Genomic DNA, 46,630 nt, shown 5'->3' on the forward strand with positions numbered 1-46,630 from the left:
GCACTGACCACCCATTGCAACTGCTGGGCGGAAAAGCCCAGGTGGCTGCCGATTTCCGGCAGGGCGACAAACACGATGGTGGCGTCCAGGGCGATGATCAATTGCGCGGTGGCCAGCAGTAACAGCATCCAGCCCGACGGGTTGGCTAACGGGGTCGCGGACATCGCGAAGATCCTTGTGTGGAAATAACCGACGGCCAGTGTCATCGATGCCGTTTAAATGATAAACAAGCCATTCTCTCTTTCAGTAATGACTTTAATCATGGATCTGAACGCCCTTCGCCTGCTGGTCCGGGTTGCCGAAACCCGCAGTTTCACCCGTGCCGCCGGTGACCTGGGGCTGACCCAGTCCGGCCTGTCCCGAGCCATTTCCCGCCTGGAACAGCAGCTCGGGGTCCGCCTGCTGCAACGCAACACCCGCAGTGTCAGCCTGACCCCGGACGGCCAGGTGCTGGTCGAGCGCGCCGCGCCCCTGCTGGCGGAACTGGCCCACGCCGAACACCTGCTGCTGGACCGCCGCGAATCCCCCAGTGGAATGTTGAAGATCAGTACCCCGTCACTGTTCGGGCGCAAGGTGGTGATGCCGGTGATCGGCGAACTGACGGCCCAGCACCCGGCGCTGAGCATCGAAGCGGTGATGACCGACCGGGTGGTGGACATCATCGATGAAGGTTTCGACGCGGTGGTGCGCACCGGGGTGATCCAGGACCAGCGCCTCATTGCCCGGCCCCTGGCTCCCCTGCGCTGGGTCACGGTGGCGGCGCCAGGCTACCTGGAACGCCATGGCACGCCCCGGCACCTGGCCGACCTGCAGCAGCACAACTGCCTGGCCGTGCGTAACCTGCGCAGCGGTCGGCTGGTGGACTGGCAGTTCATGGACCAGGGCAAGCCCCTGGACCTGGCCGTCCAGGGCCGGCTGATTTTCGATATCGGCGATGCCCTGGTGGACGCGGTGCTCGGCGGCTTCGGCATTGCCCAGTTGATGGAGTTCGCGGTACGCGAAGCCCTGGACACCGGCCAGCTGGTGCCGGTTCTGCAGGAGCATGCCGGGCGCAGCCGCGAGCTGTCGCTGGTGTATCCGCCCTCGCGCCAATGCTCGCCGAAGCTCACCGCCTTTGCCGAGGCCCTGGCTCGGTTGAGCTGGTAGCCGCCTTCAACCGGGCTGGGCGCTGTCGCTCTCCAGGTCCCGGGTCACGCTCAGCAGCAGCGGCTGGGCGACCCTCAGGTAGTCCTGGGTATCGAGCACCATGGAGGCATCCAGGCGCCCGGCGTTGAAGGCGATCTCGCTGTAGCGGGAGGTCAGTTGCGGGTCGACGATCAGCCGGATGCGCGGATCGAAACTCAGCGGAGCAATGGCGCCGATCACGCAACCAGTCAGTTCCCTGGCCAGCTCCGGCGATACCAGTTGCGCCTTCTTGCCCCCCAGGGCCGCGCCGACCTTTTTCATGTCCAGCTTCTGGTCGCCGCTGAGAATCACCAGCCCATACACCTCGTCTGTGCCCTTGAGGCTGCAGAGCATGGCCTTGGCTCCCTGCCCAGGTTCAGTGCCGCGGATCTCGGCAACCCGCGCCGACTGCCCTTCGGCCGGGTGAAAAATCACCCGATAGCGCGCCTGGTGGCTGTCCAGCAGGCTCACTAGACGCTGAAAGACTTCGTGCATGTTCACTCCTTGAAAAAAAGTGCATCGGGGGTCGGCTCAAGCTTCTCCGACCTGGGGCAGTTGCCGACCGTCAACAGCGTCACCGATGGTCAGGAAATGCCCACCCGCAACATGGTGCAGGGTACGCAGCCGGTCGTGCCCGTCGAAGTGCCAGCGCCCTTCGCTGAACACCCGGGCATCGGCCTGGGCGGCAATCACTTCGCCAAGGAACAGGTCGTACTGCTGGTGGTTGTGGGGCTCGGGCAGCAGCCGGCATTCCAGCCAGGCCACGCAACCTTCCAGCAGCGGCGCCGCCAGTTGCTCGCCGGCAAAGGCCTGCAGATCGTAGGCGGCGAACTTGTCGCTACCGCCCTGGCTCAGCTCAAGCCCGGAGCTGTTGCCCAGGCTCTGCACGATATCCACCTGGGCCACGCAAGGCACATTGAGCACGAAGGTGCCCGAGGCCTCCAGCAGTTGTCGGGTCCAGGTGGACTTGTCGAGCACCACGGCGACTTTCGGCGGCTCGAAATCCAGGGGCATGGCCCAGGCCGCGGCCATGATGTTGCGCTGCCCGCCATGGGCTGCGCTGACCAGCACCGTTGGGCCGTGGTTGAGCAAGCGGTACGCCTTGTCCAGCGGTACCGGGCGACGAAGATCGGACATGACTGGCTCCTGAAAAAAACTGCGATTGTAGCCCCATCGCGGCCGCCGGCAGGCAAGGTCATTGGCCGGATTTTCTGGATAATCCGTCCAGCCGCCGACGGCTTATCAACAGCGGTGCAGACACTAGACTCAGCCTTCACCCCAATTGTTGAAGGACCCGCGCCATGACCGATCACTCCCTGAACAACAAAGTCGTGCTGATCGCCGGTGGCGTGAAGAACCTCGGCGGCCTGATTGCCCGCGACCTGGCCAGCCACGGTGCGCGGGCGGTGGCCGTGCACTACAACAGCAACGCCAGCGGGGCCGACGCCGAGGCCACGGTGGCGGCACTCAAGGCCCTGGGTGTGGAGGCCCAGGCGTGGCAGGCCGACCTCACCCGCGCCAGTAACGTGGAGCAACTGTTCAACGAGGCCAAGGCGCGCTTCGGCAAGATCGACATCGCCATCAACACCGTGGGCAAGGTGCTGAAGAAACCCATCATTGAAATCAGCGAGGACGAATACGACCAGATGTTCGCGGTCAATGCCAAGAGCGCCTTCTTCTTTATCAAGGAAGCCGGCAAGCACCTGGAGGACAACGGCAAACTGGTGACCCTGGTGACTTCGCTGCTGGGGGCCTTCACTCCGTTCTATGCCGCCTATGGCGGCTCCAAGGCGCCGGTGGAACACTTCACCCGGGCCGCGGCCAAGGAGTTCGGTGCCCGCGGCATTTCAGTGACTGCCGTCGGCCCCGGGCCCATGGATACCCCATTCTTCTACCCGGCCGAAGGCGCCGACGCCGTGGCGTACCACAAGAGCGCCGCAGCCCTGTCGCCTTCGAGCAAGACCGGGCTCACCGATATCGAGGACGTGGTGCCCTTCATTCGCCACCTGGTCACCGAAGGCTGGTGGATCACTGGCCAGACCTTACTGATCAACGGCGGCTACACCACCAAGTAATCCTGGCGCCCAAGGGGTAAATTGGCCTGCCGAGCCGCAGCATCGATCGCCTCGGCCGATGCTGCGATCCACTGCCGTCAGGCGCCCCCGAACCAGGATCGTTCAAACGATGGATAAGCTTGAGCAATACCGCGTGTTCATCCAGGTGGCCGACATGGGTAGCTTCATCAAGGCTGCCCATGCCCTGGAACTGCCACGGGCCACCGTCTCTTCCGCCGTGCAGCAACTGGAAACCGGCCTCGGCACCCGACTGCTGCACCGCACCACCCGCCACGTGCAGTTGACCGCCGACGGCGCCATTCTGCTGGAACGGGCGCGGCGCCTGCTGGCAGACGCCGCCGAACTCAACCAGTTGTTCCACCACCGCCAGATAGACGTCAGCGGGCGCTTGAACATCGATGTGCCCAGCCGCATCGCCCGGCGCCTGATCGTCCCCGCCCTGCCCCGATGGCTGGCGCAATACCCCGGCCTGCAACTGGCCCTGGGCGCCAGCGATCGCAGCATCGACCTGGTCCAGGAAGGCATCGACTGCGCGATCCGCGTCGGCAGCCTGGCCGACAGCAGCCTGGTCGCCCGCCCACTGGGGCAACTGGCGCTGATCAACTGCGCCAGCCCCGCCTACCTGGCCGAACAGGGGGAGCCACACACCCCCCAGGACCTGCAGAACGGCCAGTGGATGGTCGGTTATGCCTCCCCGGACACCGGCCGCGAGCAGCCCTGGGAATACCTGCTGGAAGGTCGCGAGCACCTGCTGGGGCTGCCCAGCCGGGTGATCGTCAACAACGTCGAGAACTACATCGCCTGCTGCCGTCAGGGGCTGGGGCTGATCCAGGTGCCACGCTTCGACGTGCAGCACCTGCTGGACCGTGGCGAGCTGGTGCAGGTACTCCGTGAACTGCCGGTGGCGCCCATGGATATCTGCGCGCTATACCCCGACCGGCGCCATCGCTCGCGCCGCCTCAACGTGTTCATCGAATGGTTCGCCGAACTGATCAAACCGCACCTGGAGGCTTGCTGAACACCCGCGGATCGTGAGAAGAAAGCGCCTTCACGGATTGAGGCACTGGCACCATGACCCACCTGCACATCAGCGCTCCCCACCTCGACGACCTGGATGACCTGCTGGCCTTCGAAGGGGAAAACCGAGCGTTCTTCGAAGCCTCGATCAACGCCCGGCCTGCCACCTACTACTCCCGCGAAGGGGTCGCCGAAGCCATAAACCAGGCGTGCGAGGATGCCGAGGCAGACCGCGGCTATCAGTTCCTGATCCGCGACAACGCAGTGCTGGTGGGGCGCGTCAACCTGCATCGGGTGCAGCGCCCCTACTTCAATTGCGCGGAACTGGGCTACCGGGTCGGCGCCCGCTTCAACGGCCGCGGCATTGCCCGCACTGCGGTGCAGCTGGTGCTGCTGCGTGCCTTCGACGAACTGCAACTGAGCCGCATCGAAGCCAATGCGCGGCCGCAGAACACCGGTTCGGTGCGGGTGCTGGAAGCCTGCGGCTTCTCTTGCTACGGCCATTCGCGGCGCAGCTTCCTGTTGCACGGCGAGTGGTTCGACCGCTTGCACTACGAGTGCCATGGGCCTGCGCAACGCTAGCAACCCGGGCGTGCGCCCCCAAGGCGCACGCCCACGCCCTCAGGCCGACAGCTGGTTGGCGAACTGGCCGACCGCACTGACCACTTTCTGCGCACCGTCCTGAATCTCGACGATGACCGTGCCGGCCTCCGCTGCCAGGGTCAGGCCCTGCTCCGCCTGCTGCCGGCCCTCGGCCATCAATTCCACCGCCGAGCGGGCCATGTCCTGGTTCTGGCGCACCACGCCGACGATCTCGTCGGTGGCGTTGCTGGTGCGCGAGGCCAGTTGCCGGACCTCATCGGCGACCACCGCAAAACCCCGTCCCTGTTCACCGGCCCGGGCCGCTTCGATGGCCGCATTGAGGGCCAGCAGGTTGGTCTGTTCGGCAATCCCGCTGATGGTCTTGACGATGCTCGCTATCACCAGGGACTGATCGTTCAGGGCTTCGATGCCGTCCCCGGCCTGCTGCATGCAGGTAGCCAGGTCACGCATCACGTCCAGGGTCTCGGTGACCACCGCCGAGCCGCGCTGGGCGCTGGTGTCGGTCTGTCGGGAGATGCTGTAGGCGATGTCCGCCGCCTCGGCTACCCGTTGCTCCTGGTTCACCTGATCGGTGATCAGGATGGCGAACTTCACCACTTTGTAGAGCTGGCCACTGGCGTCCACCACCGGGTTGTAGGAAGCGTCGAGCCACACCACCCGCCCCTGGCTGTCGATGCGCTTGAACCGCTGGGCGATGTATTCGCCGGCGTTCAACCGTGCCCAGAACTCCTGGTAGCCGGGCCCTTCGTATTCCTGCGGCTCACAGAACAGGCGGTGGTTCTGGCCCTGGACCTCATCCAGCCGGTAGCCCATGCAGGCAAGAAACCGCGAGTTGGCCGTCAGCACCCGGCCTTGCAGGTCGAACTCGATCACCGCAGAGGAGCGCAGCAGCGCCGCCATCAGGTTTTCATGCTCGCAGGCACTTTCCACCGAAGCGCTCTGGTCGGTGCAGATCAGGTTGTAATGATCGAGCCGCCCGGCGCCATCGCGGATCGGCTGCACGCAGACCTGCAGCCAGGCCTCGCGGCCGCCTCCGCGTTGCAGGCGCAATTGGCCGGTGTAGCTTTCGTTGCGCCCCAGGGCCGCCTTGAATTCGCGATACAACGGCACAGCCTGAGGGTGGCGCGAGATGATGCTCTCCAGGGCCACGCCGGCCAGTGGCTGGCCATCGAGTTCCAGGGCCTGGATGAAGTTCTGGTTGGCCCGGCGGATGGCTCCCTCGCCATCGAGTTCGAGATTGAGCACCTGGCTTTCCAGGCAGGCCTTGAATTGCTGCAGAGCGTTCAGCTCATCGCTCAGGGTGGCAAGTTGCTGCTTCAAACGTTTGTTGAACATGGATACACCGACAGACTAGGAGTGGATACAACAACCCCTAGCCATCGGCGCAGTTTGGGCTTTCTCCAAGCCTCGCGGCGCTTTCCAGACACTTCCTACAAGCCTCTAGGAAATTTCTTGGTTTTTCTTGGGCGCAGCCGTCGCCCGGGGCCCTATCGGTCATGCCCGAGTGTTTCAGCGTGGGAAATGAATGGCGCCAAGGGCGCCGGGGCTGGTCGATGCCGCCCTGAAACCCACAGTGCCCCGTGGCGGGAGCACTGTGCTGGGGAGCAATCAGGAGGACAGTTGGTTGGCGAACTGGCCGACCGCGCTGACCACCTTCTGCGCGCCGTCCTGGATCTCGACGATCACGGTGCCGGCTTCCGCCGCCAGGGCTAGCCCCTGCTCGGCCTGCAGCTTGCCTTCGGCCATCAGTTCCACGGCTTCGCGGGCCATGTCCTGGTTCTGGCGCACCACGCCGACGATTTCCTCGGTGGCCTTGCTGGTGCGCGAGGCCAGTTGCCGGACTTCATCGGCCACCACGGCGAAACCACGTCCCTGCTCACCGGCCCGGGCCGCCTCGATGGCCGCGTTGAGCGCCAGCAGGTTGGTCTGTTCGGCAATCCCGCTGATGGTCTTGACGATGCTGCCGATCACCAGGGATTGCTCGTTGAGGGCGCCAATGCCTTCGCCGGCCTCCTGCATGTGCTTGGCCAGATCGCGCATCACGTTCACCGCCTCGGTAACCACCGTGGTACCGCGCTGGGCGCTATTGTCGGTCTGCAACGAGGTGTTGTAGGCAATGCTCGCCGCCTCGGCCACGGCCAGTTCCTGGTTCACCTGGTCGGTGATCACGGTGGCGAACTTCACCACTTTGTAGAGTTTGTTGTTGGCGTCCATGACCGGGTTGTAGGAAGCCTCCAGCCAGACCACCCGGCCATGAGCGTCGATGCGCTTGAAGCGCTCGGCGATGAACTCCCCGGCGTTCAGGCGTTTCCAGAAGGCCTGGTAGGCCTGGCTGTTGTACTCCTCCGGCTCGCAGAAGATGCGGTGATGCTTGCCCTGAATCTGCGCCAGGCTGTAGCCCATGCTGGAAAGGAAGCGGTCATTGGCCGTCAGCACGTTGCCGTTGAGGTCGAACTCGATCAGCGCGGTGGAACGCATCAGCGCGCCAATCAGGTTCTCGTGCTCCCGAGAGGCCTCGATGGTGCGGGTCAGGTCGCTGGAGAAGATCGCGAAATACTTGATCCGCCCCTCGGAGTCGCGAACCGGCTGGGAGATGGAACGCAGCCAGGCTTCCTGGCCATTGCCGCGCAGCAGCCGCACCGCCCCGGCAAAGTGTTCGCCCCGGGTCAGGGTCGCCTTGAACCGCAGGTGAAACTCATCATGCTTGACGTGTTCCGGGACGATGTCCTCCAGGGCCCGGCCCACCAGATCGCCAGTCTTGTAGAGCATTTCCTGGGCGAAATTGTGATTGACCGACTGAATCCGTCCATCGGCGCTCAGGTTGATGACGAGCATCTCGCTTTCAAGGCTCTCCTTCACTTGCTGAAGGCTCGAAAGTTCTTCGCGTAGAGTCGACAACTCCTGCTTCAAGCGTTTATTGAACATGAGGATGTACCGGGGGGGCTGAAAAAGTGGACTGCTTTGGGCCTAACATCGGCCCTGAAAGATTTTTCTTAATAGCCATTAAGGCTTGTCTGACAAAAATAATTCCGCGGCCAGCAAGGCCGCGGAATTCGGGCCCGCAGCCGGGGATTTCGCGCAACCAAGGAGCGCGTATAGTCGGCGACGGGAAATTCCAGGGCGATCGACGGAGTTGGACTATGAATGCATCACGCAAGGCACTTTTCCAGCAGGCCGCAGCACAGGTCGGACACAGTTTCGAAGGCGAGATGCGCATTGGCGGCAATTACGTGCCGGCGGTGCGCAATGGCGATGAGGTGTATGTCAGCGGGCAGATCCCGCGTATCGACAATACCGTGATGGTGGTTGGCCGGGTCGGTGCCGAAACCTCCCTGGAGCAGGCCCGGCACGGGGCGCAGATCTGCACCCTGCGGGCCCTGGCGATCCTCGAGCAGATGCTCGGCGACCTGCAGCGGATCAAGCGCATCCTGCGGATAAACGTCTATGTCCAGAGTGCGGCGGACTTCACCCAGCAGAGCGAAGTGGCGGACGGCGCCTCCGCAGTCCTCTATTCGATCTTTGCCGACGCCGGCGTACACACCCGGACCTCGGTGGGGGTCTATCAATTGCCCAAGAATGCCTCGGTGGAAGTGGACATGATCGTCGCCCTGCACCCCGGCTCCGGCAACGACTGAGTGCAGCCACGCTGGCCGGCCCCACCCCTGCGGGCCCGGCACAGCAGCGCCGGCGGCCCATCAACTGCCGTTTTTGCGGCACTGGCCCATGACCTGGTACTCGATGGTCTTGAGCTGGCCGGCAGAATCCTCATACGTCATGCGCGAAGGCACCACCTCGCAGGACTTGATCGGCGGGGTCACGTTGACCACCTTGGCGACATCCAGCTTCATGCCGTAGCGGTACGCCTGCACCACTGGCGCCGGCTTGCCCTGGTTCGCCGCATAGCGCTCCATGGCCTTCTGGTTTTCCACCATGGCCCGGGCGAACGTACGGTCGCCTCCCCCTTCGGCCTGCACCAGGGAAGCCAGGCTCAACAGCAGCGCGGCGAGACTCAGGTTGATTGCTTTCATCACAGTTTCCTCGTCCAGTTGACGCCAGCGAGGATAAGCAACCGACCCTGTCAGGATGATCGCGGGCAGATTACTTATCTGTAATGGGCGCTGCCGACAGCCCGCCCTACCCGGGATAACCCCCGGCCCGTCGGGGTTTTGGCCCGGGCCCTGGACGGCTTTCTTGCACAATTGTAATGACCGGGTCACCCCGCCGTTATCTGCCGTTTGCAACTATCGACAGCGACTGGGCAGGCGTTGCGACGCCTGCCGGTCGAGCCCAATAAGAACGCCTCTGGCGATATAAAAGTTGATAGCTGCCAACACTCAGGAGCGACCCCCATGCGTATCAATCCCCCCTTGTCCCTGTCCGTGCTCGCTGCGGTGCTGGGGCTCAGCCCTATGGCGGCAGTGGCCGCCGAGGAACGGCCCGAAGGCTTTGTCGAAGGCAGCCGCCTCGACCTGCTGCTGCGCAACTTCTACTTCAACCGCGACGACCGCAAGGGCCAGTCCAGCCCCACCGGCAACGGCTATTCCGAAGCCTGGGCCCAGGGCCTGATCGGCCAGTTCGAATCCGGCTTCACCCAGGGCACGGTGGGCTTTGGCCTCGATGCCTTTGCCATGTACGGCCTCAAGCTCGACTCGGGCACCGGCCGCAGCGGCGGCGGTGGCTCCTTCGGCATGCTGCCGCTGAACCACGACAACCGGCCCGCCGACAGCTACGGCAAGGCTGGGGGGGCGGTGAAAATGCGAGCCCTGGATACCGTGGTGAAAGTCGGCGATGTGTTTCCCAAGACCCCCGTGGTGCACTACGGCGACTCCCGCCTGCTGCCGGAAAGCTTTCGCGGGGTGACCCTGGAGAACACCAGCATCGACGGCCTCAACCTGCAGGGCGGGCGCCTGCATGCCATGAGCCAGCCCGACAGCAGTGGCATGCGCGATGGCTTCGCCACCTTCTACGCCGGCAAGGTGGACTCGCCCTGGGTCGGCTACTTCGGCGGCGACTACCGGCTCAATTCCAATCTCAACTTCAGCCTCTACAGCAGCCGCCTGAAGGACGCCTGGGACCAGTACTACTTCGGCGTCGCGGGCAACTACCCGCTGTCCGACCAGCTGAGCCTGTTCAGCGGCTTCAACTATTACAAGGCCGTCGATGAGGGCAAGAAACTCCTGGGCGAGTTCGACAACAACATCTGGAGCGCCAAGGTCGGCGCCACCTACGGCGCCCATACCCTGGCCCTGTCGCATCAGCGCAACAACGGCAACGACGACTTCGACTACCTGCGCCAATCGGACTCGATCTTCCTCGACAACTCGATCCAGTACAGCGACTTCAACTCGCCCAAGGAACGCTCGTGGATGGTCCGCTACGACCTCGACATGCAGCCCCTGGGCATTCCCGGCCTGTCGTTCATGACCCGTTACGCCCGCGGCAGCGGCGCCGACTACAGCCACGCCAACTCGGTGTACATGCGCCGCGATGCGGCGGGTGACCCACTGACCGACCAGCGCCGCTGGGAGCGGGATATCGAAGCCAAGTACGTGTTCCAGGGCGGCAGCCTCAAAGATCTGTCCCTGCGCATCCGCCAGGCGACCATTCGTTCGAGCCAGTTCGAATCCGATCTGGAAGAGTTCCGCCTGATCGTCGAGTACCCCCTGGCCCTGCTCTAGAGAACGGCTCCGGGCAGGCACCAGGCCTGCCCGGTGTTAAAACTTCTTCACAGACTCATGCCTTTCAGAACTGTAATATCGGCCTCACCTTCTCGTTAGGTTGGCCTTCATATACTCCCGGACACACTGGCAGCCACCGTGTTTTTCACGGCCGCCCAACGTGTCAGGAGAAGCCCATGCGCCCAACCCAACTGTTATTGATCGGCCTACTGGCCACAACCAGCTCCGCCACCTGGGCCGCTGATGGCAGCGAACGCCCACAGCAGGTCCGCGAAGCTTTCCTGGCCAGCCAGGAACAGATCCACGGCGACGCCAACCAGGAAACAGCCGCCACCAGCAGCACCGGCAAAGCCCCTCGCGATGCCTCTGCGCCTACCACGGCCGAAGAAGATATCTGACAGCGATTGCCTACCGAGCACATTCATCTCTTGAAGCGTTTTTTCTGATGCTCCTTTGGAAAGAGATGAATTTTTAGCGCCCCCTTGGGGCGCTTTTTTTTGCCCGACAATTGCCGCAGGACTGACACCTGTAGCCGCTGCCGCAGGCTGCGAACGACCGCGAAGCGGGTGCTGCTTCTGAGGATCGCTGAAGGTCCTGCGGACCTTTTCGCAGCCTCGCAGGCTCGGCAGCGGCTACAGGGACATATGTGCTAATGGGATACATCTGTTAACAGGCAAGGCCGGAGCTAGGTTGAAATGGATCAATCACGCGAAGGGAAAGCAAGGCCATGCAGGTCCTATCCAATGGTTACCGCCTGTTCAAGGGGCGGCGCTCGGAGATCGGCAGGATCTACAGCGTGACCGCCGTGACCGAACAACGGTGCCGGGTGTTCAGCGACTTTCACCTGGGGCGGCTGGTGGTCGACCAACTGAGGGAACAGCACGAAGCGGGCCTCACCCACTCACTGGCCTGGGTGGTAATGCCGGATCACATTCACTGACTGTTCCAGCTGCAGAAATGCTCGTTGGAAGAGGCCCTGTGCCGGCTCAAATCCCGTAGCGGGCGCACCATCAATCAATGCCTTAACCGACGCGGTCGGCTGTGGCAAAAGGGTTATCACGAACGCGCCATACGCCGAGAGGAAGACCTCAAGGTGATAGCGCGTTACATCATCTACAACCCGGTTCGCGCAGGGTTGGTCGAGCGCGTAGGCGACTACCCCCTGTGGGACGCCACCTGGCTTTAACCACAACGATCCATGTAGCCGCTGCCGAGCCTGCGAGGCTGCGAAAAGGTCCGCAGGACCTTCAGCGCCCCCAAGAGCGACGCCTCCTGCGCTGCCGTTCGCAGCCTGCGGCAGCGGCTACAAGAAGCGGCGCGCGATCAGTCTTCTTCCCTGCGATGCGCCCATTGGTACAGGGCAGGCAGCACCAGCAAGGTGAGGATGGTGGAGGACAGGATGCCGCCAATCACTACCGTGGCCAGGGGCCGTTGCACTTCGGCGCCGGTGCCGGTGGCCAGGGCCATGGGGATGAAGCCCAGGGAGGCCACCAGGGCGGTCATCAGTACCGGGCGCAGTCGGGTCAGGGCGCCTTCATGAATCGCCAGGGACAACGAGCGCCCTTCCTCTCGCAGGTTGCGGATAAAGGCAATCATCACCAGGCCGTTGAGCACGGCGACCCCGGACAAGGCAATGAAGCCCACCCCCGCCGAGATCGACAGCGGTATGTCCCGCAGCCACAGGGCCATGATCCCGCCGGTCAGGGCGAAGGGAATCCCGGTGAACACCAGCAGGCCATCCTTGAGGTTGTTGAACATCATGAACAGCAGCCCGAACACCAGCAGCAAGGCCACCGGCACCACCACCTGCAGGCGCTGGGAGGCTTCCTGCAATTGTTCGAACTGACCGCCCCAGGTGGTCCAGTAGCCGGCCGGGACTTTGACCTTCTCGGCAATCAGGCCCGTTGCCTCTTCGACGAAGGAGCCGATATCCCGCCCGCGCACGTTGGCGCTGACGATCACCAGGCGCTTGCCGTTTTCCCGGCTGACCTGATTGGGGCCCAGCACCAGATCGAGGCTGGCCACTTCCGACAGGGCGATGAAGCCGATCTGCCCGTTGGCCGTGCCCGCCGTCGCCGGTATGGGAATCAGCAGCCGGGACAGGCCGTCGATATCGGTGCGCAGTTGATCGGACAGGCGTACCACCATGTCGAAGCGCCGGTCGCCTTCGTACAGGGTGCCGGCCTGGCGCCCGCCCACCGCAACGGCGATGGTGTCTTGCACGTCCCCCACGTTGAGGCCGAAACGCGCGGCCTTGTCGCGGTCGATATTGATGGTCAGCACCGGCAGCCCCGAGGTCTGCTCGACCTTGACTTCCGAGGCGCCAGGCAAGCTCTGCAAGGCCGTGGCAATTTGCGTGGCGGTCTTGTTCAGCACCGCCATGTCATCGCCAAACACCTTCACCGCAACATCGCTGCGCACCCCGGAAATCAGCTCGTTGAAGCGCAGCTGGATCGGCTGCGACAGCTCGTAGGCGCTGCCCGGCACCAGGGCACTGGCACGCTGGATATCAGCGATCAGCGCCTCTCGCGACTTGTTCGGGTCCGGCCACTGGGCCTTGGGCTTGAGCATCAGGTAGCTGTCGGAAATATTCGGCGGCATCGGGTCCGAGGCGATCTCCGCGGTGCCGGTGCGGGCGAAAACCCGCTCGATCTCCGGCACTTGCGCCAGCAGGGTTTTCTCCAGGCGCTGCTGCATGTCCACCGACTGAGTGAGGCTGGTGCCGGGCACCCGCAGGGCCTGCTGGGCAAAGTCGCCTTCGCTGAGGCTGGGGATGAATTCACTGCCCATACGGCTGGCCAGCAGCGCACTGCCGGCGAGGATCAAGCCGGCCAGGGCGAAGGTCAGGCCACGCCGGGCCATCACCCAGTCCAGCACCGGGGCGTAGCCGCGCTTGGCGCTGCGCATCAGCAGGTTTTCCTCTTCCTTGACCTTGCCGGTGACGAACAGAGCGATGGCCGCCGGAACGAAGGTCACCGAGAGAATCATCGCCCCCAGCAACGCCATGACCACAGTGAAGGCCATGGGGTGGAACATTTTCCCGGCCACCCCGGTAAGGGCAAAGATCGGCAGGTACACCACCATGATGATCAACTGGCCGAAGATCAGCGCGCGCCGGGCTTCCTTGGCCGCGGCAAAGACTTCATGCAGGCGTTCGGAGCGGGTCAGCATGCGCCCGTGGTGCTGCTGGGCATGGGCCAGGCGGCGGATGGCATTCTCGACGATGACCACCGCGCCGTCGACGATGATGCCGAAGTCCAGGGCACCGAGGCTCATCAGGTTGGCGCTGACCTTGTTGCTGAACATGCCGGTGAAGGTGAACAGCATGGACAGCGGGATCACCAGGGCGGTGATCAGCGCCGCGCGGATATTGCCCAGGAACAGGAACAGAATCACGATCACCAGCAGCGCGCCCTCGAAGAGGTTCTTCTTCACCGTGGCGATAGCCTTTTCCACCAGGTTGGTGCGGTCGTACACCGTGACCGCCACCACGCCTTCGGGCAGCGAGCGGTTGATCTCCTCAAGTTTTTTCGCCACCGCCTGGGACACAGTACGGCTGTTCTCGCCGATCAGCATGAACACGGTGCCCAGCACCACTTCCCGGCCATTCTCGGTGGCCGCGCCGGTGCGCAACTCGCGGCCGATCTGCACGTCGGCCACGTTGCGCACGCGGATCGGCGTGCCGTCGCTGCTGCTGATGACGATGTTGGCGATGTCCTCGATGGACGCCAGTTGCCCCGGCGCGCGGATCAGCAACTGCTCGCCGCTGCGCTCGATGTAGCCGGCGCCGACGTTGGCGTTGTTGCGCTCCAGGGCCGTCACCAGGTCGCTCAGGGTCAGCTTGTAGGCCGCCAGGCGCTTGGGATCCGGGGCAATCTGGTACTCCTTGGCAAAGCCGCCGATGGTGTTGATCTCGGCCACGCCCTGCACGTTGCGCAGTTGCGGCTTGATGATCCAGTCCTGGATCACCCGCAGGTCGGTGGGGGTGTAGGGCGTGCCATCCTCCTTGCGGGCGCCCTCCTCGGCCTCCACGGTCCACAGGAAGATCTCCCCGAGCCCGGTGGAAATCGGCCCCATCACCGCCTCCACACCATCGGGCAATTGCTCGCGAGCCACTTGCAGGCGCTCGTTGACCAGTTGGCGGGCGAAGAACAGGTCGGTGCCGTCCTTGAAGATCACGGTTACCTGGGACAACCCCGAGCGCGACAGCGACCGGCTCTGCTGCAACCCCGGCAGGCCGGCCATGGCCGTCTCGATGGGAAAGGTGATGCGCTGTTCGGTTTCCAGGGGCGAGAACCCCGGCGCCGCGGAGTTGATCTGCACCTGGACGTTGGTGATGTCCGGCACCGCGTCGATCGGCAACTTCTGGTAGCTGGCGATGCCGACGCCGGCCATCAGCAGCACCGCCAGCAGGACGATGATGCGCTGCTCGATGGCGAATTGAATGATGCGTTCAAACATGGGAAGTCACTCTCTGATGAGGCCGATCAATGGCCGTGGTCGGCCGCGCCCTTGCCCAGTTCGGACTTGAGGGTAAAGCTGCCGCGGGCGGCTACCTGGGCCCCGGCTTCGAGGCCCTCACGGATCTCGACAAAACCGTCCTGGCTGGCCCCGGTGACCACAGGCGTGGCCTGGAACCCCTCGGCCACGCGGACGAACACCGAGGGCCGGTCTTCCACGGTCTGGATCGCCGTCTGCGGCACGCTGACCGGTGCGTCGAAGGCTTCGGTGGCCACCTGTACCGAGACGAACAGCCCCGGGCGCCAGGCGTCATTGGGGTTGGCCAGGGTCACCCGCACCGTGGCGGTGCGGGTCTGTTCCCCCAGCAGGCTGCCGACGTAGGCCACCTGGCCCTGGACCTGGGTCCCCAGCTCACTGGAGCTGACCTGCACCGGCTGGCCGACCCGGACCTTGTCCAGGTCCTTGGGAAACACACCGAAGGTGGCCCAGACCCGGGACAGGTCCGAGAGGGTGAACGCGGCGCTGGTTTCGCCCACCACTTCGCCCACGCTCAGGTGTTTTTCCACCACCACACCGTCGAACGGCGCGCGCATTTCATAGCGGTTGCCACCCACCAACTGGGCGCTGCCGCTCAGGGCATTCATCTTCTGCCGGGCATTGTTGAGGGCGATTTCCGCCTCTTGCAGGGCCTGGCGTGCCAGCAGGTAATCCTGCTCGGCGGAGATCTGGTCGACCCACAACTGGCGCTCGCGCTGGAAGGTGGTACGGGCCAGTTCCACCCGCCGCCCGGCGGCGGCCAGCTCGCTGCGCTGATCGGAGATCTGCTGGCTGGCGATCACCGCCAGCAGTTCGCCGCGCTTGACCGCCTGGCCGAGGTTGACCTGTACCGACTCCACCACACCGGCGGCCCGGGGCACGATGTGCGAGGTACGGTCCTCGTCGAAGCGGATCTCTCCCGGCAGGCTGAGTACCCGGTTGAGGCGCCGCGGACCGGCTGCGGCCAGCTCGATGCCGGCGGCCTGGATCTGTTCCGGGCTGAGTTCCAGATGGCCCTCGGGCTCCTGGGCGCCGTGCCCGGCCTCCTCGGCCTGGGGCACCGTTGCCGGGCTGGCGAACAGGCCCGGCAGCAGCAAGGCCGCCAGCCCGAGGCCGACCACTGCCGTGCTGGCCAGAACAAGGCTGCGTTTTTTATCCATGGGGACTCCTGAATCGATCGAGGGTCGGTAGCGCCAGGCGCTGCCTTACGGGGTAGAGGGAAACAGCCATTGACCAATGGCCCGATGCAGCTCATGCACGCACCAATGCGCGGGTGGGTCTTCGGGGGCTGTCGGGGGTGCGCCACTGCAGTCGCTCACCAGCAACGCGGCAAGGCACGCCAGGCCCATCAGCCAGGGTTTCACCAACGGCTGAGGTCGCCGTAGATGCGCTCGATCCGTACCCAGGCATCGGTGGTTTGCGCCACCGCGGCGAGGTACTGGGTGCGCGCGCCGATCAGGGTGCGTTGAGCATCGAGAACGTCGAGAAAGCTGAACTTGCCCATCTCGAAGCCCTGGGTGGCGCTGTCCACCGCACGCTGGGCGGCGGGCAGGATGGTCTGGTTGAAGGACTGCACCTCGCCCCGGGCGGTGTTCCACTGTTCCAGGGCCTGGCGGGTTTCGGTACGCAAGCGCAATTCGGTGGCGTTGCGCAGGTCCCGGGCCTGGTCGGCGCGGCGGGCGGCGGACAGCACGTTGCCCTGGTTGCGATTGAACAGCGGCAAAGGCATCGACAGCCCTACCAGGTTGACCCGCTCCCGGGCGCTGGCGTCGTACTGGCTGCCCACGCTGACGTCCAGGTCGGGAATGCGCTGGGCCTTCTCCAGCCCCAGGGACGCCTCGCGCTGCACCACTTCCTGCTCCGCCAGGCGCAGTTCGGTGGTTTCCGGCAGGCGGCCAAGCAACTGTGCCGGGGCCGGCAGCGCCGCCAGTGCCAGGGGCTGCTCCTGCACCCCGGCAAAGTCGCTGGTGGCCGCGCCAGTGACCATGGCCAGGCGTCGGTAGGCATTGTCCTGCTCCATCTGCCCCCGGTTCAGTTCCAGGCGCACCTCGGCCAGTTGCACCTGGGCACGGGTGGCTTCCACCGGCGAGGCCTTGCCGGCGTTGACCCGGCCCTGGGCTACCGCCACGCCCCGTTCGGCCAGGGCCAGGGAGCGCCCGGCCAGTTGGGTGCGTTCCTGGGCCCGCAGCGCCGCGTAATAGGCATCCAGAACATCCGCACGCAACTGGTTGCGACGCCGCTCCAGCTCCAGGGCCGCCAGCTCCTGACCGCGACTGGCCACGTCGATCCGTGCTCCGCGCTTGCCCCCCAGCTCCAGGGCCTGGCTGAGCTTGACCGAAGTGGTGCGCGAATCCCGGCGGGTGTCCTCGGCGTCCACCGACAGCACCGGGTTGGGGATGAGCCCGGCCTGCTGGCGGGCGCCCTGGGCGATGTCGATCTCCCAGCGTGCGGCGGCCAGTTCAGGGTTGTTGGCAAAGGCTCGGGCCAGGGCGCTGTCCAGGCTCAACAGCGGTTGCTCGACGGCGCTTGCAGATTGGCTCGCCAGGGCCAGCAACAGGGTCAGGACGCAGGTGCGTGCTGCCCGGGCAGATATTCTCGGGAAAGTCGGCATAACAAGTTCCGGCCCCTATGGAGGCAAAGTGTCTGCGAAGTTGCAGCGCACCATATCGACGCTTATCCACGGGAGTTCCGGCCGATATGAAACTGCAGCAGTTCGCCCATTGACAGGGAGAGTTTCAAGTTCGGCCAACTGTAACTTTCAGTGCTTATCAGCAGGGTGGCGCAAAGATTACAAATCCGTTAGCAAAGGCTCTGGCTCAAGGTTCTGTATTAACATCCGGCTATTCGAAGTGAACATCAAGAGCACTTTTCAAGTGCCAGCAAGCGAACTTTAAAGAACACGAATACGGCACGGGGCCGCACAACTTTCGAGCATTGGCCCGCTGATTATTCGCGTCTTTTCGTTACTGTCTCCCATCTGCCGAGAACCTCATTTTCATGCGTATTCTGGTCATCGAAGACGAACCCAAGACCGCTGACTACCTGCATCAGGGGCTGACTGAAAGTGGCTACGTGGTGGATTGCGCCAACAACGGCGCGGATGGCCTGCACCTGACTCGCCAGCATGCGTACGACCTGGTGATCCTCGACATCAACCTGCCGCACATCGACGGCTGGGGCGTGCTCGGGCAGATCCGCCAGGACAGCAGCACCCGGGTGATGATGCTCACCGCCCAGGGCCGGCTGGCGGACAAGATCCGTGGCCTGGACCTGGGCGCCGACGATTACCTGGTCAAGCCGTTCCAGTTTCCGGAGTTGCTGGCCCGGGTCCGCACCCTGATGCGCCGCAGCGAACAGGCGCCGGTGCCGGATGTGCTGCGGGTCGCCGACCTGGAGCTGGACCAGGGCCGGCACCGGGCCTTTCGCGGCAAGCAGCGCATCGACCTGACCACCAAGGAGTTCGCCCTGCTGCACCTGCTGATGCGCCAGAGCGGCGTGGTGCTGTCGCGGACCCAGATCATTTCCTTTGTCTGGGACATGAATTTCGACTGTGACACCAATGTGGTGGAAGTCTCGATCCGCCGCCTGCGGGCGAAGATCGACGACCCTTTCGAACGCAAACTGATCCACACCCTGCGCGGTGTGGGTTATGTCCTTGAAGAACGCGACTGAGGCACGGCCGTGTTCGCCGGCAAGCCGGCTCCTGCACAAGACGCAAGCACTGCTGCCTCAATGTTCATGCACCTGCTCATGAAACCCTGCCTGCTCCACCTGCAAGGTGACGTGGGCAATGTCGAAGCGCTCCTGCAGCAGCTCGGTGACCTCGGCCAGGATCGCCTGTTCATCCCGCCCTTGCAGGTGCGCCACCAGATGCGCGCTAAGCACGTTCTTGCCGCTGGTCAGGGCCCAGATATGCAGGTCGTGCACCTCGCTGATCCCCGGCACCTGGCGTATGGCCTGCTCCACCTGGTCGATGTCGACCCCGTCCGGCACCCCTTGCAGCAGCACGTTCATGCTCTCCTTGAGCAGGGTCCAGGTCCGTGGCAACACCCACAGGCCGATGGCCGCGGCCACCAGGGAATCGACCCAGCCCCAACCGGTAAACATGATCACCAACGCGGCGATGATCACCCCCAGTGAACCGAGCATGTCGCTCCACACCTCCAGGTATGCACCCTTGACGTTGAGGCTCTGGCTGCTGCCGGAGGCCAGCAGGCCCATGGAGATCAGGTTGACGATCAGCCCCAGCACCGCGATCACCAGCATTGCCGTGGACTGGATCTCGGCCGGTGCCTGCAGGCGTTGCCAGGCCTCGAACAGAATGTAGAACGCCACCACGAACAGCAGCAGGGCGTTGAACGCCGCGGCGAGGATCTCGAAGCGCGCATAACCGAAAGTACGCTTGCGGTCCGCCGGGCGCTTGGCGACCTGGATCGCCACCAGGGAGATGGCCAGCGCCAGGGTATCGGTGAGCATGTGCGCGGCATCCGACAGCAGCGCCAGGCTGCCGGTGACAAAGGCCCCGATGACCTCGGCGAGCATGAAGCTGCCGGTCAGCCCCAGGGCCATCCACAACTTGCGTTCATGCCCGGCCCGTACCTGGCCGTGACTGTGTCCTGCGCCCATGAAAGATCCTCGGTTGGCTGGTAAAGCGTGGCTCTGATGATAGTTCGATTGGCCAGGTGCCCAGGGCTGGATAAGCGAATTGTCATCTGCCGGTTATCTGCCGGTTATCCAGGTCAGGCCCATAGTTAGCCGGCTAACGAATGCACCAAAAGTGCGCATAAGCCCTCTGCGGCGGGCGCCTCGGGTATGCTCCCGAAAAAGTGAAACAAAACGTAACAGATAAAAATAGCCGATTGAGGAGTCCCGCCTTGGATGTATCGACTGCCGCCTGGATGGTCCACGACACCCGCCTGATCATCTGCTGCCTGGTGGCCATCGCCAGCATCATTGTGCTGATCAGCGCCACCAAACTGCCGCCGTTCCTGTCGATCCTGATCGGTACCTTCATTGCCGGGGTGGGCGCAGGCCTGCCGCCGGAGGAAGTGGCCAAGGCCTTCAGCAAGGGCGCCGGGGCGATTCTCGGCGAGGCCGGGATCATCATTGCCCTGGGCTCGATGCTCGGCGCATTGATGGCCGAGTCCGGCGCCGCCGACCGCATCGCCTCGACCTTGCTGGGCCTGGGCAAGGGCAAGTCGCTGCCCTGGGTCATGGCCCTGGTGGCGATGGTCATCGGCCTGCCGCTGTTCTTTGAAGTGGGGCTGGTGATGATGGTGCCGATCATTTTCGTCATGGCCCGCCGCTCGGGCCTGCCGCTGCTGAAAATCGCCATTCCGGCCCTGGCCGGGATGACCACCCTGCACGCGCTGATGCCCCCGCACCCGGGCCCGCTGATCGCCGTCAGCGCCCTGCACGCCGACCTCGGCCTGACCATGCTGCTGGGCTTGTGCCTGGCCGTGCCGGCGGTGATCCTGGCCGGCCCGCTGTATGGCAACTGGTTGTCCAAGCGCCTGCAGGTCAGCGAACCGGCGGAGCTCGGCGCGCTGTTCAGTGCTGCGCCCAAGGCCCCGCTCCAGCCGGGCTTCGGCGTGTCGCTGCTGATCATTGTGCTGCCGGTGCTGCTGATGCTCGGCAGCACCCTGGCCAAGGTCGCCATGAGCCCGGAGAACACCCTGGCCCTGACCCTGAAGTTTCTCGGCGAACCCCTGATCGCCCTGGGCCTGGCGGTGATCGCCGCGGTGATCTGCCTGGGCTGGGCCAACGGCATGGCCCGGGACCAGGTGGGCAACACCCTGCGCAAAAGCCTGGCACCGATTGCCGTGCTGCTGCTGACCATTGGCGCCGGCGGCGGGCTCAAACAGACGCTGCTGGATGCCGGGGTCAGCCAGACCATCAGCAAGGTGGCCGAAGGCGCGCACCTGCCCTATATCCTCCTGGCCTGGCTGATCGCCGTGGCCCTGCGCCAGGCCACCGGCTCGGCTACCGTGGCCACCACCACGACCGCCGGCATCCTGGCGCCGATGATGGCCGGTCTGACCGCCACCCAAAGCTCCCTGGTGGCGCTGGCCATCGGCGCCGGCTCGGTGTTCTTCTGCCACGTGAACGACGCCGGGTTCTGGATGGTGCGCGAGTATTTCGGCCTGCAACTCAAGCAGACACTCTGGGTCTGGTCGGTGCTGCAGACCATTGTTTCCGTGGTCGGGCTGGTGGGGACGCTGCTGCTCTGGCACTGGTTGCAATAACCGCTGGCCGTGGTGGGCAGGCCTGCCCTTCTGCATTGGGAATAGCGCTGTAGAATGCCCGCTTCATTCTCAGCGCAAGGGACCGACATGCCTTATCAGCCCTGGATCTTTGGCCTCGTCATCGCCGTGCTTGCAGGCGCCGCTGGTTGGCCGCCTGCCCAGGCCGCAGCGCTGGATTGCGAGCACATCAGCGTCAGCGAACAGGTCGACCGCTGCGCCCAGCAGGACAAGGAGCGGGCCGACGCCGCACTCAACCAGAGCTATCAGGCGCTGCTGGTCCGGGTGCACAACCTGTACCCCAGCAGCCTGCTGCAAGAACAGGAATACCTCGGCAAATTGAAGAACGCCCAACGCGCCTGGATCAAATACCGCGACAGCACCTGCGTGCTGGAGGCCTTCGAAGTGGAACCGGGCAAGCCGGCCCATGTGACCCTGATCAACCTCTGCGTGACCCGCCTGAGCACCGAACGCACCCGCTATCTGGAACAACTGCTGCCCGAATGACAGCAGGCCCGGGGGGCTCTTCGCCGGCAAGCCGGAGCACCTGCAGGAACGGGCTTGCCCGCGAAAGCGGCCTCAGGAGCCCGCTCGCTGCCAGAACGGTCGATGCCCCAAGCCATGCAGCAGCCCGCAGATCAGGCTGACGAGCCAGGCAAAGCCCAGCAGGCCAACACACGAGTCGCCCTGGCGCAGGCGCTGCTGGCACTCTGCCGCGCTGGAACACAGGGCGCTGCACCCGGGTTGATCGTCGCGACTACAACTGAGCAGGTACCCCCGCAGGTGGCGGAGACCCAGGGTCTGCCCCGGCAGTTGAGCGAGTGGCAGTTGGAGCCGGGTCAGTTCACGGTTCAGGCGCAAGCGCTGGCGCTCCCCGGTGTCGAGTTCCTCCACCAGCAGCGCTCCTGCCTCCACTGCGATCACCCGGGCGCGCAAGCTGTCGGGGCTGGCGCCCTCCAGGCCGTAGTCCAGTTGAGTGCAGGTCCAGGCCTGGATCAGGGCAAACACCAACCCCAGCACGAAGCTCATCAGTGCCACTTGTAACAGTGGCGCCAAGGCGGAGAAATTTCGCAAGGAACACAGCGTCGAACGAATCAAGACAGCTCCCGGAAACCCAAGCGCAGGCCGCGCGTTCCGGGAGATTAGCGGGAAAAAACCGGGGGCTGAAAGCCCTTTTTCAGCCCGGTTTCACGCGGGATCAAGAGGCGTTGTGGTGAAGGCTCTAGCTCGCCGCTTCGCTGAATCACAGCAGGCCGAAGAAAAGTCCTAGCGTTGGTCAGCCATGCAGCTTTCTCTCGCCGCCGCTGGCCCTTCCTCACCCACACGGCCGCCGAAGTAACCGGCGCTGACGACTCCCACCGCTCCCATCACTGCGCAGTAGATCACGCAGATCCAGGGGCTCCAGGGCATCAGGGCGATCAGCAGCAACGGCGTGGTACTGGCCCAGAGGGCATAGGCGATGTTGTAGGTGAAGGAGATCCCCGACACGCGAATCCGCGCCGGAAACAGGCCCACCATCACCGACGGCACCGCCCCCACCACGCCGCAGCCCAGGCCGGCGATGGCATAGGCCAGGCCGATCCAGACGCCGCCGCTGATCAGGCAGCCATAGAGCACGGCGATGCCCAGTGGCAGCAGCAGGCTATAGAGCATCACCGTGCGCCAGGCGCCGAGGCGGTCGACGATCAGCCCCGCCAGCACGCAACCGATGTTGAGAAAGACAATCCCTAGGCTGCTCAGGGCAAAAGTGTGGCTGGCGCTCATGCCGAAGCTTTTTTGCATCATGGTCGGGGTGATGACCACGAACACCACCACCGCCGAGGTCAGCACGCAGGTGAGGATCAGCGCCGGCAGGATCGCCAGCCGGTGTTCCCGTAACACGGTGCGCAGGGGCAGTTCGGCGGCGGCATCGCGCTGGTGCTGCAGCGCCACGAACACCGGGGTTTCGCTCAACCAGCGGCGCAGCCAGACGCCGATCACGCCGAACACGCCGCCCAGCAGGAAGGGATAGCGCCAGGCGTGGTCGAGGATTTCCTCGGGGCTGAAGACCCGCGCCAGCAAGGTCGCGGTCAGGGCGCCCAGCAGGTAGCCGAAGGTCAGCCCGGCCTGGAGAAAGCCCAGGGCATAACCGCGATGGGCCCGCGGCGCGTGCTCGGCGACGAACACCCAGGCGCTGGGCACTTCGCCGCCCACGGCGGCACCTTGCAGCACCCGCAGCGCCAGCAGCAGCAAGGGCGCGAAATAACCGATCTGGGCATAGGTCGGCATGATGCCGATCAGCAGGCAGGGCAGCGCCATCATCAGGATGCTCAGGCTGAAGACCTTCTTGCGCCCCAGGCGGTCGGCGAAATGGGCCATGAGGATGCCGCCCAGGGGCCGGGCCAGGTAGCCGGTGACGAAGATCCCGAAGCTCTGCAGCAGGCGCAGCCACTCGGGCATTTCCGGGGGAAAGAACAGCTGGCTCAGGGTCAGGGCGAAAAATACGAAGATGATGAAGTCGTAGATTTCCAGGGCACCGCCCAGGGCGGCCAGGCCCAGGGTCTTGTAGTCGGAGCGGGAAAAGCGCGCCGGCGACGACTCAGTGGAAGGGGTCATAAAGCAACTCGATGGCAGCACAAAGCAAAGGCGCTCATGGTCTACGCAAAAGATCCGGGGAACAACCCGTTCCCGGCCCTGGGTTGGTTTTCCGGGGTTTTCTGTACCTTGAACGGCCGCGCTCCAGGCCAATAATCGGGCACTTTCCCACCCAAGCAGAATCAGGAAAGTCGTCATGAGCAGCCATACCCGCACCCAGCGCCTGAGCGTCCCGCAACTGGTGGCCATGAAAGGCCGGCAGAAGATCGTTTCCCTCACCGCCTATACCAGCCACATGGCGCGGCTGATGGACCCCTTCGTGGATTTCATCCTGATCGGTGATTCCACCGCCATGGTCGGTTACGGGCGCACCTCGACCCTGGACATGAGCCTGGCGGAAATCATCGCCCACACCCGCGCGGTGGTGGCCGGCAGCCGCCTGGCCTGCGTGATTGCCGACATGCCCTTCGGCAGCTACCAGGAATCCCCGCAACAGGCCTACCGCAATTGCGCCGAGGTGATGGCCCGCACCGGTTGCGCCGCCCTCAAGCTGGAGGGCGGCCGGGCCCTGGCGCCCACCGTGGAGTTCCTGGTGCAGCGGGGCATTCCGGTGATGGCGCATATCGGCCTGATGCCGCAGTTCGTCAACCAGATGGGCGGGTTCAAGGCCCAGGGGCTCGACAGCGAGGCGGCCCGCAAGATCGAGGAAGATGCCCGGGCCCACCTCGAGGCCGGCGCCTTCAGCCTGTTGCTGGAAGGGGTTGCGGAGCCCCTGGCGCGGCGCATCAGCGACTTCTCGCCGATGCCGACCATTGGCATCGGCGCCTCCCCGGCCTGCGACGGCCAGGTACTGGTGACCGAAGACCTGCTGGGGCTGGGCGGGCCCCAGGTGCCGCGTTTCGTCAAGCAATACGCCGATGCCGGCGCCCTGATCAGCCAGGCCTGCGAACGCTTCGCCGCAGAGGTTCGGGAGCAGGCCTTTCCGCAGTTGCAGCATTGTTATGGGGTGGTTCAGGAGGCCTGACTCACCGCCCGCGCCAACTGCCCGAGGGCGCCCTGGATATCCTTGCTCCAGTCCAGGGTGAAGCTCAGGCGCAGGTGCTGCTGCCACAAGCCCTGCTGGCTGAAGATCGCCCCCGGGGCGATGACGATGCCGTCGGCCAGCAGGCGCTCGTAGACCCGGGTCATCGGCACCGGGCGCCTGGCTTCGACCCACAAGGTCGCGCCGCCGGCGGCAAGCGGCGCATGCAACAGCCCGCCGGCCTGCTCGTCCAGCAGTTGCTGCAACTGCTTCATCCGCTGTTGCAGCATGCCCCGCAGTTTCAGCACGTGCTGGTCTACGCGACCGGAACTCAAGAGCCGGGCCACGGCCTTCTGGCGGATCGGCGACAGGCGAAAGCGCCGCTCCAGGCACTGGCGCTGCAAGGCCGGGCCCAGGCTGCGGCTCAGCACGTAGCTCAAGGGCGCCTCGGCGCCGATGGCCTTGTCCAGGCTGGCGAACACCAGCAGGCGCTCGGGATCGGCGAAATCCCGATAGCGAGCAGCGCCGGGCACGAAGCTGAATGCTCCGTAGCTGTCGTTCTCCAGCAGCCAGATCCCCCGCTCGGCGAACCAGCGGCACAGCTGCTGCTTGTCGGCGGCGGGCATCAGGCTGCCGTGGGGGATGTTCACCGTCGAGGAGAACACCGCCAGGCGCACCGGCTCGCGCTGAAGCAGCGCTTGCACCTGCTGCAGATCGAAGCGCCCGCCGGCATCCAGGGGCAGCTCGATAATCCGCAGGCGCGCCGCCCGCAACTGGCGCAGGATCGCCCAGGAACACGGGGACTCCACCAGCACCACGCCGCCGTCCAGGTCCAGCGCCCGCAACGCCAACTCCACCACGCTGTGCAGATCGGCCCCCAGGAACACCTGGTCGGCCTGCCAGTAGTCGCGGCTGGAGCAGGTGTAGCGCCGGGCCAGTTCGCTGCGCAGCTCCTGCTCGCCCAGGGGCTGGTACAGCGGTGCCTGGTTGCGCGGGTACTGGCGGGCCAGTTCGCGCTCGGTCATCAGCAAGGGTTGCTCCAGCGACAGCAGCATCGCCGGCGCATCGCTGCACAGCGCCAGGCGCCCCGGCAGGCGGGCCTGGGCATAGAGGTTGTCGAGCAGATCCTCACCGGTCTCGGGCACGGTCGCGGCGGCCAGGGCCCGGGTGAAATAGCCCTGGCGCGGCCGCGAACAGATGCGCCCCTCGTCTTCCAGCAGGGCGTAGGCGTACTTGATGGTGGACAGGGAAACCTTCAGCCGCTGCGCCAGTTCGCGCAATGACGGCAGGCGTTGCTCCTGATCGCTGGCGGCGTTGTCGATCCACCGCGACAGGTAGCGGTAGACCGCCTGATAGGCGAAAGACGGGTGGCGCTGCACCGCTTCAGTTGCCTTTGGCCATGGCGATCGCCGCCTGGATCGCCGCGCGGGCCTGGGGGCTGTTCTTCCAGCAACTGGAACCCACCAGGGCCGAAGCCTGGGTGACGATGTGCAGGGCATCGGCGGCGGCCAGCTGGGCCAGGGAAGTGATGCCCAGTTGTTCCAGGCGAGCGACCACGGTAGAACCGACACCCTTGACCTTGAGCAGTGCGGCGCGTTCTTCGGGGGAGAATGACATGGGCGTTGAGATCCTTTGCAGTCCGTGGCAATTGCCGCATTCTTGCACAGTTCTCGGCCGCCTCTGCCTGGGGCGGCCGACCTCCTTATAAACATAAGAAATCCGAGGTACTCACGTGGCCGCTGATATTCAAGATAGCCGCTCCGCCCGCTTTGCCCTGCGCTGCTCGAACTGGGCCGAACGCTGGTTTCCCGACTCCTGGGTGTTCGCTGCGCTGGCGGTGATCATCGTTGCCCTGGCCACACTGGCCATGGGCGCCAAGCCCACCGATGCCGCCATGGCGTTTGGCGACGGCTTCTGGAGCCTGATCCCCTTCACCATGCAGATGGCCTTCGTGGTCATTGGCGGCTATGTGGTAGCCAGCTCGCCGCCGGCGGTGAAGCTGATCGACAAGCTGGCGCGCATTCCCAGGAACGGCCGCTCGGCGGTGGCCTGGGTGGCGCTGATTTCCATGGTCGCCTCCCTGCTCAACTGGGGCCTGTCCCTGGTGTTCGGTGGCCTGCTGGTGCGGGCCCTGGCCCGGCGTACCGAACTGCGCATGGACTACCGCGCCGCCGGCGCTGCCGCCTACCTGGGCCTGGGCGCGGTCTGGGCCCTGGGGCTGTCGTCTTCGGCGGCGCAGTTGCAGGCCAACCCCGGCAGCCTGCCACCGTCGATCCTGGCCATCACCGGGGTCATTCCCTTCACCCAGACCATCTTTCTCTGGCAATCCGGCGTCCTGCTGCTGGCCCTGGTGGTGGTCTCGCTGATCGTCGCCTACGCCACGGCGCCCGGCCCCGGCAGCGCCCGGGATGCCCAGGCCTGCGGGGTCGACCCGAGTTTCAGCATGCCCAAGCCGCAACCCCGGACCCGCCCTGGCGAATGGCTGGAATACAGCCCGCTGCTGACCCTTCTCCTGGCGCTGCTGGCGGCCGGCTGGCTGTATCACGAGTTCGCCACCAAACCGGCGATCACCGCGATCTCCGGGCTCAACACCTACAACTTCCTGTTCCTGATGGCCGGCGCCCTGCTGCACTGGCGCCCGCGCAGCTTCCTCGATGCCGTGGCCCGGGCAGTGCCCACCACCACCGGGGTGCTGATCCAGTTCCCGCTATACGGTTCGATCGCCGCGCTGATGACCGTGGTCAAGGGCGTGGATGGCCAGACCCTGGCCCACCACATCTCGACCTTCTTCGTGCAGATCGCTTCCCACGACACCTACGCGCTGCTGATGGGGCTGTACTCGGCGGTGCTGGGCTTCTTCATTCCTTCGGGCGGCGGCAAGTGGATCATCGAGGCGCCCTACGTGATGCAGGTGGCCAATGACCTGCAGTACCACCTGGGCTGGGCGGTACAGATCTACAACGCCGCCGAGGCCCTGCCGAACCTGATCAACCCCTTCTACATGCTGCCGCTGCTGGGGGTGCTGGGCTTGAAGGCCCGGGACCTGATCGGCTTCTCCTTTGTCCAGTTGCTGGTGCATGCGCCCCTGGTGCTGGTGCTGCTCTGGGCCCTGGGGACCACCCTGTCCTACCTGCCGCCGGTCATTCCCTGACAGAGCCACAGGCCCGCTGCACAGCGGGCCTGTGGATAACGGCCCGTCGGCCCAATCGCAGATTTATCCAGGGCCCAGACAGCCAGGCCGTGCCGCATTCCTGTAGCCTTTGCGTCATATTCGGTTGTTAACGTGCGACCGAAATACTTTGTAACGAATCCTCAGAGAGCCGAGCAAGGAGCCGACATGAGCGACGATACCGACCTGCGCGACACCCCCGAATCCGCCACCGACCAGCCTGCCGATACCAGCCGCCGCCGCTTCCTAGGCGGCGTTGCGGTTCTGGGGGTCGGCGCCACCCTGAGCGCCTGCGGCCAGCCCGGCGAGCCAGGAGGCAAACCGCCGGTGGAACGCCCCTTGTCCCCGGCCGAACTGGACAAGGCGCTGCAGGCGCAGGTGAAGAACGTAGTGGTACTGTTCGCCGAGAACCGCAGCTTCAACAACCTGTTCGCCAACTTTCCCGGGGTGGAGAAACCGCTCTCGGCCCTCAAGCCCGAAGACTTCCAGCAGCGCGACCGCGACGGCAACCTGTTGCAGAAACTGCCGCCGATCTGGGGCGGCATTCTCCAGGTGGGCCCGCAGACCCTGGACGGCATCACCTACCCGGTGGAAACCCAGTTCCAGGAAAACCTGCCCAATGCCCCCTTTGCCCTCAAGGGGCCCAGTGGCGAGGACCTGCCCCTGGGCCTGGTGACCCGCGACCTGTGGCACGTGTTCTACCAGAACCAGATGCAGATCAACGGCGGCAAGAACGACAGCTTCGTGGCCTGGGCCGACTCCGGCGCCCTGACCATGGGCCACTACGCCCAGACCCGCTACTCCCTGCGCCTGTGGGACGTGGCTCGGGAGTTCGTGCTCTGCGACAACTTCTTCCAGGGGGCATTCGGTGGCTCGTTCCTCAACCACCAGTACCTGATCAGCGCCAAGGTGCCGTTCTACCCCGATGCCGCCAACTCGGTGGCCAAGTCGCAGATCGCCACCCTGCAGGGCGACGACCCCAAGGGCACCCGCCTCAAGCCCCTGGACAAGTCCCCGGCCAGTGCCATGGACGGCGCTCCGCAGTTCGGTCCCAGCGCCCTGACCCCGGACGGTTACGCGGTCAATACCATGGCCCCGCCCTACTGGCCGACCTGGATCCGCGACCCGGAGCGCCCGGACTACGCCAAGCCGGACCTGCCCAGCGTACTGGTGCCTCAAACCCACGAACACATCGGCGACAAGCTGTCGAAAAAGAACGTCGACTGGGCCTGGTACGGCGGCGCCTGGCAGGCGACCCTGGAGCAGTTCAAGGACTCCGGCGGGATTCCCAAGATCCCCAACTTCCAGTACCACCACCAACCCTTCAACTACTTCGTGCGCCAGGGCCCGGAAAACCCCGCCGAACGGGCCAGGCGCCTGCGCGACGGCGGCCTGGGCGATGAGTCGAGCACCAACAAGTTCTTCGCCGATGCCGAGGCCGGCAAGCTGCCGGCGGTGACCTTCTACAAGCCCCAGGGCAACCTCAACCTGCACGCCGGCTATGCCGATGTGGCCGCCGGCGACCGGCATATCGACCGGGCATTGAAAGTGCTGCGGGAAAGCCCGCAGTGGAAAAACATGGTGGTGATCGTCACCGTTGACGAAAACGGCGGCTGGTGGGACCACGTGGCGCCGCCCCAGGGCGACCGCTGGGGCCCAGGCACGCGGATTCCGGCGCTGGTGGTATCGCCGTTCGCCCGCAAGGGCACGGTGGACCACACGGTGTACGACACCGCCTCGATCCTGCGGCTGATCACCCGGGTGTTCCAGTTGGAAACCCTGGACGGCATCAAGGAACGTGACCAGGCCATGATCGCCCGGGGCCAGAAGCCCATGGGCGACCTGACCAACGCCCTGCACTTCACGGCCTGACCCCGGCCGGGCCCGCAACGGGCCCACCTGCCACCGCAGAACCGAAACCCAAGCCCGGCTTCGGTTCTGCGGCACCGGCACAAATGATAGCCATATAACATCACCCACTTTACCCATCCACCCGGCGGGTAATATCCTGCGCGCCACCTATTTGTTTCATCTGTTTTCCGATTGGAAAGGGAGTTCGTCGTCATGATCGTAGGTATCGACCTGGGGACCACCAACAGCCTGGTCGCGGTCTGGCGCGAAACCGCCAGCGAGCTGGTGCCCAATGCCCTGGGCGAACTGCTGACCCCCAGCGTGGTGGGCCTGGACGACGAAGGTCGGATCCTGGTGGGGCAAGCCGCCAGGGAGCGCCTGCACACGCACCCGCAGCTCACCACGGCGCTGTTCAAGCGCTACATGGGCAGCGCCACCGAAGTGCGCCTGGGGGAACGTACCTACCGCCCCGAAGAACTCTCGGCCCTGGTGCTCAAGAGCCTCAAGGAAGACGTTGAGCGGGCCTATGGCGAACCGGTGGAGGAAGCGGTGATCAGCGTGCCAGCCTACTTCAGCGATGCCCAGCGCAAGGCCACGCGGATTGCCGGCGAACTGGCCGGGCTCAAGGTGGAAAAACTGATCAACGAACCCACCGCCGCAGCCCTGGCCTACGGCCTGCACCAGCGTGACCGGGAAACCTCGTTCCTGGTCTTCGACCTCGGTGGCGGCACCTTCGACGTGTCGATCCTGGAGCTGTTCGACGGGGTCATGGAAGTTCGAGCCAGCGCCGGCGACAACTTCCTCGGCGGCGAGGACTTCGACAACCTGCTGCTGGAACACTTCCTCGAACAGCAGGCCCAGGCCGCGGGCTTTCCCGAACGCCAGAGCGTGCTCCAGGCACTGCGCCGGGAAGCCGAGCGCGTGCGCCGCGCCCTCGGCCAGGAGCCCAGTGCCGAATTCAGCCTGCGGGTCGATGGCCGGCAATGGACCCAGACCATCACCCAGGCGCAACTGGCCAGCCTCTATGCGCCGCTGCTGGAACGCCTGCGGGCGCCCATCGAACGCGCCCTGCGCGATGCACGGATCCGCGTCAGCGACCTGGATGAAATCCTCCTGGTGGGCGGCGCCACCCGCATGCCCCTGGTGCGCAAGCTGGCGGCCGGGCTGTTCGGGCGTTTTCCCTCCATCAGCCTCGATCCCGACCAGGTGGTGGCCCAGGGCGCGGCGGTCCAGGCGGCCCTCAAGGCACGCTCGGCGGCCCTGGAAGAAGTAGTGCTGACCGACGTCTGCTCCTACACCCTGGGGATCGAGACCTCCCAGCAATACGGCAACCAGATCGAGAGCGGGCACTACCTGCCGATCATCGAGCGCAACAGCGTGGTGCCGGTAAGCCGGGTCAAGACCGTGCAGACCCTGCATGACAACCAGGAGCAGGTGCTGCTGAAGATCTTCCAGGGCGAAAGCCGCCTGGTGCGCGACAACGTCGCTCTGGGCCAGCTGGAAATGCGCGTGCCCAAGCGCCCCGCCGGCGAAGTCTCGTTGGACGTGCGCTTCACCTACGACATCAACGGCCTGCTGGAAGCTCAGGTGAGCATCCCGCTGACCGGGGAAAGCCATTCCCTGGTGATCGAAAACAACCCCGGCGTGCTGACTCCGGAAGAAATCCAGGAGCGCCTCAAGGCCCTGGCGCAATTGAAGATTCACCCCCGCGACCAGCAGGTCAACACGCTGCTCAGCGCCCGACTGGAACGCCTGTATCAGGAGAGCCTGGGGGAGTTGCGCGAACAGATCGGCTATTGGGCCGGGCAATTCCAGCAAGTGCTGGAAACCCAGGACGAGCGCAAGATCCGCGAAGTGCGCAGCCAGCTCAGTGAACAACTGCAACACCTGGAAAACGGCCACTGGCACTGAGGAGCGGCAACATGGATTGCTGGTCCCTGCTGGAGTTGCCCGAGGACGCCGACGAACGCAGCATCAAGCGCAGCTATGCCCGGCAGTTGAAGATCACCCGTCCGGACGAGGATGCCGAAGGCTTCCAGCGCCTGCGTGAAGCCTATGAGCGGGCGCTGCAACTGGCCCGCTGGCGGGAAGAGATCGCGGATGAAGTCGCGGTGATCCAGGCCGCCTCCACTAAGGCACCGCCCCCGGACAACCTGCAGGCCTGGTCGGGCCTGATAGAGATGGACGCGGCCGCCCCGCGGCCAACGCCGAGGGGCCCTTCCCAGGCCCAGCAATGGGCCAGCCTGCTTGAAGACGTCCCGCTGTCCGTCGAACCGCTGGCGGACTGGGTCCCGCCCGCCCCGCAGGATCCCCCCCCCCTACCCGCTCCAGCCACTAGCGCATTGCCGCTGCTCAAGGGGCTGAGCGTCGAGAACCTGCCAGAGCGCTGGCAACAGGCTCGGCAGCAGGGCTGCGAGGACGATTTCCTGCAGCGCCTGCTGGTGGCGTGCTGCGCCCACCCCGAGCAATATGCCGCGATCATCGGCTGGGCCGCCGAGCATCTGGACTGGCTGACACCCTGGCAACAACCGCCCATGGAGGCCTGGCAAGAGGCATTCCTGGTCAAGACGCTGTTGCAGGAATACCGCCGGACGCTGGAAGCGTTGCTGCAAGCCGGCCAGGAGCGGGCCTTCCTCGAACGCCTGACGAGCTACTGCGCACAACCCTGGCTGCGGATCTTCGATCATCGCCAGAACTGGCAGCATGAAATGCTGCAGTTGCTGCAGCAGCAAGCCTGGCAGGTACCCTTGTTCGATCGGGTATGCCAGGTGTTCGGCTGGGACGAAAGCCGTGGCAACACCCCTGAACCGGCGTGGCTCTGGCAGTCGCTGATCGAGCGCTGCCAGCAGGAGGCCTTCTATCAGGAGCTGCTGGCCAACGCCGGGGAACCCGGCGAAGCGACGCCGGACGTTGCCGCGGCTCGCCTGCTGCTGAACCCCATGCCCCGACGTCGCCAGGTCGCCCTGACCCGGCACTTCGAAGACGAACATTGGCAGGCCTGCATGGAACTGTCGCAGACCCTGGCCTCGCGTTTCCCGGCGCTGCTGGAGCGGCTGCCTCGCAGCGATGTGTTTTTCTGGCAGAACCTGATGCCGCGTCCGCAGGGCGTGGACAGCTGGATCAGGTCAGGGGTCGCCATGGGGTTGGCCCTGAGCCTGTACTTCATGGACAAGCCCCAACACAGCAAAGAACTTGCAGTGATGATGGGGCTGTTCTGTGGGGGTGTCCTGGCGATTTTCGGGCTGATCCTGCTCAACACCTGGGCCCCTGCGATCGCCCGCCTGCTGGCCATCGACCTGTGGTTGAGCGAGCGCCTGGTGCCCAAGCGCCTGAATCCGCACCAGCACTGGCTGGTGCTGCGCCACGGGGTGCCGCAAGCGGTCATGCTGGGCCTGTTCGGCTATTGGCTGGGGGCCCTGGGGATACTGGCCTACCTGGGCTTTGTGCTGATCGGCCTGCTGCATTCGCGGCGCATCGGCCAGCCGGACCCGGATTTCTGTGCCCGCAGCCCCTGGCTGGGCGCCTTGCACTGGAATCACTTCAGCCCCTGGCAGCCGATCTATCTGGTCGTCATGATCGTGGTCATCCGGGTCTGTCAGCTCCATGCCCCGGGGTTTCCCTGGACGCGCCTCATGCCTGGTTGAACCCTGCGCAGCCGGGGCAATGGATATTTTTTCACTCCCGGCTGTTTCTCCGCTCGGTGCTGTTTCAGTATGTCCTGCCCCCCCTTCGAAGGGGTTCACGCTGAAAAGGATCTGAGCATGTTCAAATTCGCAGGAATGACCCTGGCGCTGACCGCTGCTGCCCTGAGCGCGACGGCACAGGCCGATGTCGAAGTCGATCTGGGCAGCCCCCAGCGCGTCACCCAACTCTTCGCCTACCCCAACAACTGCAACGTGATCTGCTATCGCAACTGGACCCTGGAGGAGACGGTGGCTCACTACCTGACCCAGAGCGTGCAGCGTGACGGCTACAGCGCTGCAAAAGTCAGTGTCAAGACCACCGGCGACAAGGTCCTGGCCTCCATCAGCGGTGTGCCGGACGGCTACGACAAGCCCCTGAGTGCCCTGCTGGATGCCGGCGACCTGGCCTACAAGGGCGCCAGCCAGCTCAATGCCGATGGCAAATGGGCCTACAGCTGGTACCTGTTCCTGCCCCTGGGCATGGCCCTGGAAAACCGCAAGAGCGTCGAGCTGCTGCACTTCCCGCCGGACTATTCATTGACCCAGGCCCAGGACTATCTGGAGTCGGCCACCACCGACCGCTGGGCAACCCTGTTGACGGCCAACGGCATCGCCGCCGAGCAGACCCCGGCCTACCAGACCATCGTCGACATCGCGCCGATTGCCGCGCCATCGAGTGCCGGCAAGGACCTGGAGGGGGTCTACAGCTACTTCAACAGCTACCAGACCAGCATGGTCAAGCAGGTCAGCCAGAGCACCAGCGGCGCGGCCCTGCCGATGGTGGCCTTCGGCGCACCGGTGCGCAATTGGCTCAAACAGCAGTACGGGGTCACGGTGAATGTGCTGGGCCTGGCACAGATCAGCCCCAGCGAGGGGGTCAAGGTGCCGGTGCTGGGCTCCAACCACCCGAGCTATATCTGGTACGCGGCAGACCCGGCGAACTACGACGATGACCAGGCCAAGGCCGATGCCGCGGGGTTGAAAGTGATGGGCCAGGACCTGAGCGCGGCCTGCTGGCAGGCCGGCATGGGCAGCAAGCCGGGGACGGACCCGAGCACCCTGCTCGGCAGTTGCACCCAGACCTGGCAGGTGACGCAGAAAGTGCAGACCTGCGAGCTGTTCTACACCTCGGTGCGCAAGCTGAGCGAGCAGCAAGCCGCGGCCAAATGCACCAGTGCACCGGTCAAGACCCAGCTCAACCAGCTCAAGGCCCCGGCACCGGCGCCAAGCACCGAGGTACCGCACCTCTGAGCCGGCCGCTCAACCTGTAGCCGCTGCCGCAGGCTGCGATCGACCCGCAGGGTCGCGGTGCTCTGACAGAGCCCGCAAGCCTGCGCCCTATCGCCGCCTGCGGCCAGCGACGATCAGACCGCGCCTACCGGACGCAGCCGATACTGCGGCGGCAACTGCTCGAAGCCGCTGATGGTGGCGTTCAGGCTCTTCCAGCGACCGTCCTTGATGCCGTAGATGCAACCGTGGATCGACAGGCTCTGCCCGCGATGCCAGGCGTTCTGCACGATGCTGGTATGGCCGACGTTGGCCACCTGCTGGATCACGTTCAGTTCGCACAGACGGTCGACCCGCTCTTCTTCCGTGGGCAACTGCCCCAGCGCTTCACGGTGCTCGTAGTACAGGTCGCGGATCGAACGCAGCCAGCCGTCGATCAGGCCCAGCTGGCGATCCTGCATAGAGGCGCGCACGCCGCCACAGCCGTAGTGGCCGGTAACCAGGATGTGCTTGACCTTGAGTACATCCACCGCGTACTGGATCACCGACAGGCAATTGAGGTCGGTGTGCAGTACCACGTTGGCCACGTTGCGGTGCACGAACAGATCGCCCGGCAGCATGCCGACGATCTCGTTGGCCGGCACCCGCGCGTCCGAACAGCCGATCCACAGGTATTCCGGGGTCTGCTGGCGAGCCAGTTTGGAGAAGAAGTCCGGATCTTCCTGCTTGATCGCTTCGGCCCAACGCTCGTTGTTATCAATCAGATCTTGTAGTTCGTTCATGCTGTGAAGCCTCAAGAATGATGCGCTGCTTTGACAGACGGCCGCCCGTCGAGGTCACGCCTATTGCTACAGATACCGGCCATCCCTTGCGGGGGAATCTTCAGGGGCGTGCAAGGGTCCACCCTTTATCCAGTCCCGAAGTATGAGTAATCGCCATGAACGAATCACGACGCCCCTACAACGCCCCCCAGCCCGAACCCATCGACGACGATCAGGACCGCATGGGCTCCATGGAGGAGCTGCATTTCGATGACGACGAACCCGCCGCCCGCGCCAGCAACCGCGTCACGGACGACGGTGCAAGCGATGATGACCTGAGCCCGGAAACCCTGATCCGCGCAGACGGCGCCCGCTCCGCCCATGAGGCCGGTGCCGACAAACCGGCCGACTGGGACCTGAGTATTGTCGAAGAAGAGAACATTGGTGGCGGCAATGGCCTGGATGAAGCCGAACTGGCCCGCCGCGACCCGCTGGACGGCAAGCCCTGAGCCCTGCACCGCATTCAATGACGCGCTCTCCCGCAGGAGCCGGCTTGCCGGCGAAGAGGCCCTCAAGCCGTGCATCGCCCCGAATGGCGCCTTCGCTGGCAAGCCAGCGCCTACATTGGCCCGCGTGCGGTTAAAGGCTCAGTCGACCAGCGTGCAGGCCATGACCAGGGCGTCTTCGCGACCGCCTACCGCCGGGTAGTAGTCGCGGCGGCGCCCCACTTCATTGAAGCCATAACGCTCGTATAACCGATAGGCGGTCTGGTTGCTGGAGCGCACTTCCAGGAAACACTCCCGGGCGTCCTTCTGGTAGGCGCGCTTCATCAGCTCTTCCAGCAACCGCAGGCCCAGGCCGCGGCCCTGGCTTTCCGGCTTGACGGTGATGTTCAGCAGATGCGCTTCGTCGATGATCACCTGGATCACCCCGTGGCCCACTTGCTGGCTGCCTTCGAACATCAGCCAGACCTCGTAGGACTTGAAGGCATCCATGAAAATGCCCCGGGTCCAGGGGTGGCTGAACGCCGCATATTCGATTTTCAGGATGCTATCCAGGTCCGCTTCGGTGGCCAGGCGGAAGGTCAACGCGTCACTCATTGGTCATTTTGCTCATCAGTGCTTTTCCAGCGCGTCATCAAGCGACGCATGGCTTGCCAGACATCAGCCTTACGCTGTGGCTCTTCCATCAATAGTTCCAGGCCAGGCAGGGCCCAGGCCGAACCCAGGCCTTCGACCTGGAGTTCGCGGTTGTAGGATTCGGCATTCGCCTCGCCGGCAAATCGCACCGCCGGCAGGCCGATCAGCCACAGGCAGACACAGGGTTCCTGCTCGATCCGCACGCCGACAAAGGCCTGGACGAAATCCCGCGCAGCCTCGGGGCCCTGGTCCAGGTTGCCCCGGGTCAGCATCGGCCAGCGCACCGGCTCGGCGAGGATCTGCGGGCTGTCCGGCAGGCCGGCGGCGCGCAGCATGTCCTTGAGCAACAGGTAGGCCGGGTCGCGGCTCTGGAAGGCTTCGCCTGTGGGTAACTCCACCAGCAGCAGGCAACGGCCGGCCCGCAGCAACTGCAGGGCAAAACGTGGCGGCGGTACCACCGGGGCCTTGACCACCGGGGCCGGGGCCTCTTCGCCCTCGGTCGGCGCCTTGCTGGCTGGGCGCGCAGGGGCGGTGGAGGGGCGCGGCACCTCGATCTTCGGCCGTTCGACGTTCCTTGCCGCCGGCGCCGCGGGGGCCTTGGCCTCGACCACAGGGGCAGGCGGCGCCTCCACCTCCGGTTCCGGCAGGGCCAGCAACTCGGGGCGCGAAGGGGCGGCAAAGGGCAATTCGCTGCGCGGCAGCCAACTGACCACCTGCATGGCGGACAGATAAGCGCGACGACGGGACTCGATAAGCAAAGGTCGGCCACTTGTGGATAACTGAGGTGGGGGATTCTACCGTCCTTCGCCGAAGATCGCCCGCAGTTGATTGCGCACAAAAGCGACTGTCCGTCTCATACCTGGACCTGGGGGTGAATCGTCAGCCCCCTGATGCAGTACAATCGCCGCTTTTCATTGCCAACCAGCCGGCCATTCCGATGATCGAACCCAAGCGCGTCTTGCGCGCCCTCGCCGAACACTGGGCACTTCTGGAGCCGCTGTGCGAGCACTTCGACCAAGGCACCCTGAGTCTTGCCGAACTGCGTTCACAGCTGTCTGCCCAACAACTGGACAGCACGCCCCAGGACATCACCCACCTGCTGGACGTATGGATACGCCTGGACATCCTGGTCCCGGTGGCGAAAAGCCCGAACCGTTTCGAGCTCAATGCGCAGATCCACGACTTCCTCGCCTACCTGCGCCGTGAACACCGCCTGGGCCTGTGCCTGGAGATCGAAGCCTACCTGCGCCACCTCGAGCGCCTGGCCGGTTACATCCAGGACGCCTTCGACGTGCGCGACGGCAACGACCTGGCGCGCCAGCTGCGGTTGCTGGACATGCGCGTGCGCGATGTCCTGAAGAAGCTCGCCAACGACGAACAGGCCCTGGTGGCCGTTGCCGAGCGGGCCAAGACCAGCGACCGGCAGATCCCCCTGCGCCAGCGCTATGCCGAGGTGCTGGCCACCTGGGACGAATACGTCGAACCGATGATCCAACTGGTGAACGCCGACGGCGCCTTCGAACAGGGCGTGCGCAAGGTGGAGAACGTCCTGCTGCGCATGCTCACCGAACAGCAGCGCCTGGGCCACCTGGTGGACGACGACATGCTGTTGCGCACCCACGCGCGGATCCTGGAAATGCAGACCAGCGCCCAGCTGACCCTGCGCCATGCCCGGGAACTGCTGCTGCCGCTGCGTGAGGAGGCGCGCCGTCATAACGCCGTGACCCGCGGCGCGGCCCTGGCCCTGTCGGCCATCCGCCGCAAGGGCATCGACGCCGTGCCCCAGGCCGCCATGCCGATGTTCACCCGTCCGCAAAGCACCTTCCTCGGCAGCTCCGGCCAGGTGGAAGCCTATGTCTACGCCCTGGCCCGCTTCGAACCCAAGCCCGCGCGCTTCCCCAAGGCCCACAAGACCCACAAGGGCGTGGCCCCCAAGGCACCGCGCACGGTCCGGGAAATGCTCGAGCGCTGCGAAGATGCCCTGCCGATGCCGGACCTGATGAGCTGGCTGCTGGACCAGGAGCCCGATGGCGCCACCGACGAACTGCTGTACTGGTTCTCGCGCCTGTCCCGGGAAAAACGCTTCAAGCGCGAGCGCCTCGAACGCCGCGACTACCACACCCAGGAGCACCAGGTCAGCCTGCGCTCCTTCGCCCTGCTCTCGGCCCGCGATGACGCCGCCGAGCATTCTGCGAGCAACGCCAATGCATCTTGATCTTTCCGAACTGTCCCAGCTGGCGCCGATCTTCCGCGAGCTGTTCAAGGGTTACCACGTCAGCCGCCGCGACCCGGAGCTGTACGCCCAACTGTCGAACTTCCAGGACCAGTACCGCACCCTGTTCAAGGCCCTGGGCTTCGAGCTGGTGTGCGATACCCGCGGCTTCTACTACTTCGTGCCGGACAACGCCGCCGCCCAGGTGAACAAGACCGCCCAGCGCCTGGCGCTGTTCACCTTCATCCTGGTGGAGCACCTGGCCGACCAGGGCCGCGACCCGATCTCCGTGCTCGACGGCGGCAGCCTGGGCCGCGACGAACTGCCGTCGCTGCTGGAAAAATACCGCGACCTGTTCATCCAGGCCGAAGTGCAGACCCAGGAAGAGCTGGAAGAGAAAATCATGCGCCGCATGACCCAGCTGGGTTTTGCCGCCGAGGAGCCGGGGATCTATCGCTTCCTGCCGCCGATGCACCGCTTCCTCGATGTCTGCCTGTCGGTCCAGCAGGACCGCGACCTGGCCGCCAGCCTGCACAGCGTGCTGCCGCTGCCGACCCCGGTGCTGGTGGACGACGACAGCGACGAAAAACTGCTGCAGACCGATGACCCGCTGGACCTGAGCGAATTCGACGAGTCCGAAGAAAGTGAAGAAGACGCGCTGGCCCGAGCCATCGCCGAAGAACAGGAGCTCGACGCATGAGCAAGGAACGCTACGGCATCCGCCGCTTTGCCCTACTGAACACCGCCGGCTACAGCCTCGGCCTGTTCCCCCTGGAAGAGCCGCTGTCGGTGTACGGGGCCAACAACCTGGGCAAGTCGGCATCCATCAACGCCCTGCAATTCCCGATCCTGGCACGCATGTCGGACATGAGCTTCGGCAAGTACAGCCTGGAACAATCCCGGCGCTTCTACTTCGCTTCCGACACCAGCTACATCCTGGTGGAAGTCTCGCTGCCCCACGGCCCCCATGTGATCGGCGTGGTCGGGCGCGGCCCGGGCGGCGGTTTCGGCCACCAGTTCTTCGCCTACGCCGGGCAGCTGGACCTGGCGCACTACCAGAAGGACGACACCTGCCTGCGGCAGAAAGAGCTGTTCACCAACCTGGAGCGCCAGGGCCTCAAGGCCTATGAGCTCAAGCCCGATGAACTGCGGCGCCTGCTGGTGGGCGGCCACACCTCGATCCCCCTGGACCTGACCCTGATCCCGCTGCGCTCCACCAGCGAGCAAAGCCTGAAGACCTTCCGCGCGTTGTTCATCAACCTGCTGCACATGCGCGAAATCACCGCGGCCAAGCTCAAGCAGCTGTTCCTCGACGCCTTCGAGCACAGCCTGCGCTCCGGCAGCGTCGACTACATCGCCGCGTGCGACGAAGCTTTCCGCGACGTACGACGCATGGAGCAGGACTACAACTCCCTGGTGGCCGCCGGCCCCCTGGTGGAGGCCCTGGCCAACGGCGTGAAGCAGCGGGACATTCTGCGGGGCAAACTGCATCGCCTGTCGCCACTTCTGGATTCGCTGCTGGGCACTTGGTCGGACTACGCCGGCGCCCGCAAGGAAGAGCTGACCATCCAGGCCGAGCATTACCGCAACGAGCAGGACGCGCTGCAGAACGACCAGCGCAGCAGCACCCAGGAAATGATGCGCCTGGAGCGGGAAATCACCGGCACCCAGCGCTGGCTGGGTGAGCTGTCGGTGCTCAAGCACCGCTTCGCCCTGGTGGATGACGTCAAGGTCCTGGAACAGCAACTGCTGGCGGCCAAGGATGCTCACGACGAACTGGCCGGCGCCCTGGCCCAGTCCCGGCAATTCTCCGCCGAAGACCTGGAGGAGCGCCTGCGGGACCTGGAAAAACGCCTGAAGTCGGTGAAGCAGCAGCTCGATCATGCCGACAACAACAGCTACGCCCGCCTGCGGGAAGAGTTCTCCCAGCAGGACGTGGAGCGCCTGATGCGCCTGTTCAACAGCGCGCTGTTCAGCCTGCCCCTGGGCGAACACGGCATTGCCCTGGACGACAACGGCGAGTGGGTGAAGTCGGTGGAGCTGATCCTCGACGGCTTCAAGGGCGAGCGCTTCGAAGTGCCGGGGCTGTCGATCGACATCTCCCACATCGAACCGCCAGCCTTGCAGGCCCTGGCCGACCGCGCCGCCCTGCGGGATCAGAAAGAACGCCTGGAAAAAGAGCTCAAGCAGCTCAAGACCCAGGCCGCCGTGGCCGCCGACCGCGCCGCCAGCAAGACCCAGACCGAAGCCCTGTACCAACAGGTACTGGATGCCCAGAAGGCCCTGGAAGACTTCCGCCGCGCTCAGACTCTGAGCGCCGAGGAAGGCGAGAAGCTGGAGCAGCTGGCACAGATGGAGGCCGCCCAGGACGAACTCAAGCGCTCCAGCGACGCCTTCACCGAGCGCGTCCAGCAGTTGTCTGCGAAGCTGCAACTGGTGGGCCGGCAGATCGCCGACATGGAAGCCAAGCAGCGCACCCTGGACGACGCTCTGCGTCGCCGTCAGCTGCTGCCGGCAGACCTGCCCTTCGGCACGCCGTTCATGGACCCGGTGGACGATTCCATGGACAACCTGCTGCCATTGCTCAACGACTACCAGGACAGCTGGCAGGGCTTGCAGCGGGTCGACGGGCAGATCGAGGCACTGTATGCCCAGGTGCGCCTCAAGGGCGTGGCCAAGTTCGACAGCGAGGATGACGTAGAGCGGCGCCTGCAGCTGCTGATCAACGCCTATGCCCACCGCACCGACGAAGCCCTGACCCTGGGCAAGGCGCGCCGCGCCGCGGTCACCGATATCGCCCGGACCCTGCGCAATATCCGCAGCGACTACGACAGCCTGGAACACCAGCTGGCGCTGTTCAACCGCGAGATCAACAAGCGCCAGGTGTCCAACCTGCAGAGCTTCCGTATCGTCCTGGCGCCGAACAAGGAAGCCCTCAAGCACATCGACCAGATCATCCACAGCGCCGGGCAATACGAAGAAGGCGAGACCCTGTCGGTGTTCGACCTGAGCCAGAGCGCCGAGCAGGACAACAAGAACGAAGAAGCCAAGGAGTACCTGGCGCGGCTGGTGGCGGCCAACCACAACCAGCTGGGCCTCAAGGACCTGTTCGAACTGGCGTTCGAGATCACCAAGGTCAACGGCCAGCCGGTCATCCACACCGACATCGATGGCGCGGCGTCCAACGGCACCACCATGACCATCAAGGCGCTGACCAACATGTACCTGTTGCTGCACTTGATGGACCGCGACCAGGCCGGGCGCATCCGCCTGCCTTACTACCTCGACGAGGCGGCGGACATCGACGAGCGCAACCAGGCGGCGCTGCTGGAAACCAGCCTGCAACTGGGCTTCGTGCCAATCCTGGCCAGTGTGAAGCCCCAGGTTTCCGCCCAAGTGGCCATCGACCTGGAAGGTGGCAGCGGACCGAACGGCATCTACATCGACGAGGCCGATTGGAAGTTCATCCGTCGTCACGATCAGGTCAAGGCCGTGCTGAACGCAGAGCCGGAAGCAGAAGCGGAGCTGGACGAAGTCTGATTTCGTAACGCTGCAACGAAAAAGGCCGCGCTCTTCCGAGCGCGGCCTTTTTTATGGGAAAGCTGTTGTAGGAGCTGGCTTGCCAGCGAAGGCGTCCTCTGGCGCGACGCAGGGCTGAGGGCCTCTTCGCCGGCAAGCCGGCTCCTACAGGAAGGTTATTTGCCCAGGGGGATCTTCGGTGCCCAGGTCAGCCATTCCTCTTCGAACTTGTCGAACAGCGGGAAGGTCTGCTGAGGCCGCGCCGGGTTGCCCATGCGCTCGCCATCCGGCGTCGCGAAGGCAACCCCCCCCTGGATCAGGGTCTCCAGGGATTCGGTACGCACCGTCGCCCCTTTGAACAGGCCGAAGTCGACACCAAATCCACTGCTGTTCCAGAAGCGCGTACCACTGCGAATCAGCGGTGCGTACTTGGGTTCGATGAGGATGTGGATCAGTACCCGATCGGCCGTCTGGCCCAGCTCGTAACCGGTCACCTTGCCCACCGCCACTTCGCGGTAGGTTACCGGCACTCCGACTTTCAGCGAGCCACGCCGAGCAGCGCTCAACACCAGGCTCAGGCCGGCTTCCTGAACGCTGGCTTCCGGCGGTTGCGGCAAGGCGACAAAACTGGTCTGCACGCCCTGGCTCTTCGTCGCAGGCTGGACCTCGATGTATTGGCCGGTGACCAGGGTTTCCAGGTTCGAGGTCTTCATCAGGCCCAACTCCGGCTTGACCACCCAGAACTGGCTGCCGACCCGGGCGATGCGCTCGGGCACTTCGGTGATCCGCGCCTTGAGCATGACCGATTGCATGTCGGCGCTGAGGGTCACTTCTTCCAGCTTGCCCACGTCCAGGCCCTTGAAGCGTACAGGCGTGCCGGCCCGCAAGCCGTCGGCGCGATCAACCTTGATGCTCACCAGGGTGCCGCGCTGCGCCGCCTCCTCCTGGTTGGCGAACAGGCGGAAACGTGGAATGCGCTTTTTCAGCGGCACGTTGGGCAGCGGGGTCTCGAAGGCGATGCCACCCGCCATCAGGCTTTGCAGCGACTCGCTCTTGATCTGGATACCACCGGTCAGGCCCCCGGTCAGGGTGATGCCACTGACGTTCCAGAAGCGCGTCGAACCGTTGACCAGGCCTTCATATTCCTTCTCGATGTGGACGCCGATCACCAGTTGCTTGCGGGTGTGGGAGAACTGGTAGCTCTGCACCGACCCGACCTTGACCTGTTTATAGAGAATCGGGCTGCCGACATCCAGCGACCCCAGGTTGTCGGTGAACAGCACCATGTGCAGGCCGGGGGCACGCAGGTCCAGCGGCGGGGCCTTGGCCCGGGCCTCGAACTCGCGCTGGGGCGCGGCGCCCTTGTCGCCGGGACGGATAGCGATGTAGTTACCCTTGACCAGGGCCTCAAGACCGGTGATGCCGGCCAGGGAGATCGAAGGCTTGACGGTCCAGAACTGGGTGCCCTGGACCAGGTAATCCTCGGCCAGGGGATCGAGAGTCAGCTCGGCGGTGGCGCTGCTCAGGTCGGAGTCGACCTTCAGGGCTTTCAGGCTGCCCACCTGGATGCCCTTGTACATCACCGGGGTGCGCCCGGCCTGCAGGCCTTCGAAATCGGTGAGCTTGACCTTGACCCGGATCCCGGCCTGGGCGGCGTCGAAGTCCTCATACAGACGGAACGGCAGGCTTGGGTCGGTGGGCGGGCTGTCCTTGCGATTCTCCGGCGTGGCAAAGGCGATCCCCCCGGCGACGATGCTGGACAGGGACTCGCTGCGTACTTTTACCCCGGACAGGTTGGCGTCGATGCTGATGCCGCTGGCGTTCCAGAAACGTGTGTGCTTGCGCACCAGATTGGCATAGGTGGGCTCGATATAGACCTTGAGCTCTACCGTGTTCTGGTCTTCGGAGAGCAGGAAGCTCTTGATCTGGCCAACCTGGATCTGCTTGTAGAACACTGGGCTGCCACGGTTCAGCGACCCCAGGCGCTCGGCCTTGATGGTCAGGTGCAGGCCCGGCTTGGCATCAGATAAAGGAGGCTCTTCGGCCAGGGCCTTGAACTTGCGGCTCGGCTCGCCATCCCCGGGGCTGACGGCGATGTAGTTGCCCGAGACCAGGGTTTCCAGGCCAGTGATCCCGGCCAGGCTGACACTGGGTTTGACCAGCCAGAAGCGGGTGTTGGTCTTCAGGTACTGTTCGACGTCCTTGTTCATCTCGACTGTGGCAATCACTCCCTTGGAGTTGCCCTCATCGTCCAGAGCCAGGGTTTTGACCTTACCTACGGGCATGCCCTTGTAGACCACTTCAGTCTTGTTGGCCTGGATCCCCTCGCCGCTTTCAAAGCGCAACTGGATCTCGATACCGGTCTGGCTGTAGGCACGCCAGCCCAGCCAGCCGCCGATGATCAGGGCAATCAGTGGCAATACCCAGATAGCCGACCAGTTGGAGGCCGGGCGGGTTTTGGCGGTAGGCAAATCACTCATGGTCGTCGTCCGACTCCGTGTTATCCCAGATCAGTCGGGGATCGAAAGTTACTGCAGCCAGCATGGTCAGAATCACCACGCTGGCAAAGGCAACCGCACCGAGATTGGCCTCGATGCTGGCCAGCCGGCCAAAGTTGACCACCGCCACCAGGATGGCGATGACAAAGATATCCAGCATCGACCAGCGGCCGATGAACTCGATAAAGCGGTACATGATGATCCGCTGTCGGGCCGAGAGCGGCTGGTGACGTTGCACCGAAAACAACAACAGGGCAATGCCCACCAGCTTGAAGGTGGGCACCAGGATACTGGCGACGAACACCACCGCAGCGATGGGAAACATGCCGTGCTGCACCAGCTGGATGACCCCCGACATGATGGTGCTGGGGTCACCCTGGCCCAGGGAACTGACGGTCATGATCGGCAGCACGTTGGCCGGGATGTAGAGGATCGCGGCGGTGAGCAGCAACGCCCAGGTGCGCAGTATGCTATTGGGGCGACGAGGATGAACCATGGCCCCGCAGCGAGTGCAGGTCTGCTCTTCGCTGTCAGCCTCCTGCCGATTCAACTCGTGGCATTCAGTACAGATCAGAATGCCTGCCTCAATCGCCCGCATGTATGTCCTCTCCCGATAACGCTTGCCAGATCTGGTGAGGCGACATCACCACCTCCAGCCAGACCTGCACCAACAACAGACTGATAAAACACACCAGGCCCAGGCCCACGGTAATGGATGCCATGTCGGCCAACTTGACGATGGCCACCAGCACCCCCATCAGGTAGACCTCGAGCATGCCCCAGTCGCGCAGATGATGATAAATGCGATAGAGCAGCAGGCCGTAACTGCGGCCGATGTCCCAACGAATACTCAGCAGGACTAAAAGCTGACAAATCAACTTGAGCAGGGGAATGCCCATGCTGCACAGGAACACCACCACCGCCACGCCTTCCATCCCGGTGTCGAACAGCCCCTGCACACCGCTCCAGACCGTGTCCTCAGAAGACTGTCCCAGTAGATTGAGCTGCATGATGGGTAGAAAGTTCGCCGGCACATAGAGCAACAAGGCCGCGATCACCAGGGCCAGGCTGCGTTCGACCACATTGTGCCGGTGCGCGTAGAGCTCATAGCCACAACGAGGGCACTGGGCTTTCTCACCGAGGGCGAGCTTGGGCTTGCGCATCAGCAAGTCGCATTCATGGCAGGCAACCAGGTCGTCCAGTGGTAATTCTGACAACCCGGGGGCGTCAACCGGATCTGGCATAGAAGGCTCTGGGAGTGGAGAAAGTAACGGTTATTCTAGTGTTCCAATCCGAAAATAACTGTGCAAATTTGTTTGCGAATAAGAGCAAATTTTCCACGCGCAAAACAAAACCCCAACTGCATATGCAGTTGGGGTTTCGGAATTTAATCTTGACGATGACCTACTCTCACATGGGGAAACCCCACACTACCATCGGCGATGCATCGTTTCACTTCTGAGTTCGGGATGGGATCAGGTGGTTCCAACGCTCTATGGTCGTCAAGAAATTCGGTAGCCAGTCCGTTGCTTGTGCAACGTGCCAGCGAATGGGTATGTAATAGGTTTGTGTGTTCGCAAACTTTCGGTTTGTATCGTCTTCACACACCGCAACTCGCTTCTTAAGCAAATTGCTTGGGTGTTATATGGTCAAGCCTCACGGGCAATTAGTATTGGTTAGCTCAACGCCTCACAGCGCTT

The 46,630-nt window shown here is 64.5% G+C and carries 40 protein-coding genes, 1 rRNA gene and 1 pseudogene (1 of these 42 only partly in view); 21 read left to right on the top strand and 21 right to left on the bottom strand.

The features are described from left to right. Nucleotides 1–164, bottom strand: the beginning of a protein-coding gene (locus BLS75_RS12575; RefSeq protein ID WP_072450961.1) for an MFS transporter. Its footprint begins 1,243 nt before the window's first position; only the first 164 of its 1,407 coding nucleotides appear in the window; the start codon lies at nucleotides 162–164; its stop codon lies off the left edge, out of view. A 97-nt stretch (nucleotides 165–261) separates the two neighbouring features. Here BLS75_RS12575 and BLS75_RS12580 point away from each other — a divergent pair, with 97 nt between their 5' ends. Further along, entirely contained in the window at nucleotides 262–1,146 is an 885-nt protein-coding gene (locus tag BLS75_RS12580) for a LysR family transcriptional regulator (protein WP_072450962.1), read from the top strand. Nucleotides 1,147–1,152: 6 nt separating this feature from the next. Here the strand turns inward: BLS75_RS12580 and BLS75_RS12585 are convergent, their stop codons facing one another. Beyond that, nucleotides 1,153–1,659: a YbaK/prolyl-tRNA synthetase associated domain-containing protein gene (locus tag BLS75_RS12585; RefSeq protein ID WP_072450963.1), complete on the bottom strand. Its 507-nt coding sequence runs from the start codon at nucleotides 1,657–1,659 to the stop codon at nucleotides 1,153–1,155. Between the two features lie 36 nt (nucleotides 1,660–1,695). Beyond that, nucleotides 1,696–2,301 (bottom strand): flavin reductase family protein, encoded by a 606-nt coding sequence (locus tag BLS75_RS12590; protein WP_072450964.1) that lies wholly within the window; start codon nucleotides 2,299–2,301, stop codon nucleotides 1,696–1,698. 164 nt (nucleotides 2,302–2,465) lie between these two features. Here BLS75_RS12590 and BLS75_RS12595 point away from each other — a divergent pair, with 164 nt between their 5' ends. From BLS75_RS12595 to BLS75_RS12605, 3 genes are all read left to right on the top strand, one after another. Continuing rightward, nucleotides 2,466–3,239: an SDR family oxidoreductase gene (locus tag BLS75_RS12595; protein ID WP_072450965.1), complete on the top strand. Its 774-nt coding sequence runs from the start codon at nucleotides 2,466–2,468 to the stop codon at nucleotides 3,237–3,239. Nucleotides 3,240–3,348: 109 nt separating this feature from the next. Further along, on the top strand, nucleotides 3,349–4,257 hold the full coding sequence (locus BLS75_RS12600; protein ID WP_019093558.1) for a LysR family transcriptional regulator: 909 nt from the start codon (nucleotides 3,349–3,351) through the stop codon (nucleotides 4,255–4,257). A 53-nt stretch (nucleotides 4,258–4,310) separates the two neighbouring features. Then, on the top strand, nucleotides 4,311–4,838 hold the full coding sequence (locus BLS75_RS12605) for a GNAT family N-acetyltransferase (protein ID WP_072450966.1): 528 nt from the start codon (nucleotides 4,311–4,313) through the stop codon (nucleotides 4,836–4,838). Between the two features lie 39 nt (nucleotides 4,839–4,877). On the opposite strand, the gene BLS75_RS12610 is transcribed toward BLS75_RS12605, so the two are convergent. Together BLS75_RS12610 and BLS75_RS12615 are read right to left on the bottom strand one after the other, a co-directional pair. Continuing rightward, nucleotides 4,878–6,194 carry a methyl-accepting chemotaxis protein gene (locus tag BLS75_RS12610; RefSeq protein WP_072450967.1) on the bottom strand — a complete coding sequence of 439 codons (1,317 nt, stop codon included), beginning with the start codon at nucleotides 6,192–6,194 and terminating at the stop codon, nucleotides 4,878–4,880. 273 nt (nucleotides 6,195–6,467) lie between these two features. Next, nucleotides 6,468–7,784, bottom strand: a complete 1,317-nt coding sequence (locus tag BLS75_RS12615; protein WP_011063455.1) for a methyl-accepting chemotaxis protein — start codon at nucleotides 7,782–7,784, stop codon at nucleotides 6,468–6,470. 215 nt (nucleotides 7,785–7,999) lie between these two features. On the opposite strand from BLS75_RS12615, the gene BLS75_RS12620 reads away from it, so the two are divergent. Next, nucleotides 8,000–8,494 carry a RidA family protein gene (locus BLS75_RS12620; protein WP_072450968.1) on the top strand — a complete coding sequence of 165 codons (495 nt, stop codon included), beginning with the start codon at nucleotides 8,000–8,002 and terminating at the stop codon, nucleotides 8,492–8,494. 60 nt (nucleotides 8,495–8,554) lie between these two features. Here the strand turns inward: BLS75_RS12620 and BLS75_RS12625 are convergent, their stop codons facing one another. Then, on the bottom strand, nucleotides 8,555–8,887 hold the full coding sequence (locus BLS75_RS12625; RefSeq protein ID WP_072450969.1) for a DUF2790 domain-containing protein: 333 nt from the start codon (nucleotides 8,885–8,887) through the stop codon (nucleotides 8,555–8,557). A gap of 321 nt (nucleotides 8,888–9,208) precedes the next feature. Between BLS75_RS12625 and BLS75_RS12630 the strand changes: the two genes are divergently transcribed. From BLS75_RS12630 to BLS75_RS12640, 3 genes and pseudogenes are all read left to right on the top strand, one after another. Beyond that, nucleotides 9,209–10,537: an OprD family porin gene (locus BLS75_RS12630; RefSeq protein WP_011063458.1), complete on the top strand. Its 1,329-nt coding sequence runs from the start codon at nucleotides 9,209–9,211 to the stop codon at nucleotides 10,535–10,537. 176 nt (nucleotides 10,538–10,713) lie between these two features. Next, nucleotides 10,714–10,935, top strand: a complete 222-nt coding sequence (locus BLS75_RS12635; protein ID WP_072450970.1) for a hypothetical protein — start codon at nucleotides 10,714–10,716, stop codon at nucleotides 10,933–10,935. Nucleotides 10,936–11,264: 329 nt separating this feature from the next. Further along, nucleotides 11,265–11,723 (top strand): annotated as a pseudogene (locus BLS75_RS12640) (transposase). A gap of 137 nt (nucleotides 11,724–11,860) precedes the next feature. On the opposite strand, the gene BLS75_RS12645 reads toward BLS75_RS12640, so the two are convergent. The 3 genes from BLS75_RS12645 to BLS75_RS12655 form a co-directional block, all read right to left on the bottom strand. After that, a complete protein-coding gene (locus BLS75_RS12645; RefSeq protein WP_011063460.1) occupies nucleotides 11,861–14,998 on the bottom strand; it encodes a CusA/CzcA family heavy metal efflux RND transporter in 3,138 nt (1,045 codons plus the stop codon). 26 nt (nucleotides 14,999–15,024) lie between these two features. Beyond that, the gene (locus BLS75_RS12650; protein WP_015637025.1) at nucleotides 15,025–16,194 is read right to left on the bottom strand and encodes an efflux RND transporter periplasmic adaptor subunit; all 1,170 of its coding nucleotides are present in this window, start codon (nucleotides 16,192–16,194) and stop codon (nucleotides 15,025–15,027) included. Between the two features lie 200 nt (nucleotides 16,195–16,394). Further along, nucleotides 16,395–17,645, bottom strand: a complete 1,251-nt coding sequence (locus BLS75_RS12655) for a TolC family protein (protein WP_072450971.1) — start codon at nucleotides 17,643–17,645, stop codon at nucleotides 16,395–16,397. 386 nt (nucleotides 17,646–18,031) lie between these two features. On the opposite strand from BLS75_RS12655, the gene BLS75_RS12660 reads away from it, so the two are divergent. After that, nucleotides 18,032–18,706 carry a heavy metal response regulator transcription factor gene (locus BLS75_RS12660; RefSeq protein WP_011063463.1) on the top strand — a complete coding sequence of 225 codons (675 nt, stop codon included), beginning with the start codon at nucleotides 18,032–18,034 and terminating at the stop codon, nucleotides 18,704–18,706. Nucleotides 18,707–18,763: 57 nt separating this feature from the next. On the opposite strand, the gene BLS75_RS12665 is transcribed toward BLS75_RS12660, so the two are convergent. Beyond that, a complete protein-coding gene (locus tag BLS75_RS12665) occupies nucleotides 18,764–19,660 on the bottom strand; it encodes a cation diffusion facilitator family transporter (RefSeq protein ID WP_072450972.1) in 897 nt (298 codons plus the stop codon). 248 nt (nucleotides 19,661–19,908) lie between these two features. Here BLS75_RS12665 and BLS75_RS12670 point away from each other — a divergent pair, with 248 nt between their 5' ends. Continuing rightward, nucleotides 19,909–21,279 (top strand): GntT/GntP/DsdX family permease, encoded by a 1,371-nt coding sequence (locus tag BLS75_RS12670; protein WP_072450973.1) that lies wholly within the window; start codon nucleotides 19,909–19,911, stop codon nucleotides 21,277–21,279. An 87-nt stretch (nucleotides 21,280–21,366) separates the two neighbouring features. Continuing rightward, a complete protein-coding gene (locus BLS75_RS12675; protein ID WP_072450974.1) occupies nucleotides 21,367–21,783 on the top strand; it encodes a lysozyme inhibitor LprI family protein in 417 nt (138 codons plus the stop codon). Nucleotides 21,784–21,855: 72 nt separating this feature from the next. Here the strand turns inward: BLS75_RS12675 and BLS75_RS12680 are convergent, their stop codons facing one another. Then, nucleotides 21,856–22,305 carry a hypothetical protein gene (locus BLS75_RS12680; RefSeq protein ID WP_083533699.1) on the bottom strand — a complete coding sequence of 150 codons (450 nt, stop codon included), beginning with the start codon at nucleotides 22,303–22,305 and terminating at the stop codon, nucleotides 21,856–21,858. A 237-nt stretch (nucleotides 22,306–22,542) separates the two neighbouring features. Then, nucleotides 22,543–23,871, bottom strand: a complete 1,329-nt coding sequence (locus BLS75_RS12685) for an MFS transporter (RefSeq protein ID WP_072450976.1) — start codon at nucleotides 23,869–23,871, stop codon at nucleotides 22,543–22,545. A gap of 175 nt (nucleotides 23,872–24,046) precedes the next feature. Between BLS75_RS12685 and panB the strand changes: the two genes are divergently transcribed. After that, nucleotides 24,047–24,874: a 3-methyl-2-oxobutanoate hydroxymethyltransferase gene (panB, locus tag BLS75_RS12690; protein ID WP_011063469.1), complete on the top strand. Its 828-nt coding sequence runs from the start codon at nucleotides 24,047–24,049 to the stop codon at nucleotides 24,872–24,874. Here the strand turns inward: panB and BLS75_RS12695 are convergent. Further along, nucleotides 24,862–26,250: an aminotransferase-like domain-containing protein gene (locus tag BLS75_RS12695; protein ID WP_072450977.1), complete on the bottom strand. Its 1,389-nt coding sequence runs from the start codon at nucleotides 26,248–26,250 to the stop codon at nucleotides 24,862–24,864. The two genes, panB and BLS75_RS12695, sit on opposite strands and share 13 nt — an antisense overlap. 4 nt (nucleotides 26,251–26,254) lie before the next feature. Next, nucleotides 26,255–26,488 carry a hypothetical protein gene (locus BLS75_RS12700; protein WP_041774476.1) on the bottom strand — a complete coding sequence of 78 codons (234 nt, stop codon included), beginning with the start codon at nucleotides 26,486–26,488 and terminating at the stop codon, nucleotides 26,255–26,257. A 115-nt stretch (nucleotides 26,489–26,603) separates the two neighbouring features. Between BLS75_RS12700 and BLS75_RS12705 the strand changes: the two genes are divergently transcribed. From BLS75_RS12705 to BLS75_RS12725, 5 genes are all read left to right on the top strand, one after another. Beyond that, the gene (locus tag BLS75_RS12705) at nucleotides 26,604–28,022 is read left to right on the top strand and encodes a short-chain fatty acid transporter (protein WP_011063472.1); all 1,419 of its coding nucleotides are present in this window, start codon (nucleotides 26,604–26,606) and stop codon (nucleotides 28,020–28,022) included. 186 nt (nucleotides 28,023–28,208) lie between these two features. Beyond that, on the top strand, nucleotides 28,209–29,912 hold the full coding sequence (locus BLS75_RS12710) for an acid phosphatase (protein ID WP_072450978.1): 1,704 nt from the start codon (nucleotides 28,209–28,211) through the stop codon (nucleotides 29,910–29,912). Between the two features lie 192 nt (nucleotides 29,913–30,104). Next, on the top strand, nucleotides 30,105–31,802 hold the full coding sequence (locus BLS75_RS12715; RefSeq protein WP_011063474.1) for a molecular chaperone HscC: 1,698 nt from the start codon (nucleotides 30,105–30,107) through the stop codon (nucleotides 31,800–31,802). Between the two features lie 11 nt (nucleotides 31,803–31,813). Beyond that, nucleotides 31,814–33,535: a J domain-containing protein gene (locus tag BLS75_RS12720; RefSeq protein ID WP_092214911.1), complete on the top strand. Its 1,722-nt coding sequence runs from the start codon at nucleotides 31,814–31,816 to the stop codon at nucleotides 33,533–33,535. 117 nt (nucleotides 33,536–33,652) lie between these two features. Beyond that, nucleotides 33,653–34,825, top strand: coding sequence for a hypothetical protein (locus BLS75_RS12725; RefSeq protein ID WP_041120710.1), 1,173 nt, complete (start codon nucleotides 33,653–33,655; stop codon nucleotides 34,823–34,825). Between the two features lie 113 nt (nucleotides 34,826–34,938). On the opposite strand, the gene can is transcribed toward BLS75_RS12725, so the two are convergent. After that, the gene (can, locus tag BLS75_RS12730) at nucleotides 34,939–35,583 is read right to left on the bottom strand and encodes a carbonate dehydratase (RefSeq protein ID WP_011063477.1); all 645 of its coding nucleotides are present in this window, start codon (nucleotides 35,581–35,583) and stop codon (nucleotides 34,939–34,941) included. A gap of 155 nt (nucleotides 35,584–35,738) precedes the next feature. Here can and BLS75_RS12735 point away from each other — a divergent pair, with 155 nt between their 5' ends. Further along, nucleotides 35,739–36,071 carry a serine kinase/phosphatase gene (locus BLS75_RS12735; protein ID WP_072450980.1) on the top strand — a complete coding sequence of 111 codons (333 nt, stop codon included), beginning with the start codon at nucleotides 35,739–35,741 and terminating at the stop codon, nucleotides 36,069–36,071. A 138-nt stretch (nucleotides 36,072–36,209) separates the two neighbouring features. Here the strand turns inward: BLS75_RS12735 and rimI are convergent, their stop codons facing one another. Both rimI and BLS75_RS12745 read right to left on the bottom strand, forming a co-directional pair. Continuing rightward, nucleotides 36,210–36,662 (bottom strand): ribosomal protein S18-alanine N-acetyltransferase, encoded by a 453-nt coding sequence (rimI, locus tag BLS75_RS12740; RefSeq protein WP_011063479.1) that lies wholly within the window; start codon nucleotides 36,660–36,662, stop codon nucleotides 36,210–36,212. Next, nucleotides 36,659–37,459 (bottom strand): hypothetical protein, encoded by an 801-nt coding sequence (locus BLS75_RS12745; RefSeq protein WP_015637039.1) that lies wholly within the window; start codon nucleotides 37,457–37,459, stop codon nucleotides 36,659–36,661. The genes rimI and BLS75_RS12745 overlap by 4 nt, the downstream gene beginning before the upstream one ends. A 179-nt stretch (nucleotides 37,460–37,638) precedes the next feature. Here BLS75_RS12745 and mksB point away from each other — a divergent pair, with 179 nt between their 5' ends. The 3 genes from mksB to mksF are packed head-to-tail and all read left to right on the top strand — an operon-like array spanning nucleotide 37,639 to nucleotide 42,453. After that, nucleotides 37,639–38,916 (top strand): Mks condensin complex protein MksB, encoded by a 1,278-nt coding sequence (gene mksB / locus BLS75_RS12750; protein ID WP_041120711.1) that lies wholly within the window; start codon nucleotides 37,639–37,641, stop codon nucleotides 38,914–38,916. Next, a complete protein-coding gene (gene mksE / locus BLS75_RS12755; RefSeq protein WP_072450981.1) occupies nucleotides 38,906–39,613 on the top strand; it encodes an Mks condensin complex protein MksE in 708 nt (235 codons plus the stop codon). The genes mksB and mksE overlap by 11 nt, the downstream gene beginning before the upstream one ends. Further along, entirely contained in the window at nucleotides 39,610–42,453 is a 2,844-nt protein-coding gene (gene mksF, locus BLS75_RS12760; RefSeq protein ID WP_015637042.1) for an Mks condensin complex protein MksF, read from the top strand. Before mksE ends, mksF begins: the two co-directional genes overlap by 4 nt. Before the next feature lie 155 nt (nucleotides 42,454–42,608). On the opposite strand, the gene BLS75_RS12765 is transcribed toward mksF, so the two are convergent. From BLS75_RS12765 to rrf, 4 genes are all read right to left on the bottom strand, one after another. Beyond that, nucleotides 42,609–44,912: a PqiB family protein gene (locus tag BLS75_RS12765; protein WP_072450982.1), complete on the bottom strand. Its 2,304-nt coding sequence runs from the start codon at nucleotides 44,910–44,912 to the stop codon at nucleotides 42,609–42,611. Further along, entirely contained in the window at nucleotides 44,905–45,528 is a 624-nt protein-coding gene (locus BLS75_RS12770) for a paraquat-inducible protein A (protein ID WP_015637044.1), read from the bottom strand. Before BLS75_RS12770 ends, BLS75_RS12765 begins: the two co-directional genes overlap by 8 nt. After that, a complete protein-coding gene (locus BLS75_RS12775) occupies nucleotides 45,515–46,174 on the bottom strand; it encodes a paraquat-inducible protein A (RefSeq protein ID WP_041119907.1) in 660 nt (219 codons plus the stop codon). Before BLS75_RS12775 ends, BLS75_RS12770 begins: the two co-directional genes overlap by 14 nt. Before the next feature lie 147 nt (nucleotides 46,175–46,321). Beyond that, nucleotides 46,322–46,437: ribosomal RNA gene (rrf, locus tag BLS75_RS12780) — 5S ribosomal RNA — on the bottom strand. Nucleotides 46,438–46,630 lie beyond the last annotated feature (193 nt).

The organism is Pseudomonas sp. NFPP12 (genome assembly GCF_900103205.1).
Classification (GTDB): domain Bacteria; phylum Pseudomonadota; class Gammaproteobacteria; order Pseudomonadales; family Pseudomonadaceae; genus Aquipseudomonas; species Aquipseudomonas protegens.

Bases quoted from the DNA above. Each gene is read 5' to 3' on its own strand.
- BLS75_RS12580 (WP_072450962.1), top strand. From the start codon at position 262: ATGGATCTGAACGCCCTTCGCCTGCTGGTCCGGGTTGCCGAAACCCGC.
- BLS75_RS12585 (WP_072450963.1), bottom strand. From the start codon at position 1,659: ATGCACGAAGTCTTTCAGCGTCTAGTGAGCCTGCTGGACAGCCACCAG.
- BLS75_RS12590 (WP_072450964.1), bottom strand. From the start codon at position 2,301: ATGTCCGATCTTCGTCGCCCGGTACCGCTGGACAAGGCGTACCGCTTG.
- BLS75_RS12595 (WP_072450965.1), top strand. From the start codon at position 2,466: ATGACCGATCACTCCCTGAACAACAAAGTCGTGCTGATCGCCGGTGGC.
- BLS75_RS12600 (WP_019093558.1), top strand. From the start codon at position 3,349: ATGGATAAGCTTGAGCAATACCGCGTGTTCATCCAGGTGGCCGACATG.
- BLS75_RS12605 (WP_072450966.1), top strand. From the start codon at position 4,311: ATGACCCACCTGCACATCAGCGCTCCCCACCTCGACGACCTGGATGAC.
- BLS75_RS12610 (WP_072450967.1), bottom strand. From the start codon at position 6,194: ATGTTCAACAAACGTTTGAAGCAGCAACTTGCCACCCTGAGCGATGAG.
- BLS75_RS12615 (WP_011063455.1), bottom strand. From the start codon at position 7,784: ATGTTCAATAAACGCTTGAAGCAGGAGTTGTCGACTCTACGCGAAGAA.
- BLS75_RS12620 (WP_072450968.1), top strand. From the start codon at position 8,000: ATGAATGCATCACGCAAGGCACTTTTCCAGCAGGCCGCAGCACAGGTC.
- BLS75_RS12625 (WP_072450969.1), bottom strand. From the start codon at position 8,887: ATGAAAGCAATCAACCTGAGTCTCGCCGCGCTGCTGTTGAGCCTGGCT.
- BLS75_RS12630 (WP_011063458.1), top strand. From the start codon at position 9,209: ATGCGTATCAATCCCCCCTTGTCCCTGTCCGTGCTCGCTGCGGTGCTG.
- BLS75_RS12635 (WP_072450970.1), top strand. From the start codon at position 10,714: ATGCGCCCAACCCAACTGTTATTGATCGGCCTACTGGCCACAACCAGC.
- BLS75_RS12645 (WP_011063460.1), bottom strand. From the start codon at position 14,998: ATGTTTGAACGCATCATTCAATTCGCCATCGAGCAGCGCATCATCGTC.
- BLS75_RS12650 (WP_015637025.1), bottom strand. From the start codon at position 16,194: ATGGATAAAAAACGCAGCCTTGTTCTGGCCAGCACGGCAGTGGTCGGC.
- BLS75_RS12655 (WP_072450971.1), bottom strand. From the start codon at position 17,645: ATGCCGACTTTCCCGAGAATATCTGCCCGGGCAGCACGCACCTGCGTC.
- BLS75_RS12660 (WP_011063463.1), top strand. From the start codon at position 18,032: ATGCGTATTCTGGTCATCGAAGACGAACCCAAGACCGCTGACTACCTG.
- BLS75_RS12665 (WP_072450972.1), bottom strand. From the start codon at position 19,660: ATGGGCGCAGGACACAGTCACGGCCAGGTACGGGCCGGGCATGAACGC.
- BLS75_RS12675 (WP_072450974.1), top strand. From the start codon at position 21,367: ATGCCTTATCAGCCCTGGATCTTTGGCCTCGTCATCGCCGTGCTTGCA.
- BLS75_RS12680 (WP_083533699.1), bottom strand. From the start codon at position 22,305: ATGAGCTTCGTGCTGGGGTTGGTGTTTGCCCTGATCCAGGCCTGGACC.
- BLS75_RS12685 (WP_072450976.1), bottom strand. From the start codon at position 23,871: ATGACCCCTTCCACTGAGTCGTCGCCGGCGCGCTTTTCCCGCTCCGAC.
- panB (WP_011063469.1), top strand. From the start codon at position 24,047: ATGAGCAGCCATACCCGCACCCAGCGCCTGAGCGTCCCGCAACTGGTG.
- BLS75_RS12700 (WP_041774476.1), bottom strand. From the start codon at position 26,488: ATGTCATTCTCCCCCGAAGAACGCGCCGCACTGCTCAAGGTCAAGGGT.
- BLS75_RS12710 (WP_072450978.1), top strand. From the start codon at position 28,209: ATGAGCGACGATACCGACCTGCGCGACACCCCCGAATCCGCCACCGAC.
- BLS75_RS12715 (WP_011063474.1), top strand. From the start codon at position 30,105: ATGATCGTAGGTATCGACCTGGGGACCACCAACAGCCTGGTCGCGGTC.
- BLS75_RS12720 (WP_092214911.1), top strand. From the start codon at position 31,814: ATGGATTGCTGGTCCCTGCTGGAGTTGCCCGAGGACGCCGACGAACGC.
- BLS75_RS12725 (WP_041120710.1), top strand. From the start codon at position 33,653: ATGTTCAAATTCGCAGGAATGACCCTGGCGCTGACCGCTGCTGCCCTG.
- can (WP_011063477.1), bottom strand. From the start codon at position 35,583: ATGAACGAACTACAAGATCTGATTGATAACAACGAGCGTTGGGCCGAA.
- BLS75_RS12735 (WP_072450980.1), top strand. From the start codon at position 35,739: ATGAACGAATCACGACGCCCCTACAACGCCCCCCAGCCCGAACCCATC.
- rimI (WP_011063479.1), bottom strand. From the start codon at position 36,662: ATGAGTGACGCGTTGACCTTCCGCCTGGCCACCGAAGCGGACCTGGAT.
- mksB (WP_041120711.1), top strand. From the start codon at position 37,639: ATGATCGAACCCAAGCGCGTCTTGCGCGCCCTCGCCGAACACTGGGCA.
- mksE (WP_072450981.1), top strand. From the start codon at position 38,906: ATGCATCTTGATCTTTCCGAACTGTCCCAGCTGGCGCCGATCTTCCGC.
- mksF (WP_015637042.1), top strand. From the start codon at position 39,610: ATGAGCAAGGAACGCTACGGCATCCGCCGCTTTGCCCTACTGAACACC.
- BLS75_RS12765 (WP_072450982.1), bottom strand. From the start codon at position 44,912: ATGAGTGATTTGCCTACCGCCAAAACCCGCCCGGCCTCCAACTGGTCG.
- BLS75_RS12770 (WP_015637044.1), bottom strand. From the start codon at position 45,528: ATGCGGGCGATTGAGGCAGGCATTCTGATCTGTACTGAATGCCACGAG.
- BLS75_RS12775 (WP_041119907.1), bottom strand. From the start codon at position 46,174: ATGCCAGATCCGGTTGACGCCCCCGGGTTGTCAGAATTACCACTGGAC.